General features: G+C 62.7%; 52 protein-coding genes (1 of these 52 only partly in view). 31 read left to right on the top strand and 21 right to left on the bottom strand.

Annotated features, from left to right (window positions below):
* The 13 genes from EDD78_RS13085 to EDD78_RS13025 all read left to right on the top strand — a co-directional run.
* On the top strand, positions 1-269 hold the 3' portion of the coding sequence (locus EDD78_RS13085; RefSeq protein ID WP_159448920.1) for a cell division protein ZapA. 106 nt of this gene lie to the left of the window's left edge; 269 of the gene's 375 nt are visible here — the last part of the coding sequence; the start codon falls outside the window, past its left edge; it ends in the stop codon at positions 267-269.
* A gap of 88 nt (positions 270-357) precedes the next feature.
* The gene (locus EDD78_RS13080) at positions 358-2,430 is read left to right on the top strand and encodes a U32 family peptidase (protein WP_132085238.1); all 2,073 of its coding nucleotides are present in this window, start codon (positions 358-360) and stop codon (positions 2,428-2,430) included.
* A 40-nt stretch (positions 2,431-2,470) separates the two neighbouring features.
* Positions 2,471-2,935 carry a dUTP diphosphatase gene (gene dut, locus EDD78_RS13075; protein WP_132085237.1) on the top strand — a complete coding sequence of 155 codons (465 nt, stop codon included), beginning with the start codon at positions 2,471-2,473 and terminating at the stop codon, positions 2,933-2,935.
* On the top strand, positions 2,932-3,510 hold the full coding sequence (locus EDD78_RS13070; RefSeq protein ID WP_132085236.1) for a Maf family protein: 579 nt from the start codon (positions 2,932-2,934) through the stop codon (positions 3,508-3,510). Before dut ends, EDD78_RS13070 begins: the two co-directional genes overlap by 4 nt.
* 88 nt (positions 3,511-3,598) lie before the next feature.
* Complete coding sequence (locus tag EDD78_RS13065) at positions 3,599-4,630, top strand: rod shape-determining protein (RefSeq protein ID WP_079698544.1); 1,032 nt, start codon at positions 3,599-3,601, stop codon at positions 4,628-4,630.
* Positions 4,631-4,674: 44 nt separating this feature from the next.
* Positions 4,675-5,652: a rod shape-determining protein MreC gene (gene mreC, locus EDD78_RS13060; RefSeq protein WP_079698545.1), complete on the top strand. Its 978-nt coding sequence runs from the start codon at positions 4,675-4,677 to the stop codon at positions 5,650-5,652.
* Positions 5,649-6,173 (top strand): rod shape-determining protein MreD, encoded by a 525-nt coding sequence (gene mreD / locus EDD78_RS14060; RefSeq protein ID WP_165873235.1) that lies wholly within the window; start codon positions 5,649-5,651, stop codon positions 6,171-6,173. The genes mreC and mreD overlap by 4 nt, the downstream gene beginning before the upstream one ends.
* Positions 6,174-6,197: 24 nt before the next feature.
* The gene (locus EDD78_RS13050; protein WP_079698547.1) at positions 6,198-8,222 is read left to right on the top strand and encodes a penicillin-binding transpeptidase domain-containing protein; all 2,025 of its coding nucleotides are present in this window, start codon (positions 6,198-6,200) and stop codon (positions 8,220-8,222) included.
* Between the two features lie 183 nt (positions 8,223-8,405).
* Positions 8,406-9,143, top strand: coding sequence for a P-loop NTPase (locus EDD78_RS13045; RefSeq protein ID WP_079698548.1), 738 nt, complete (start codon positions 8,406-8,408; stop codon positions 9,141-9,143).
* A gap of 52 nt (positions 9,144-9,195) precedes the next feature.
* Positions 9,196-9,597: a methylglyoxal synthase gene (gene mgsA, locus EDD78_RS13040; protein WP_079698549.1), complete on the top strand. Its 402-nt coding sequence runs from the start codon at positions 9,196-9,198 to the stop codon at positions 9,595-9,597.
* A 122-nt stretch (positions 9,598-9,719) separates the two neighbouring features.
* Positions 9,720-11,045 carry a histidine--tRNA ligase gene (hisS, locus tag EDD78_RS13035; protein WP_132085234.1) on the top strand — a complete coding sequence of 442 codons (1,326 nt, stop codon included), beginning with the start codon at positions 9,720-9,722 and terminating at the stop codon, positions 11,043-11,045.
* Positions 11,046-11,063: 18 nt separating this feature from the next.
* Positions 11,064-12,851 (top strand): aspartate--tRNA ligase, encoded by a 1,788-nt coding sequence (gene aspS, locus EDD78_RS13030; RefSeq protein ID WP_132085233.1) that lies wholly within the window; start codon positions 11,064-11,066, stop codon positions 12,849-12,851.
* 254 nt (positions 12,852-13,105) lie between these two features.
* A complete protein-coding gene (locus EDD78_RS13025) occupies positions 13,106-13,564 on the top strand; it encodes a NusG domain II-containing protein (RefSeq protein WP_079698552.1) in 459 nt (152 codons plus the stop codon).
* A 48-nt stretch (positions 13,565-13,612) separates the two neighbouring features.
* On the opposite strand, the gene EDD78_RS13020 is transcribed toward EDD78_RS13025, so the two are convergent.
* Entirely contained in the window at positions 13,613-14,911 is a 1,299-nt protein-coding gene (locus tag EDD78_RS13020; RefSeq protein WP_079698553.1) for a cation:proton antiporter, read from the bottom strand.
* Positions 14,912-15,160: 249 nt separating this feature from the next.
* Entirely contained in the window at positions 15,161-15,805 is a 645-nt protein-coding gene (locus EDD78_RS13015; RefSeq protein ID WP_079698554.1) for a recombinase family protein, read from the bottom strand.
* Positions 15,806-16,363: 558 nt separating this feature from the next.
* Here EDD78_RS13015 and EDD78_RS13010 point away from each other — a divergent pair.
* The 5 genes from EDD78_RS13010 (at position 16,364) to EDD78_RS12990 (ending at position 21,810) form a co-directional block, all read left to right on the top strand.
* A complete protein-coding gene (locus EDD78_RS13010) occupies positions 16,364-16,915 on the top strand; it encodes a sigma-70 family RNA polymerase sigma factor (RefSeq protein ID WP_079698555.1) in 552 nt (183 codons plus the stop codon).
* A gap of 3 nt (positions 16,916-16,918) precedes the next feature.
* The gene (locus EDD78_RS13005) at positions 16,919-17,791 is read left to right on the top strand and encodes a hypothetical protein (RefSeq protein WP_132085231.1); all 873 of its coding nucleotides are present in this window, start codon (positions 16,919-16,921) and stop codon (positions 17,789-17,791) included.
* Positions 17,792-17,915: 124 nt separating this feature from the next.
* Positions 17,916-18,086, top strand: coding sequence for a DUF1540 domain-containing protein (locus EDD78_RS13000; RefSeq protein WP_079698557.1), 171 nt, complete (start codon positions 17,916-17,918; stop codon positions 18,084-18,086).
* Between the two features lie 110 nt (positions 18,087-18,196).
* Positions 18,197-18,874, top strand: coding sequence for a manganese catalase family protein (locus EDD78_RS12995; RefSeq protein WP_079698558.1), 678 nt, complete (start codon positions 18,197-18,199; stop codon positions 18,872-18,874).
* A gap of 263 nt (positions 18,875-19,137) precedes the next feature.
* A complete protein-coding gene (locus EDD78_RS12990) occupies positions 19,138-21,810 on the top strand; it encodes a cation-translocating P-type ATPase (RefSeq protein WP_132085230.1) in 2,673 nt (890 codons plus the stop codon).
* Between the two features lie 57 nt (positions 21,811-21,867).
* On the opposite strand, the gene EDD78_RS12985 is transcribed toward EDD78_RS12990, so the two are convergent.
* The 5 genes from EDD78_RS12985 to EDD78_RS12970 form a co-directional block, all read right to left on the bottom strand.
* Positions 21,868-22,065, bottom strand: coding sequence for a hypothetical protein (locus EDD78_RS12985; protein WP_132085229.1), 198 nt, complete (start codon positions 22,063-22,065; stop codon positions 21,868-21,870).
* Positions 22,062-22,208 carry a hypothetical protein gene (locus tag EDD78_RS14055; protein ID WP_165873234.1) on the bottom strand — a complete coding sequence of 49 codons (147 nt, stop codon included), beginning with the start codon at positions 22,206-22,208 and terminating at the stop codon, positions 22,062-22,064. Before EDD78_RS14055 ends, EDD78_RS12985 begins: the two co-directional genes overlap by 4 nt.
* 420 nt (positions 22,209-22,628) lie before the next feature.
* On the bottom strand, positions 22,629-22,934 hold the full coding sequence (locus tag EDD78_RS12980) for a hypothetical protein (protein ID WP_132085228.1): 306 nt from the start codon (positions 22,932-22,934) through the stop codon (positions 22,629-22,631).
* Between the two features lie 105 nt (positions 22,935-23,039).
* The gene (gene mmuM / locus EDD78_RS12975) at positions 23,040-23,984 is read right to left on the bottom strand and encodes a homocysteine S-methyltransferase (RefSeq protein WP_132085227.1); all 945 of its coding nucleotides are present in this window, start codon (positions 23,982-23,984) and stop codon (positions 23,040-23,042) included.
* 11 nt (positions 23,985-23,995) lie between these two features.
* Positions 23,996-24,223: a hypothetical protein gene (locus tag EDD78_RS12970; protein ID WP_079698563.1), complete on the bottom strand. Its 228-nt coding sequence runs from the start codon at positions 24,221-24,223 to the stop codon at positions 23,996-23,998.
* A gap of 249 nt (positions 24,224-24,472) precedes the next feature.
* Between EDD78_RS12970 and EDD78_RS12965 the strand changes: the two genes are divergently transcribed.
* The 5 genes from EDD78_RS12965 (at position 24,473) to malQ (ending at position 30,375) form a co-directional block, all read left to right on the top strand.
* Positions 24,473-25,474, top strand: coding sequence for a LacI family DNA-binding transcriptional regulator (locus tag EDD78_RS12965; protein WP_079698564.1), 1,002 nt, complete (start codon positions 24,473-24,475; stop codon positions 25,472-25,474).
* 57 nt (positions 25,475-25,531) lie between these two features.
* The gene (locus tag EDD78_RS12960; protein WP_132085226.1) at positions 25,532-26,941 is read left to right on the top strand and encodes an ABC transporter substrate-binding protein; all 1,410 of its coding nucleotides are present in this window, start codon (positions 25,532-25,534) and stop codon (positions 26,939-26,941) included.
* A gap of 227 nt (positions 26,942-27,168) precedes the next feature.
* Positions 27,169-28,014: a carbohydrate ABC transporter permease gene (locus tag EDD78_RS12955; protein ID WP_079698566.1), complete on the top strand. Its 846-nt coding sequence runs from the start codon at positions 27,169-27,171 to the stop codon at positions 28,012-28,014.
* Positions 28,014-28,850 carry a carbohydrate ABC transporter permease gene (locus EDD78_RS12950; protein ID WP_079698567.1) on the top strand — a complete coding sequence of 279 codons (837 nt, stop codon included), beginning with the start codon at positions 28,014-28,016 and terminating at the stop codon, positions 28,848-28,850. The genes EDD78_RS12955 and EDD78_RS12950 overlap by 1 nt, the downstream gene beginning before the upstream one ends.
* Positions 28,851-28,890: 40 nt before the next feature.
* The gene (gene malQ, locus EDD78_RS12945) at positions 28,891-30,375 is read left to right on the top strand and encodes a 4-alpha-glucanotransferase (RefSeq protein WP_132085225.1); all 1,485 of its coding nucleotides are present in this window, start codon (positions 28,891-28,893) and stop codon (positions 30,373-30,375) included.
* A gap of 80 nt (positions 30,376-30,455) precedes the next feature.
* Here malQ and EDD78_RS12940 read toward each other — a convergent pair whose 3' ends face one another.
* The 12 genes from EDD78_RS12940 to EDD78_RS12885 all read right to left on the bottom strand — a co-directional run bounded on the left by EDD78_RS12940 (position 30,456) and on the right by EDD78_RS12885 (position 44,252).
* Entirely contained in the window at positions 30,456-31,352 is an 897-nt protein-coding gene (locus EDD78_RS12940; protein ID WP_132085224.1) for an AbiJ-NTD4 domain-containing protein, read from the bottom strand.
* A 24-nt stretch (positions 31,353-31,376) separates the two neighbouring features.
* Entirely contained in the window at positions 31,377-32,720 is a 1,344-nt protein-coding gene (locus EDD78_RS12935; RefSeq protein ID WP_242942118.1) for an MATE family efflux transporter, read from the bottom strand.
* Positions 32,721-32,948: 228 nt separating this feature from the next.
* Entirely contained in the window at positions 32,949-33,659 is a 711-nt protein-coding gene (locus EDD78_RS12930) for a DUF2461 domain-containing protein (RefSeq protein WP_079698571.1), read from the bottom strand.
* Positions 33,660-33,854: 195 nt separating this feature from the next.
* Positions 33,855-35,255 carry an L-fucose/L-arabinose isomerase family protein gene (locus tag EDD78_RS12925; protein ID WP_132085223.1) on the bottom strand — a complete coding sequence of 467 codons (1,401 nt, stop codon included), beginning with the start codon at positions 35,253-35,255 and terminating at the stop codon, positions 33,855-33,857.
* 37 nt (positions 35,256-35,292) lie between these two features.
* The gene (locus tag EDD78_RS12920) at positions 35,293-36,135 is read right to left on the bottom strand and encodes a carbohydrate ABC transporter permease (protein ID WP_079698574.1); all 843 of its coding nucleotides are present in this window, start codon (positions 36,133-36,135) and stop codon (positions 35,293-35,295) included.
* Positions 36,132-37,049: a carbohydrate ABC transporter permease gene (locus EDD78_RS12915; RefSeq protein ID WP_200806039.1), complete on the bottom strand. Its 918-nt coding sequence runs from the start codon at positions 37,047-37,049 to the stop codon at positions 36,132-36,134. Before EDD78_RS12915 ends, EDD78_RS12920 begins: the two co-directional genes overlap by 4 nt.
* Positions 37,050-37,148: 99 nt before the next feature.
* A complete protein-coding gene (locus EDD78_RS12910; protein WP_132085222.1) occupies positions 37,149-38,456 on the bottom strand; it encodes an ABC transporter substrate-binding protein in 1,308 nt (435 codons plus the stop codon).
* Positions 38,457-38,512: 56 nt separating this feature from the next.
* A complete protein-coding gene (locus tag EDD78_RS12905; RefSeq protein WP_132085221.1) occupies positions 38,513-39,976 on the bottom strand; it encodes a DUF5605 domain-containing protein in 1,464 nt (487 codons plus the stop codon).
* 2 nt (positions 39,977-39,978) lie between these two features.
* A complete protein-coding gene (locus EDD78_RS12900) occupies positions 39,979-41,469 on the bottom strand; it encodes an FGGY-family carbohydrate kinase (protein WP_132085220.1) in 1,491 nt (496 codons plus the stop codon).
* Positions 41,466-42,401 (bottom strand): transketolase family protein, encoded by a 936-nt coding sequence (locus EDD78_RS12895; RefSeq protein WP_132085219.1) that lies wholly within the window; start codon positions 42,399-42,401, stop codon positions 41,466-41,468. Before EDD78_RS12895 ends, EDD78_RS12900 begins: the two co-directional genes overlap by 4 nt.
* The gene (locus tag EDD78_RS12890) at positions 42,394-43,218 is read right to left on the bottom strand and encodes a transketolase (RefSeq protein WP_132085218.1); all 825 of its coding nucleotides are present in this window, start codon (positions 43,216-43,218) and stop codon (positions 42,394-42,396) included. The genes EDD78_RS12895 and EDD78_RS12890 overlap by 8 nt, the downstream gene beginning before the upstream one ends.
* A 26-nt stretch (positions 43,219-43,244) precedes the next feature.
* A complete protein-coding gene (locus EDD78_RS12885) occupies positions 43,245-44,252 on the bottom strand; it encodes a LacI family DNA-binding transcriptional regulator (protein ID WP_132085217.1) in 1,008 nt (335 codons plus the stop codon).
* Positions 44,253-44,620: 368 nt separating this feature from the next.
* Here EDD78_RS12885 and EDD78_RS12880 point away from each other — a divergent pair, with 368 nt between their 5' ends.
* The 4 genes from EDD78_RS12880 (at position 44,621) to EDD78_RS12865 (ending at position 48,963) form a co-directional block, all read left to right on the top strand.
* Positions 44,621-45,991, top strand: a complete 1,371-nt coding sequence (locus tag EDD78_RS12880) for an ABC transporter substrate-binding protein (RefSeq protein ID WP_132085216.1) — start codon at positions 44,621-44,623, stop codon at positions 45,989-45,991.
* 126 nt (positions 45,992-46,117) lie between these two features.
* Complete coding sequence (locus EDD78_RS12875; RefSeq protein ID WP_132085215.1) at positions 46,118-46,987, top strand: carbohydrate ABC transporter permease; 870 nt, start codon at positions 46,118-46,120, stop codon at positions 46,985-46,987.
* A complete protein-coding gene (locus EDD78_RS12870; protein WP_079698584.1) occupies positions 46,987-47,817 on the top strand; it encodes a carbohydrate ABC transporter permease in 831 nt (276 codons plus the stop codon). Before EDD78_RS12875 ends, EDD78_RS12870 begins: the two co-directional genes overlap by 1 nt.
* 24 nt (positions 47,818-47,841) lie before the next feature.
* The gene (locus EDD78_RS12865) at positions 47,842-48,963 is read left to right on the top strand and encodes an alcohol dehydrogenase catalytic domain-containing protein (RefSeq protein WP_132085214.1); all 1,122 of its coding nucleotides are present in this window, start codon (positions 47,842-47,844) and stop codon (positions 48,961-48,963) included.
* Here EDD78_RS12865 and EDD78_RS12860 read toward each other — a convergent pair.
* Both EDD78_RS12860 and EDD78_RS12855 read right to left on the bottom strand, forming a co-directional pair.
* Positions 48,960-50,729, bottom strand: coding sequence for a sensor histidine kinase (locus tag EDD78_RS12860; RefSeq protein WP_132085213.1), 1,770 nt, complete (start codon positions 50,727-50,729; stop codon positions 48,960-48,962). The two genes, EDD78_RS12865 and EDD78_RS12860, sit on opposite strands and share 4 nt — an antisense overlap.
* A gap of 31 nt (positions 50,730-50,760) precedes the next feature.
* Entirely contained in the window at positions 50,761-52,260 is a 1,500-nt protein-coding gene (locus EDD78_RS12855; RefSeq protein ID WP_132085212.1) for a response regulator transcription factor, read from the bottom strand.
* 111 nt (positions 52,261-52,371) lie between these two features.
* Between EDD78_RS12855 and EDD78_RS12850 the strand changes: the two genes are divergently transcribed.
* From EDD78_RS12850 to EDD78_RS12835, 4 genes are all read left to right on the top strand, one after another.
* Positions 52,372-53,340, top strand: coding sequence for a carbohydrate kinase family protein (locus EDD78_RS12850; protein WP_165873233.1), 969 nt, complete (start codon positions 52,372-52,374; stop codon positions 53,338-53,340).
* Entirely contained in the window at positions 53,318-54,148 is an 831-nt protein-coding gene (locus EDD78_RS12845; RefSeq protein WP_132085210.1) for a class II fructose-bisphosphate aldolase, read from the top strand. The genes EDD78_RS12850 and EDD78_RS12845 overlap by 23 nt, the downstream gene beginning before the upstream one ends.
* Positions 54,149-54,170: 22 nt before the next feature.
* Positions 54,171-55,601, top strand: a complete 1,431-nt coding sequence (locus tag EDD78_RS12840; RefSeq protein ID WP_165873232.1) for an aldehyde dehydrogenase family protein — start codon at positions 54,171-54,173, stop codon at positions 55,599-55,601.
* A gap of 108 nt (positions 55,602-55,709) precedes the next feature.
* Positions 55,710-57,092, top strand: coding sequence for an L-fucose/L-arabinose isomerase family protein (locus EDD78_RS12835; protein ID WP_132085208.1), 1,383 nt, complete (start codon positions 55,710-55,712; stop codon positions 57,090-57,092).
* The last annotated feature ends 115 nt before the right edge of the window (positions 57,093-57,207 follow it).

The following is a 57,207-nucleotide window of genomic DNA, read 5'->3' as shown; positions in this document are numbered from 1 at the left end:
AAAAGCTCGAGGAGGTAATGGGCGCCAACGGCACCCTGTCCCAGAGCGATGCCCTGATCCTCTGCCTGCTGGATTATGCCGACGGGAAGAAGAAGAGCGAGCAGGGCGCCGACCACATCCGCGACCAGCTGACCGGATACCTTGAGGACAACGCCAAGCAGCGCATCGAGCTCGACGAGCTGCGCGCCGAGGTGAAGCGGCTGTCGCGGGAAAACGAGCTGCTCAAGAAGAGCGGCGCGCCGGCCGGAGGGGCTGCCCAGAAGAAATGAGCCGCCGGGCTCTCAAGGGCGAGAGCGGGCCCCGCCTGTGGGCGGGACCCGTTTTTGGAGTTTAGCTGCCGGGAGGAGGACTTCTGAAATGGAGATATTGGCGCCGGCGGGAAGCGAGGAAAGCGTGCTCGCCGCGGTGCGCTGCGGGGCGAACGCCGTCTATCTGGGGCTGCAGGGCCTCAACGCCCGGCGGGGGGCCAGGAATTTCGATGAAGAGACGCTCCACCGGACCGCCTCCTTCTGCCATGAGCGGGGGGTCAAAATCCATCTGACCCTCAACACCCTGGTGTTCGACCGGGAGATGGAGGAGGCCAGGTCGGTCATCCGTACCGCGTGCGCCTGCGCGCTCGACGGGGTGATCGTGCAGGACCTGGCCATGCTGCGGCTTCTGCGCGAATGTGCGCCCGCGCTGCCGGTGCACGCCTCGACCCAGATGAGCGTGCACAACCTGGAAGGGGTGCTGCAGCTCGCAGAGATGGGCTTTTCCCGCGCGGTGCTCGCCAGGGAGCTTTCCCGATCCGAGATCGAACACATCTGCAGGCACTCCCCGATCGAGATCGAGCTCTTCGTGCATGGGGCGCTGTGCATGTCTCTGAGCGGCCAATGCACCCTTAGCGCCATGGCGGGCGGGCGCAGCGGAAACCGCGGGATGTGCGCCCAGCCCTGCCGCCAGAGGATCACCTGCGCCGCGAGCGCGAAGCCGGACAATGGCTACGCCCTCTCGCTGCGGGACATGTCCCTGCTCACGCCCGAATACATGGGGCAGCTGCGGCGCGCCGGGGTGGCCTCGCTCAAGATCGAGGGGCGGATGAAGCGCCCCGAATATGTGGCGGCGGCGGTGACGGCCGCCAGAGAAGCCCTGGAGGGCAGAACCCCCGACTGGCAGGCGCTGCAGAGCGCCTTCTCCCGCGGGGGGTTCACCGACGGGTATTATACCGGCCATCTGGAGCGCTCCATGTTCGGAGTGCGCCGCCAGGAGGATGTGCGGGCCACCAAGGAGGCGCTGCCCGCGCTGCAGCGCCTCGGGCAGCGGGAATACCCCGGCGTTCCGGTTTCGATGGAGCTCTGCCTGCGCGAAGGGGAGCCCTCCTCCCTCACCGTCCGGGACAGGGAGGGGCACACCGCCGTGGCGCTTGGAGATACCCCGGCGCCGGCGCAAAACCGTCCCACCACCCGGGAGGACGCCTGCAAGGCACTGGGGAAGCTGGGGGGAACGTATTATACAATTGGTGATATTTCGACAGAAATTGACGATAAGTTGATGGTTCCGCTCTCGTCGCTGAACGCGTTGCGGCGCAGCGCTTTGCAGGAGCTGAGCGAGCAGCGGCGGCAGCTCGCGCCCATCCCGTTTCAGGACTGGACCCCGCCGCTGCCCCGGCACCGGGCAAAGGATAAGCCCGCGCTGCGGGTCTGCGCACTTTCGGCCGGGCAGGTCACGCCCGGACTGCTAAAGCTCTGTGAGCTGTGCGCCCTGCCGCCGCGCGCGCTGCGCACGCTGCTGGAGAGCCCGCTGGGGCAGGAGAACCTCCACAAGCTGGCGGTGCGCCAGCCGATCGTCAGCTTTGACGACGGCGAGCTGCACCGGGAGCTCAGCGCGCTGCGGGAGCTGGGGGTGGAAAGGCTGCTGGTCTCGGGGCTGGCGGGGGTCCGGCTTGGCAAGGCGCTCGGCTTTACACTGATCGGGGACGCCTCGCTCAACATCACAAATTCCCGGGCGTTGGAGGAGTACCGCGAACTCGGGGTGGGGGAGAGCACCCTCTCCATCGAGCTGATGGCCCCGCGTATCGCCGGCCTTGGCGGGGAGGCGGCACGGGGGATCGTCGCCTACGGGCGGCTGCCGTTGATGACCATGCGCGCCTGCCCGCTGCGGGAGACCCTCGGCTGCCGGCGCTGCCGCGAGGGGACCGGCGCCCTGCGCGACCGGCAGGGACATGCCTTCCCGGTCTGCTGCGCGATGGGCGCCGCCCAGCTTTTTAACAGCGAGACCCTCTATCTGGCCGACCGGATGGGAGAAATACAGAACATCGACTTTTACTGGCTCTCCTTCACCTTTGAAAGCGGCGCTGAGGCGCTGCAAATCGCGCGGGAATACGCGGGAGAGGCCCCGGCCGATATGCGGGGCGGCGTCACCCGCGGGCTCTATTTCCGCAAGGTGCTCTAGAGCCTGCCTAAACATCAATCGGAAGGGGCAAGATGATAGTATGGAAAAACTGATGATAAAGCGGCTGAGCGAGACCGCCGTGCTGCCGGCGCGCGCCACCGGAGGGAGCGCGGGATACGACCTGTGCGCGGACATCCGGTCCCCCGTGACCATTCTGCCGGGGGAGACGCAGCGCCTGGGCAGCGGGATCGCCATCGCGCTGCCCGATCCGGGCTACGTTGCGCTCATCTTCGGGCGCAGCGGGCTGGGAAATAAGCATGGGCTCACCCCCGCCAACGCGGTGGGCGTGATCGACAGCGACTACCGCGGGGAGCTCATCATCGGCCTGCGCAATCACTCGAAAGAGCCCTACACCGTGCAGCCGGGCGAGCGGATCGCCCAGCTGGTGGTCCTGCCCGTCCATACGCCCGAGCTGTGCGAGGTGGAGTCCCTCGACGAGACCGAGCGGGGGGCGGGCGGCTTCGGCAGCACCGGTAGGGGGACGCTCGGGGGAGAAAAGCAGTGAGGCGGATCTTGGCTTCCCAATCCCCGCGCCGCCAGGAGCTGCTGCGCCTGATCTACAGCCGGTTCGAGGTCGTCCCCGCCGATGCCGACGAGACCCTGCCCGGGGATATGTCCCCCCACGAGGCGGTGGAATATCTGGCGGCGCTCAAGGCGGGAGCGGTGGCCGGTACGCACCCGCACGATCTTGTCATCGGGGCGGACACGGTGGTGGCCATTGATAACAAAATTCTTGGCAAGCCCCGGGACCGGGCGCAGGCGGCGGATATGCTCCGCTCTTTGAGCGGGCGCACCCATGAGGTTTACACCGGGGTGGCCGTCCGCTCCCCGAAGGGGGACGCCGGCTTCAGTGTCTGTACCGAGGTCGAGTTCTACCCGCTGGATGCGCATACGATAAGCTGGTACCTCGAGACCGGGGAATACGCCGACAAGGCGGGGGCCTACGGGATCCAGGGATACGGCTCGCTGCTCGTGGGGGCGGTGCGGGGCGACTACTTTAACGTGGTCGGCCTGCCAGTGGCAAGGCTTTGGCGGGAGCTGCGGCGGCTGGGACTTTGGCAAGAAGCGCCGCGGGATTAAGTGATTCGTGAAAAATTGTTGTGAAAAATTCCACGAGCGGTTATAATAGGTAGGTAAATAGGCTACGGCGAGAGGAGCTAGTTTCGATATGTTTTCGTTTAATAAGGATATCGGGGTCGACCTCGGCACGGCGAACACGCTGATCTTCATGAAGGGGAAGGGCATCATCATGCGCGAGCCCTCGGTGGTCGCGGTGGACACCCGCACCGACACGGTGCGCTACGTTGGGCAGGAGGCCAAGGAGGTCATCGGCCGCACCCCGGGGTCGATCGTGGTGGTGCGCCCGCTCAAGGACGGGGTGATCGCCGACTTCGACATCACCGCGAGCATGCTGCAGATTTTCATCAAGAAGGCCTTTAACAATTCCGCCTTCGCCCGCCCGCGGGTGGTCATCTGCATCCCCTCGGGCGTCACCGCGGTCGAGCGCCGCGCCGTCAAGGAGGCGACCTTAAAGGCGGGAGCCAAGCAGGTGTCGATCATCGAGGAGCCGATGGCGGCCGCCATCGGCGCCGGACTGCCGGTCGCCGAGGCGAGCGGCAGCATGGTCGTGGACATCGGGGGCGGCACCAGCGAGGTGGCGGTCATCAGCCTCGGGGGGATCGTCGCGGCCCGCAGCGTGCGGGTTGGAGGCGACGAGTTCGATTCCTCGATCATCGATTTCGTCAAGAAGAAATATAACCTGCTCATCGGCGAGCGCACCAGCGAGGACATCAAAATCCAGATTGGCTCGGCCTACGCCCTCGAGGACGAGGAGGACGCCACCATGGAGATCAAAGGGCGCAACCTGATGGACGGGCTGCCGAAAAACATCATGCTCTCCGCCTCCGAGGTGCGAGAGGCGCTGACCGACCCGCTCTCCTCGGTGCTCGATGCGATCAAGACCACCCTCGAGCGCACCCCGCCCGAGCTGTCGGCGGACATCATCGACCACGGGATTTACCTCACCGGCGGCGGCGCGCTGCTGCGCGGGCTGGACCGGCTGATCAGTAAGGAGACCGGCATGCCGGTCTACATCGCCGAAAACCCGCTGGACTGCGTCGCGCTGGGCTCGGGCAAGGTGCTGGACAACTTCGACAAGCTGGGGGACGTGATCTCCTCGGACGACGACAAGAAGTACTAAAGCCAAAACAATGGCGGTAGTTCCCCGAAAGGCAAGGGTTCAAGTTGGGCGATTTTTTCAGGAGTGTAAAATTTAAAATCCTGGTGGCAATCCTCTGCGTGCTGGTGGTTTTGATGTTCGTGGGCGCCTATCTCGGCGGACGGGCCTCCCCCACCTCGCAGTTCCTCGGGCTGATCACCACTCCGATCCAAAAGCTGTCCTCGACCATCTCGGGGGCGGCTACTGGTTTTTTCGAGAAATATGTGGATGCCCAGAGCCTCTATGAGGAGAACCAGCAGCTCAAGGAGGAGATCCGCCGGCTGCGCGAGCAGGTGGTGGACATCGAGCGCTACAAGCAGGAGAACGACCACTATAAGCAATACCTCGACCTAAAGGAGCAGAATCCCACCCTGACCTTCGAGCCGGCCGAGGTCATCGGCCGGGACCCGAACGAGCGCTTTTACGCCTTCTCGATTGATAAGGGGTCGCTCGACGGGGTATCGCCCAACGACCCGGTGATCACCCCCGACGGGCTGGTGGGCCGGGTCAGCGAGGTGGGGCTCAGCTACGCCAAGGTGACCACCATCCTCGACGTGGCCAACGACATCGGCGCGACCGATTCGCGCACGCGGGACATCGGGGTGGTGTCGGGGGATGTGGCGCTCAGCGCCGAGGGGCTTTGCAAGATGAGCTACCTCGAGCGGGAGAGCGCCGCGGCGCCGGGGGACCTGGTGCTCACCTCGGGGCTGGGCGGGGTCTACCCCAAGGGCCTGGTCATCGGCACCATGAAGGAAGTGCGCACCGAGGCCGCCGGGATGACCCTTTATGCGGTCATCACTCCCGCCGCGCAGGTGCAGAACATCAAGGATGTGTTTATCATCACCTCCTTCTCCGGCCAGGGCGGCGGCCCGAAGCCCGCGCAGGGAGCGCAGCGCAGCGGCGTGCCCGCCACCCTCGGCGGGGATGCGTCGTCATCCGCCCCGTCCGCCTCGTCCGAAGGGACCCCGTCCCGGGAGGACGCTTCCTCGGAGGGGCAGCCGTGACCAACAACCGACGCAAGATATTGACCATCAAATACTGCACCCTGACGGTGCTGTTCCTGCTGATCTATGTGCTGCAGAGCACGCCGGGGCTCTTTTCCGTGCTCGGGGTCAAGCCGGTGCTGCTGATTCCGGCGGCGATCACCCTGGCGATGTATGAGGGGGAGTTTTCCGGCGGACTTTACGGGCTGCTCGCGGGGATGCTCTGCGATTTGGGGGGCTTTGCCTTCTATGGGCTCTACTCGGTGCTGCTGCTGATCCTGGCGGCCGCCGCCGGGCTGCTGACCATCTATCTCATGCGGCGCACCCTCTTAAACGCCCTGCTGATGGTGCTCTGCACGAGCACCCTTTGTGGGCTGCTCGACTTCTATTTCCAGTATGGGCTGTGGGCTTATGCGGGGATCGGCTCCCTGTTCCTTTCGCATACGCTGCCCACCATCGTCTATACCACGGTGACCGCCCCGCTATTTTTCTGGGTCTTCGGGAAGCTCTGTAGCGGCTTCGATTCGAGGATCAACATCTGATTTTTCTAAGGGAAGGAAACTGCCATGAATCTGCCGAAAAAGGGTGTGCGCACCCTGCTGCTGTGCGGGGTCGTAGCGGCGGTCTTCACCGCGTATGTGCTGCGGCTTATGCAGATGCAGATCGTGGAGGGCGAGCAATATAAGGCGCTGGTCCAGCAGGGCTCGACCAGCGAGCAGGTCGTCGCGGCGGCGCGCGGCGAGATTCTGGACCGCTATGGCAACCCCCTGGCGGTCAACGCCACCGGCTATAACATTGTGCTGGACCGGGCGTTTTTGCCGGTGAACGAACAGAACAAGATCATATTAAAGCTGACAAACCTCCTCGCCGCTTCGGGCGAGGGGTGGATCGACAACCTGCCGGTCACCAGATCGCAGCCCTTCCAGTATGTCGAGGGGATGGACGACGCCATCGCCCGGCTCAAGTCGGACATCGGCGTGCAGCCGGACACCTCGGTGGAAAACGTGATGTACTGGCTCTGCGAGCGCTATAAGATTTCCTCCGGCTTTTCGCCCGAGGAGCAGCGCACCATCGCCGGGATCCGCTATGAGATGGAGCGCCGGGGCTTTAACTATTCGGTGCAGTACACCTTTGCCGAAAACATTTCGATGGGCACCGTCTCCAAGGTCAAGGAGCGCGGGTACGACCTGCCCGGCGTGGACGTGGTGGAGAGCACGGTGCGCGAGTACGTCAGCGGGGATTTGGCCCCGCACGAGATTGGCTTCATCGGCCCGATCTATGCCGAGGAATACCAGGAGCTCAAGGAGAAGGGCTACGCCCCCAACGATACGGTGGGCAAGGCCGGGATCGAACGCGCCTTCGAGGACGAGCTGCGCGGCAGGGACGGCAAGCGCAAGATCACCTTAAACCAGAGCGGGGACGTGATCGACGTGATCCAGGAGGAGCCCCCGGTGCCGGGCAACACGGTGATCCTGACCATCGATTCGGGACTCCAGCAGGTGGCGCTGCGCTCGCTCGAGCGGGAAATCCTTAATTTGCAGCAGACCGCGAAGGCGGGGGAGGGCAAGGAGGCCGATTCGGGCGCGGTGGTGGTCATCGAGTGCAAAACGGGCGACGTGCTGGCGGCCGCCAGCTACCCGAGCTACGACATGGACACCTACCGGACCAACTACGCCTCCCTCCTAAACGACCCGCGCCGCCCGCTGCTCAATCGCGCCATCCAGGGCACCTACGCCGCCGGGTCGATCTATAAGCCCTCGGTGGCGGTGGCGGGGCTTTCCGAGGGGCTGATCACCCCCGTTTCCACCATCACCTGCGGGCATGTCTACACCTTCTATCAGGGCTACCAGCCTACCTGTCTCGGGACCCACGGGGCGATCAATGTCGTCGATGCGCTGCGCTACAGCTGCAACATCTTCTTCTACGACCTCGGCCGGCAGCTGGGGATCGAGAACATCAACCGCTACAGCACCCAGTTCGGGCTGGCCCAGCCCACCGGGATCGAGATCCCCGAGAGCGTGGGCGAGCTCTCCTCGCCTGAAACCAAGGCGAAGCACGAGCCGCAGAACCCCTGGACCGGAGGCGACGTGATCCAGTCGGCCATTGGGCAGCTCTATAACAACTTCACCCCCTTGCAGCTGGCCAACTATGCGGCGACTTTAGGCAACCGCGGAAAGCGCATGGACGTCAATATCGTCAAATCCATCGAGAGCTATACCTTCGACGAGACCGTCTTTACGAGCCAGCCGCGGGTGGCACAGCAGGTGGACGCGCCGCCCGAGGCCTTCGAGACGGTGATCCAGGGGATGGTCAAGGCCTCGCGGGTGGGCACGGCGCAGCGGTATTTCGCCAACTATCCGATCGACGTGGCCTCCAAGACCGGCACCCCGCAGACCAAGGATTACCCCAACGCCACCTTCATCGCTTTCGCCCCCGCCGAGGACCCGCAGATCGCGGTGGCGGTGGTCATCGAGAAGGGGTGGAGCGGGCATCTGGGCTGCCCGCAGGTAGCCAAGGATATCTTCGACGAGTATTTCTTTTCCCAGAACCGCCAGAGCGCCCTACCCGATTACGGGGTGCTGCTGCCCTGATGGAGGGCGGTGCCGGGCGGGAGAATTTTTCTTTAGCCCAAGGACTGTTTATCGTTGAATTTTACAAGAGATGAAGCAAAAAGCTGCTATTATTCCACAAAGTTACACGAAACTATTGTGAAATGCTGTCCTCGTGTGATAGAATGGATTTAAGCGGATTGCTGCAGGAATGGGGAGCATGCGATGTCGCATATCAAGCTGGTGACCTCCGGAAAGGGCGGGGCGGGCAAGAGTACGGTGAGCGTTTACACCGCCGCCGCGCTGGCTTCGCCGCAATACGGCAAGCGGGTCTTGCTGCTCGAGATGGACGCGGGGCTGCGGGGGCTGGATATCATGCTCGGTGCGAGCGACCGCACCGTCTTCGATATGGGCGACGTACTGGAGAGCCGCTGCGAGCCGATCAAGGCGATCGTCGCGTGCGGGTACCTGCGCTCGCTGCATTTCATGCCGGCCCCGACCGACCGCGGCTTCTGCCCGAAGGCGGACGACCTGCGCCGGCTGTGCAAGGGGCTCAGCGAGTATTACGACTATCTCATCATCGACACCCCCGCGGGGCTGGGCGTCGGCTTCGACGTTTCGCTGTCGGTGGCGGATTCCGCTTTCCTGGTCGCCACGCCCGACCCGATCTCGATGCGGGATGCGGCCTCGGTCGCGGGGCTGCTCTTTGAGGGCGGGATCGACGACACCAAGCTTATTATCAACCGGATTCCCCAGCGCCCCGCCCAGATGCCGGTGGAAAACCTCGACGCGGTCATCGATGCGGTGGGTGTGCAGCTCATCGGCGCGCTGCCCGAGGAGCGGGAGGTCGCGCGGTGCGCGGCTCTCGGGCGCCCGTTGCCGTCCGAGAGCCCGGCGGCAAAAGAATTCCTAAACATTGCAGGACGGATGCAGGGGCTTTATATCCCTCTCGATATACGTTAGAGCATTGCGACGCAGCAGACGAACATCCTGATTGAGGAGGACTGAAAAAAGAATGAACATAGCTTTGATTGCGCATGACTCCAAAAAAGAATTGATGGTGCAATTTTGTATAGCCTACTGCGGGATCCTCAGCCGGCACAATCTGTGCGCCACCGGCACCACCGGCAGGCTGATCAGCGAGGCCACCGGGCTGCAGATTTTTAAATTCCTTTCGGGCTCCCAGGGGGGGGACCAGCAGATCGCCGCGCGGATCGCCTGCGACGAGATCGATCTGCTGCTCTTTTTCAGGGCCGCCAACTACAAGCCCCATGAGCCGGACGATGCGAACCTTTTGCGGCTGTGCGACACGCGCAACGTTCCGGTCGCCACCAACCTGGCCACCGCCGAGGCGCTGATCCACGCCCTCGAGCGGGGCGACCTCGATTGGCGGGACATCGTCAATCCCAAGCGCTAGGCGAAATACGGAAAATTGGTATCCAGACGTGGGAACTTCCTTCCCACGTCTGGATTTGTGCGTGTTGATGTGATATACTCTTGTGGTATGAAAAAGAATCCTTAATTTGGAGGAAGCAAGCAATGGCAGTTATCACCAACGCCCCCAGGGGCACGCAGGATGTGCTTCCCGCGCAGAGCGCGCGCTGGCAGTATATCGAAAATACCCTGCTGCGCACGGCCGAGCTCTTCGGCTTTCGGGAGATCCGCACCCCGGTGTTCGAGCACACCGAGCTGTTCTCCCGCTCGGTGGGGGATACCACCGACGTGGTGCAAAAGGAGATGTATACCTTTCTTGATAAGGGCAAGCGCAGCGTCACCCTGCGTCCCGAGGGGACGGCGGGCGTGGTGCGCGCGGTGCTGCAAAACGGGCTGCTCGGCGGCGCGCTGCCGCTGCGCACCTGCTATGTGATCCCGTGCTTCCGGTACGAGAAGCCCCAGGCCGGCCGGCTGCGGGAGTTCCACCAGTTCGGGGTCGAGATGTTCGGCCCGAAGTCCCCGGCGGCCGACGCCCAGGTGATCGCCCTGGCCAATGAAATCTTCCAAACGCTTGGAATCGAAGGCCTCGAGCTGCACATCAACTCGATCGGCTGCCCCGAATGCCGGGCGAAGTACCAGCAGGCGCTGCGGGAGTATTTCACCGCGCATCTCGGTACCCTCTGTGAGACCTGCCAGGGGAGGCTCGAGAAGAATCCCATGCGCATCCTGGACTGCAAGAGCCCCGAGTGCCACGCCGTTGTCGAGGGCGCACCGCTGGTGCTCGACTACATCTGCGACGATTGCCGGGAGCACTTTGAGGGGCTCAAAAAGCGGCTGGATCTGCTGGGAATCTCCTATTCGGTCGACCCGAAGATCGTGCGGGGGCTCGACTATTATACCCGCACCGTGTTCGAGTTCGTCTCCCAAAAGATCGGCGCCCAGGGCACCGTCTGCGGGGGCGGGCGGTACGACGGGCTGGTGGAGGAGCTGGGCGGCAGCGCCACCCCGGCGCTGGGCTTCGCGATGGGCCTCGAGCGGCTGCTGCTGCAGATGGACGCCTGCGGCTGCCTTTTCCCCGAGGAAAATACCTGCGACATCTACCTCGCCGGGATGGGCGAGGCGGGCTCGCTGCGCGCGCAGCAGCTGTGCTACGAGCTGCAGCAGGAGGGCTTTTACGCCGAGTGCGACTGCATGGAGCGCAGCGTCAAGGCGCAGATGAAGTATGCGGACAAGCACGGCGCCAAGTACGCCGCCGTGCTGGGGAAGAGCGAACTGCAAAGCGGGGAATGCACCGTCAAGGACATGCGCGGCGGCAAGAGCGTGCAGGTGAGCCTCACAGACTTCGCCGGGCAGATCTACCGGCTGCTGCTCGAGGGCGCCTATACCGAGGTGATCGAGGCTGGGGAGCAGCTGCAAAAAGGGCAGGAGTAAAGAAAGGGAGCAAGAACCATGGCTGAAACAATGAAGGGCCTCAAAAGGACCCATTACTGCGGGACATTGACGCTTTCACAAAAGGACCATGAGGTGGTGGTCGCCGGCTTTGTGCAGAAGACGCGGGAGCTTGGCAATCTCACCTTTATCGACCTGCGGGACCGCACCGGGATCGTGCAGCTCGCCTTCGACGACAGCACCGCGCGCGACGTCTTCGAGAAGGCGTCCTCCTGCCGCGCCGAGTATGTGCTGGCCGCGCGGGGCGTGGTGCGGGAGCGGGAGAGCAAGAATAAGGACATCCCGACCGGCGAGATCGAGGTGCTGGTGCAGGAGCTGCGGGTGCTGAGCCGCGCGCAGACCCCGCCCTTCGAGATCACCGACAAGACCGACGTCAAGGACGAGCTGCGCCTGCGCTACCGCTACCTCGACCTGCGCCGCCCGTCGATCCAGCACAACATGCTGCTGCGCCACAACATCATGAAGGCGACGCGGGACTACTTCTATGACAACGGCTTCCTCGAAATTGAGACGCCGATGCTGATGAAATCCACCCCCGAGGGGGCCAGGGACTACTTGGTGCCTTCACGGGTCCATCCGGGCAGCTTCTACGCGCTGCCCCAGTCCCCGCAGATCTATAAGCAGCTGCTGATGGTCTCGGGGTATGACCGGTATATCCAGCTTGCGCGCTGCTTCCGGGACGAGGACCTGCGCGCCGACCGTCAGCCCGAGTTCACCCAGATCGACCTGGAGATGTCCTTCGTGGACCAGGACGACATCCTGGACATGCTGGAGGGGTATGTGCACCATCTCTTCCGGGAGGTTATGGGAGTCGAGCTGCCCCTGCCCCTGCCGCGCCTGACCTACAAGGAGGCGATGGAGCGCTACGGCTCGGACAAGCCGGACACCCGCTTCGGGATGGAGATCATCGACTTGAGCGAGACGGTGCGCGGCTGCGGCTTCGGGGTGTTCACCGGGGCGCTCGAGGCGGGCGGCAGCGTGCGCGCGATCGTGGGCAAGAACGCCGCCGCCACCCTCACCCGCAAGGCCATCGACAAGCTGACCGAGCAGGCGAAGGGGATCGGCGCCAAGGGCCTGGCTTACATCCGCTGGGTGGAGGACGCGCCCAGCTGCTCCTTCCAGAAGTTCATGAGCGGGGAGGAGCTCTCCGCCCTCATCGCGCGTCTCGGGATGGAGCGGGGCGACGTGGCCCTGATCGTGGCGGATAAAAACAAGGTGACATTGCCGGTGCTCGGGCAGCTGCGCCTGACGGTGGGCAAACAGCTTGACCTGATCCCGCAGGAGCAGTACAACTTCCTCTGGATCACCGAGTTCCCCTTCTTCGAGTGGGACGAGGAGCAGGGGACGTGGGTGGCCATGCACCATCCGTTTACCATGCCGCTCGAGGAGTGCCTGCCCTATCTCGACACCGATCCGGGCGCGGTGCGGGCCAAGGCGTATGACCTGGTGCTCAACGGGACCGAGATTTCCAGCGGGTCGATGCGCATCACCGACTATGAGCTGCAGCAGAAGATGTTCGGGGCGCTGGGGCTTAGCGCCGAGGAAATCGAGGCGAAATTCGGCTTCCTGGTCGAGGCTTACAAATACGGCGCGCCCCCCCACGGCGGCGCGGCGCTGGGGCTGGACCGGCTGGCGATGGTGATGTGCGGCGCGCAGAGCCTGCGCGACGTGGTCGCTTTCCCCAAGGTGCAGAACGCCAGCGAGCTGATGAGCATGTGCCCCTCGCCGGTGGACGAGAAGGCGCTCGAGGAGCTGGGGATCGGGCTGAGGACAACGGATAAACAATAGCTTTCAATACTTTGGGAAGGGCGCAGCGTCGACCTCCACCCTGAAGAAGGCAGGCGCGCCCTTTGGGTGGGCGCTCTTGCCAGGGGATGCGCACATAAAAGATCTAAGGGCGGCAGATTCTATCTGCCGCCCTTAAACGGTCAAGTTATTTCCTCCAAGCGGTTGCATTCGCTGGCAGGTTCTGTTAATATACATATATGGTAGGTTGTTTGTGAATTGAGCGCAACAATTTGTGGATTTAGAGGTTGACCGAAATGACGATGGCCGGCATTGGCGACGGGGTGCGCAATCTGCAAGTGAATAAAAAGGTGCTTGCCATCTCGGGAGCGGTGCTGGCCCTGTTCGTGTTGATCGTGGCGGTGCTCTCGGTTCTGTCCGGCGGAGGGAAGCCCGGTGAGCGGCTGGTCGCGCGCGTGCGGGTGGACGGAAGCGAGGTGCTGGCCATCGACCTGTTTGAGGATGGGATCATCACCCAGAACTCACAGAGCGTGGTGCAGATCAGCAAGAAGCGCGGGGATTTGTACATCGACATGAACCCGATGGAGGTGCCGGTGGTCCTGCGGATCAAGAAGGACTACCGCGTGCGGGTCGACAAGGCGGGCTGCAAGGATCAAGCCTGCGTCAAGCAGGGGTACATCGGCAAGCTGGATCAATCGCTCGAGTGCGCGGACAGCAAGCTGAAAATCAGCATTGAAAAAAAGATCGTCATATGACACAGGATAAAAAGGGCCGCCGCAAATTTGCGGCGGCCCTTTTGCGGCTTATTTCCTGCCGGAGGGGACGGGTTTCTCCTCGCGCAGGTGCTCGTTTTGCTCGAGGATCGCCTGGGAGGCCAGGTCGAAGGTCTCGACCTCCTCGTACTGCTCGACCAGTTCGCTGTGCATAAGCTCGCTGTAGTCCGCCTGCTTGCCGTGGTAGACCATGCGCAGCAGCACCGGGGTGACGATGGTGGTGGCCACCACCATGATGATCACCGGGCCAAAGAACGTCTCGTTCATCAGTCCGTTGGAGATCCCCTTGGTGGCGACGATCAGCGCGACCTCGCCGCGGGAGATCATGCCCACGCCGATCTGCATGGCCTCGCTGCCCGAGTAGCGGCAGAGCTTTGCCCCCAGTCCGCAGCCGACCACCTTGGTGAGTACCGCGACCACCAGCAGAAGCACCGAGAAGAGGACGATCGAGGCGCTCATGGGCGGCAGGACTACTTTTAGTCCGATGCTCGCGAAGAAGACCGGCGAGAGCAGCATATAGGACGAGGTTTCAAACCGCGAGGCGATGTAGGTGGTCTTGCTGGTGTTGGAGATCACCAGCCCCGCGATGAAGGCGCCGGTGATGTCCGCCACCCCGAACACCGCCTCGGCGATGAAGGAGTAGAGCAGGCAGAAGGTGAACGCCACGATCACGAAGCGGCGCTTATCCGTTTCGGAGCGGGCCATCCAGTGGGAAAGGCCCTTGTGCCCCAGCAGGCCGATCACGACACTGACCGCGAAGAAGGCCACGATCTTGAGCAGCACCAGCCCGATATTCACGCTCTTGTCGGCGAGGCTGGTGATGACGGTCAGAGCGATGATCCCCAGAATGTCGTCGATCAGCGCCGCGCCCAGGATGGCATTGCCCGAGCGGGTGGAGAGCTTGCCCATCTCCTTGAGGGTCTCGACCGAGATGCTCACCGAGGTGGCGGTGAGGATGACGCCGATAAAGACGTTTTGTAAGAAGGCGTCCGGCGAGGAGTTGAAGAGGCGGGCCACCAGGAATCCGCCGCCCAGCGGGAAGAGCACGCCCAGCAGCGCGATAATAAACGAAGCCTTGCCCGAGTGCTTGAGCTCCTGGATGTCGGTCTCGAGCCCGGCGGTGAACATCAGCACGATGACGCCGATCTCGGCGATCCGGTCCATGAAGGTCGTTTCGCTCAGAATCCCGAGCACGGCCGGCCCGAGGATCAGCCCGGCGAGCAGCGCCCCCACGACCTGCGGCATGTCAAAACGTTTTGTCAAAAGCCCGAACAGCTTGGTGCTGATCAGGATCAGTGCGACGTCCAGAAGATAGCGGTAAGATTCCATAGCAATGCTTCCTTTCCCAAAGACAACCCCCCGGTCCAATGCCGCGGGGCGGGCTGCATTCTTTTGCAGTACTCCCTACTTATTTAATAACCGCTCCCAAGTATATTACCGGCAATGATCAAAAACAAGAGTTGTTATCAAAATTTAACACGATTCGCTTTTCTTCATAAAAATATGGGGCGGTCCAATCAAAATATAAACATTTTGATTGATGGAAAATAAATTTATTTTATCACGCCTTCATTTGCGCTAATGCTCCGGGACGGGGGGCTGCGCAAGCCTCGCTTCGTATTCGGCGGTGAGCTTGCGGCAGGTCTTGTAAAAGGTGTGGTATTTCAGTCCGCTGAGCTCCCGCGCCTCCTGGGGGGTGATCTCCTTGGCGCGCCAGAGCTCGTAGATTTCCGGGAAATCCTCCGGAATCACCGCCGGCGGGCGGCCGAAGCGCACCCCGCGCGCCTTGGCCGCGGCGATCCCCTCCGCCTGGCGCTGGCGGATGTTTTCGCGCTCGTTCTGGGCCACGAAGGAGAGCAGCTGCAGCACGATGTCGCTGATCAGGGTACCGATCAGGTCGTTGCTGCGCCGGGTGTCGAGCAGGGGCATGTCCAGGATCTTGATGTCCGCGCCCAGGCGCTTGGAGATGTACTTCCACTCGTTGAGGATCTCCTCGTAGTTGCGCCCGAGCCGGTCGATCGACTTGACCACCAGCAGGTCGCCCGACTTTAGGCGGCGGTGCACCAGGCGCTGGTAGGAGGGGCGGTTGAAATCCTTGCCGCTCATTTTGTCCATGTAGATGTTTTTTCGATCGACCCCGAACGCCTGCAGCTCGATGAGCTGGCGGTGTTCGTTCTGGTCCCGGGTCGAGACCCGGACGTAACCGTAGACTTTGTTTGCCATCATGATTTCCCTCTTTCTGTAGATTTTGCGCAGAAATTTCGACGGATTTCGAACGCGCATAGGAAAATTATACATGGTAAAGCACAATATAGTCACGTCAAAATGTTGATTATTTTCGCTCTAATCGGGAAAACGTTACCAAACTGTTCAAAAAACGGTAAAGCGGGCCTCACACTTGACGGATATAATGGGAACCAGAGAAACGAGAAAGGAGGTATCCGCCCATTTGCCCCGGCGAGGCAGACGAATCCGAATTTGGCGGTACGAACCGCAAATATACATAGGTCCGCGCGCTCCCAGCCGGCACAATCAGGAGTGGGGGGACCGCCTCACTGTCAGCCCGCCGGATGGCCGGAATACCGATCCGGCGGGCAGGACAGACCACCAATTACCGCCCATACCGCAGGTATGGGCGTTTTCGATGCTTGAGCGTCAGCGAAGCAATAAAAACAGCCATGGCCGTAGGGCGGATATAAAAATAAATGCGCGTGATAGATTTTACGCGCTTTCTGCGAATAAATAGGTGAAAGCGCTTTTGTCAAGAGTGAGGAGCAGAAGATGAAACAGGAAATCAATGGGGAGAATTTTCTCGGCGCGCTGCGAAGGCAGGACGAGCGCGCACTGGACTATCTGGTGGAGCACTACGCGGGGCTGATAAGAAGCGTGGTCTCGCGCAAGCTCTACGCCCTGCCCGCCTGGCAGGAGGACTGCCAGAACGATATCCTTTACGAGGTGTGGAAGAACGCCAAGCGCTTTGACGGGGAGCGCTGCAGCTTCGAGGGATGGGTGGCGGCCATCGCGCGGTGCCGCTGTGTGGATTACCTGCGGCGGTACCTCGATGGTAGGAGCAGCAGCCTGGACGGGCTTGAGCCGGAGCCGGCCGCGGACGACAGCACCCTGCGCGCCGAGGCGCGCGAGGAGCTGGAAAGCTTACTGGGTTGCCTCAATGAGCGGGACCGGGAGCTCTTTTTATGTTACTACCTCGGCGGGGAGGACGTCGATAGCCTGTCGAAACGCTCGGGGCTGCGCCCGGCGGCCGTTTACAACCGGCTTTCGCGCGGCCGCCGCCGGCTGCGCCGGCTGTATGAATCCGGGAATCAGGAGGAATGAACGATGAAACGAAATCTCTATGACCTGTGCAACCTGATCGAAACCGACCTGTCGGGGTACGAGGGGGAGGCGCTCGGGGAGCTCGAAATACAAAAGAGGAAGGAGGCGCTCCGCCGCCGCGCCGGAGTTTCCGGGAGAAGGGGGCGCCGCCTCGGCACGGCGGCCGCCTGTGTGGCGGCGGTGTGCCTGCTCTCCCAGACCGCCTTTGCCCGGGAGCTGGCCGGACGGGTGCTGGCGATGGTGGGGCTGGGCAATTCGCGGGTGGTGCAGACGCGGGAGCCGGGTGAGGACGAGCCGCTGCCAGAGGAGATGAGGGGCCGGCTGTTTGACCAAAACGGGCGGGAGCTTATGACCTATGGCGAGGTGCTGCGGGCCGCCGGAATGCTCTACAACGGCGAAGGGGAAAGGATTGTCTCGTTCGACGGGGAGCAGGCGCTGACAAAAGAGGAATATGAGGAGCAGGAGAGGATCGAGGAGGAGAACACCTTCACGGTCACCGACCCCCGGCTCTTAAGCGACTATACCACCTTTCCGGTGCTGCTGCCCGCCTCGCTGCCAGAGGATATCCGCTTTTCGCACGCGAAGTTTGTCCGAAGCCGGGACAGCGGCGAGCGGCTGCGCTGGACCAATCTCTACTTTGTAAACGGAAAGGGCGAGGAGGTCCTGCTGCTCCAGGAGCGGGAAGACTCCCCCGAAATGGCCTACGTGAGCGCCACCGACGGGACGGTGGAGGAGATCACGGTCGCAGGGCACAGCGCCGCACTGGTGAACGGGAACGAGATCGACTTCGAGCGCGACGGGACGCTGCTGAGCCTGATCGCCAAAGCGCCGCTCACCCGTGAGGAGCTGATCGCGGTCGCCGAGTCGATTCAGTAGAGGCAGAATAGCTTTTTAATAAAAAGAAGAATCTTCCAATTTAAAAATCCCTTTTTCCCCCTAGCTATAAAAGATGGTCACCGGGGCAAACTAAAGATAAATCCGAAAAAGGAGGGATTTTTGAATGGATACCTGCCATGCCAACCATTGCATCAAGTGCACCGTGCAGCAGTGCGCCAACCACTGCCAGAACGAGAATTACTGCGCGCTGGAGTGCATCACCGTCGGCACGCACGAAATGAACCCGACCATGGATCAGTGCACCGACTGCAAGTCCTTTGAGCTGAAGAAGTAGTTTGATGTGGATAGTGAGCGGGCCGTTGTATTTCAACGGCCCGCTCACTTGTTATAATTTCCTTTTTTCTGCGCAACCTAATGGCAAAACTTTATGAAAAGAGGGATTTCATGTTCAAACACGAAAAGCAGCTTTTCCACGAGGTCAAGGTCGAGCGGCCCAACCCGCAGTACGCGGTGCTCATGCAGGAGCAGCTCGGCGGGGCGAACGGCGAGCTCAAGGCCGCCATGCAGTACATCTCCCAGAGCATGCGGATCAAGGACCCCGCCATCAAGGACCTGTTTTTGGACATCGGCGCCGAGGAGCTCAGCCACATGGAGATGGTCGCCACCACCATCAACCTGCTCAATGGCCATGACGTGGACAGTCAGAAGGTGTCCGCCGGCGAGATCGAGACCCATGTCCTCACCGGGCTGAATCCCGGGCTGATCAACGCCTCGGGCTATTCCTGGACCGCCGACTACGTCACCGTCACGGGGGACCTGTGCGCCGATCTGCTCTCGAACATCGCCTCCGAACAACGCGCCAAGGTGGTCTACGAGTACCTTTACCGCCAGATCGACGACAAGTGCGTCAAGGAGACCATCGACTTTCTGCTTAACCGCGAGGAGGCGCACAACGCCATGTTCCGCGAGGCGTTCAACCGCGTGCAGGACACCGGCTCAAACCAGAGCTTCGGCGTGACCGAGGACTCCAAGCTCTACTTCAACCTCTCCACCCCTTCGCCGGATAACCACTTTGGCGAAACCAAGGCCGACCCGCCCAAGTTCCAGAACCCCAACAAGTAAAAATTCCCAATCTTTACGCTTTGTTAACACCTTGCGCTGAAATTGCGCTATAATAAAAACAGCGAATCAAGGGAGTAGTTTCAAATCTCAGGTTCAACATACATGGGCCGACCGCCCTGGCCTGGGGTCCGCTTGAGGTAACGAGACTTTTCGCACGTCTTATGGACGGGCGGGAGGTCTCTTTTCTTTTCCCGCCGCCCACGGTATCCCGCATGGAGCGGGGCATACTAAGGACGACCCACATCAAAAAGGAGCTGCTGAACTTGTACGAATCCAAATCGGCCCAATCGGTCTGCCAGGAGCTGTCCGTCGACCCGCGTCAGGGACTTTCCGAGCAGGAGGCGCAAAGGCGCCTTCAGGAAAACGGCCCCAACGAGCTGCGGGAGAAAAAACAGAAGAGCCGGGTGCAGATGTTCCTCTCCCAGCTGCGCGACCCGATGATCTACATCCTCTTTGCCGCCGCGGCCATCTCGATCTTCCTGCGCGAATGGAGCGACGCGCTGATCATTCTGATGGTGGTGCTGCTCAACGCCGTGATCGGCATGACCCAGGAGTCCAAGGCGCAGCAGGCGCTTGAGGCGCTTAAAAAGATGTCGAGCCCGCAGGCCCTGGTGCGCCGGGACGGGAAGCTCTGCGAGGTGCCTGCCGCCGGGCTGGCGGTGGGCGACGTGGTGCTGCTCGAGGCCGGACGGGTGGTGCCGGCCGACCTGCGGCTGCTGGAAAGCATGAGCCTAAAGGTCGAGGAGTCCGCCCTCACCGGCGAGAGTGTTCCGGCCGAGAAGGACGCCTCCTTTGTCGCCGCTGGCAAGACGGCGCTGGGGGACCGGGCCAACATGGCCTATTCCTCCACCAGCGTCACCTACGGGCGAGGCGAAGGGGTGGTCGTCGCCACCGGGATGAACACCGAAATGGGGCGGATCGCCTCGCTGCTCGAGGGGCAGAAGGACGAGATGACCCCGCTGCAGCGCCGCCTGGCCGACCTCGGACGGCTGCTGGGGATCCTGGCGGTGGTCATCTGTGTGCTGATGTTCGGGATCGCTCTGATCCAGCGCCGGGACATCCCGGAGATGCTGCTCACCGCCATCTCGCTGGCGGTCGCCGCCATCCCCGAGGGGCTGCCCGCGGTGGTCACCATCGTATTGGCGCTGGGGGTCCAGCGCATGGTCAAGGTCAACACCATTGTGCGCCGGCTCCCCTCGGTCGAGACGCTGGGCGCGGTCAGCGTGGTCTGCTCGGATAAGACCGGCACCCTCACCCAGAACCGGATGACCGTCAAAAGCTGCTACCTCGACGGGGAGCTGCGCGCCGCCACGGAGCTCGACGATAAGCGGGACCGCCGCTTCCTCGAAGGGTTCATCCTCTGCAACGACGCCTCGCTGGAGGGTCAAAACCGCTTGGGCGACCCGACCGAGCTGGCGCTGCTGGACATGGGCGCGCGCTACTCCCTCACCCGCGAGGGGCTGCAGCGGGAGCTGCCGAGGATCAACGAGCGCGCCTTCGACTCCGAGCGCAAGATGATGACCACCGTCCACCGCACCCCGGGGGGCTCGGTGCGCGCCTATACCAAGGGCGGGATGGATCTGCTGCTCGCGCGCTGTGACCGGATCAGCGAGCGGGGGAAAACCCGTCCGATCACGGAGCAGGACCGCGGGAGAATCGCCGGCGCGGCCGCGCAGATGGCCCGGCAGGCGCTGCGCGTGCTCGCCCTGGCCGAGCGGGAGGGGGACGAGAGCGCCAGCGAGGAAAACCTCACCTTCCTGGGGCTGTGCGGGATGATCGACCCGGCGCGGCCCGAGGCGCGGGACGCGGTGCAGGTGTTCAGGGAGGCGGGGATCACCACCGTCATGATCACCGGGGACCACCGGGACACCGCGCTGGCCATCGCCAAGGACCTCGGGATCGCCGAGCGCGAGGAGCAATGCATGAGCGGTGACGAGCTCGACGAACTGCCCCAGGAGGAGCTGAACCGGCGTATTGGCGGGCTGCGCCTCTTTGCGCGGGTCTCGCCCGAGCACAAGGTGCGTATCGTCAAGGCCTTCCAGTCCCAAGGGCAGATCGTCTCAATGACCGGGGACGGGGTCAACGACGCGCCCTCCTTAAAAGCCGCCGACATCGGTGTGGCGATGGGGATCACCGGCACCGACGTGGCAAAGGGCGCCGCCGACATGGTGCTCACCGACGACAACTTCGCCACCATCGAGCGGGCGGTGGAGGAAGGGCGGGGGATCTATCAGAACATCAAAAAGTCGGTGCTCTTCCTGCTTTCCTCCAACTTCGGCGAGGTGATCGCCATGTTCTGCGCCATCGCGGCGGGACTGGCCGCCCCCCTGCGGGCGATCCACATCCTTTGGGTCAACCTGATCACCGACAGCCTGCCGGGGCTCGCCCTCGGCGTGGACAGCAAGGATAAGGACATCATGAAGGACCCGCCCCGCGACCCCAAGGAGAGCCTGTTTGCCCACGGTGGGCTGGCGCTGACCCTGTTTTATGGGGTGGTGATCGCTGCCATGACCCTGGGCGCCTTCCTCTATTCCCCCATCCGGCACCTGATGGGAGCCGGAATACCGGTCTCCTTCGCCGGGATCCGCGACATGCTGCTGCAGCCGGACATCCTGCTGCATGCTCAAACTTATGCCTTTGTGACTCTGGGCACCTCGCAGCTCTTCCATGCGGTTGGGATGCGAAACACCTCCCGTTCGGTCTTTCGGATGAACCATCTGGAAAACAAGACCATGCTGCTGGCCTTTGCGGTGGGTTTCGTTTTGCAGATCGCCGTGACCGAGGTGCCGCTTCTGAGCTCCCTCTTCGGCACCGCGCAGCTGAGCCTTACGGAATGGGTGGACCTGGTGCTGCTTTCGCTGCTGCCGCTGGTGTTCCACGAGCTGATCGTGCTGGCGAAATGGATCAAAGGGAAAGCCGGGAGCCGCGCCGATTGATTCTAAAATAAAAAACCAGGACGGGGCGACCCGTCCTGGTTTTTGTGGCCTCAGCTGTTATTTTTTCTTTCCCTTGTGTTTGTGCTTTTGCTTTTCTGCATAAGTCTTCATCTCCTCGAAGGAGTGGAAGCGGCTCTGGTTTTGCAGCACCGCCTGGCGGATTTCCTTCGGCAGCCCGTCGAAATATCCGGCTTGGGACACGTCGGCAAATCCGAAGGAAAAATAATCTCCCAGCCCGCTGTAAATTTCGTTCATTGCGACTGTTCCCCCTCTTTTCGTTGCTCGTAGGCGACGAGGACGATCGGCCGGTGACAATCCCGGCTCAGCTGCGCTTCGAGCCTGTCCAGCTCCTCCCTCGTCTGACGGCTGAGGTCGGCAAATTGATAATCCCGCGTCATAATTGCAACCGTTCCTTTCTCGGGAATTTGCGCACGCGCAAATTCCATTCTGCCGTAAAATGCGGCAAAGGGGCGCACCTGCTTTCCTCAGGGTGGGGATTGGCGTTGCGCCCTTCTCAAAGTATTGAAAGCTTTGCTTTCAATACTTCAATATGGGTGCCCTCGGAAAGAGCGCACCTGCTTTCTTCAGGGCGGGGATTGGTGTTGCGCCCCTCCCAAAGTATTGAAAGCTTTACTTTCAATACTTCAATATGGGTGCTCTCGGAAAAGCCCCGTCTTTATTCTTTACAGGCGGGTCGCGTTCATGTCAGGAATTTGGCGGCAAAATAAAAGGCAGCACATGATTAAAACCACCGGACATGCCAATGGTTTTGATTGCAAAAAAATGGAGGACGGAATATCCGTCCTCCACGTTGCTTTTTACCGGCAGTAGCCCCCGTGATGGCCGCCCCCGTGATGTCCCCTGCCTTGGGCAAAGCCCTGCGCATGTCCGGCGCAGACCCCGTTGTTTACACAGGTTTTCGAGCCGTTGCAGGCGCTGTTGCAGCCTTCATAGCCCAGACAGTCGCCGCTGCCCAGACAGCTCCCGTCGCAGACCCCGTTCACCATGCAGGCGCCCGTACCGCCGCATGCCACAGCCGCGGCCTCATGATGATGCGCGGCGACCGGGACCGAGGATGCAAGAATCGCCGCAATCATCATGGCGGATACAATCAATTTTTTCATAGAAGCAATTTCCCCCACAGTCGTTGTGTTTCAGTTACCGTCTCATTATAACAGGGCCCGGAGAGAACGGCAAGGGATATACAGGGTATAATTGTAAATATTTAGTTAATTCCCCTCGCCCCTGGCCCAACGGGCCACCGCCGCGATGTCCTCGGGGGTGGTTCGGCAGCAGCCGCCGATGATGCGCGCCCCGCACGCGCGCCACTCTTTGGCGCGCGCGGCGAAATCCTCTGCGCTGGCGCAGCCGCGCCAGGTTTTGGTGACGGGGTCGTATTCCTCGCCCGAATTTGGGTAAACTGCAATCGGCTTGCCGCTCTCGGCGCGCACCTTGGAAATCAGGGAGGGCACAAAATCGGGCGGGGTGCAATTGATCCCGATGGCGCCGAGCTGCCCGCAGCCGTCGAGGAACTTGGCGCACTCGCCGATCGGGGTCCCCTCGCAGATGGTGTCGCCGCTGTTGCAGCTGAAGCTGATCCAGTAGCAGGCATTCGGAAACTCCTCCATCAGGTGTACGATCGCTTTCGCCTCGAGCAGCGAGGGGATGGTCTCGAAGGCGAGGATGTCTGCGCCTGCGTCGAGCAGCAGTGCGGCCCGCTCGCGGTGGAAGTCAACGAGCTGAGCTTCGCTCATTTGGTAGTTGCCGCGGTATTCGCTGCCGTCCGCGAGGTAGGCCCCGTAGGGGCCGATGGCCGCCACGATCAGCGGCTGCGGGCGCGACGGGGACAGGGAATGGTCCGCCAGAAACCGCTCGCGGGCCTTTTGAGCCAGCGTCACCGAGTCGCGGATCAGCTGCCGGGCCTGTTCGGGGGAGCAGCCGCGTTTTATGAAGCCCTCGATTGTCGCCTGATAGCTCGCGGTCATGGCGCAGTCGGCGCCGGCGACGAAGTAGTCGTAGTGCACCCCCTCGATGGCGGCGGGGTTCTCGATGAGCACCTTGGCCGACCAGAGCGCATCCTTGATGTCGGCCCCACGGCGTTCGAGTTCGGTGGCCATCGCCCCGTCGAGAATCAGCAGGTCGTGCACGGCCAGTACCTTTTGGATCAGGTCCATCTTTTTTCCTCCTAGTCGTCCGTTAATTTGTCGCTTGCAAGGGTCACAATGCGGAAAAAGAGCGCCAGATAGGAGAGGATGAAAGCCGCCCACACCAGGGGCAGGAACTTTCGCCCGCCTTCCTTTGCGTGCATGCCCACCAGCACCCCGAAGGAGAGCAGGGTGGATTTGAAGAGCGCGATGTCCCAGACGGTGAAGCGGCGAAAACGCGCCGTGAGCCAGTCGATCAGTCTCAGCATAGGTGGCAGCTCCTTTCATGTTTCTGGGGCTATTATACCACAGTATTCATGTTTTTTGGACGACTCCAAAGGAGAAGACGAAAAAATTTATAGGGCAAAATAAATAAATTACAAAAAGAAATTGATGGAAATACGACAAATCCGATGAGAAACCCTTGCATCTCATGCGAAAATACGCTATACTGCAAACAGGAACCGGAAACGTTTCCAGTAACGTTTCCGATAACGTTGCCGGAAGGAGCGCCGCGCATGACCATCAAGGACATTGCCAAGGAATCCGGATATGCGGTGAGCACCGTGTCCCGGGCGCTGAACAACCATCCCGACGTGAGCGCCGAGGCCAAGGAGCGTATCGCCCAGGTTGTGGCACGGTACGGCTTCGTACCAAACTCCAACGCCCGGCAATTGAAGCAGCAGCAGAGCAGCAACATCGTGCTGATCGTCAAGGGGATCAGCAACCTCTTCTTCTCCGGGATCGTCGAGCAGATGCAAAACCTCATCAGCTCGAACGGCTACAGCGCGGTGGTCCACTATCTGAGCGAGGAGGCGGACGAGGTGCTGGTCGCCGGGCAGCTCTGCCGGGAGCATAAGCCGCTGGGTCTGCTCTTCCTGGGCGGCAACGCCGAAAACTTTGAGCGGCGCTTCGGACAGATCGAGACGCCGAGCGTGCTGGTGACCGCGCCGGGGAAGAATCTTGACTTCCCGAATCTTTCGAGTGTGGGGATCGACGACGTGGCCGCGGGGCGGGAAGCGGTGGACTATCTTTTTGCCAAAGGACATCAAAAAATCGGGATCATCGGCGGGCGGCTGTGCCGCTCCCAGATCAGCCAGCTGCGCTTTGAGGGCTGCCGGCAAAGCTTTTTGAATCACGGGCAGGAACTGCGGGAAGAATACTTCCAGATAGCCAGCTTCAGCTATGCTGGCGGTTATCGGGCCATGCAGGAGCTCATGCTGCGCTGCCCCGCGATAAGCGCGGTCTTTTGCATGAGCGACATCATGGCTGTGGGCGCCATCCGGGCGGCGCAGGACGCGGGCAAGCGGGTGCCGCAGGATGTCTCGGTGATCGGCTTCGACGGGATCGAGCTCGGTCGGTATTTCTGCCCGAGACTGGCGACCATCCAGCAGCCGCAGGGGGAGCTCGCGCAGATCAGCGTGGAGCTGCTCGTCTCCCACATCGAAAAGAATACCCCCGTGCGGGCGGTGCCGGTCCAGGTGCGGCTGCTCGAAGGGGAGTCGGTGCGGGCGCTTTGACATGTTGAGCCGGCCGGATAATTTCCGGCCTGTGATAAATGAATAGGAGGAACCACTATGAAAAAGATAAACAAGGTATTGGCATTGACGCTGTCCATGCTGATTGCCGCCACCACCATGACCGCCTGCACGAGCGGCAAGGGCGGGGCTTCGGGCTCCGAGCCCGGGAGCGAGCCGGGCTCGTCCGCCTCCGAGGAGAGCACGCCCACAGGAAAGGGCGGGGAAATCTATTTTCTCAACTTCAAGCCCGAGATCGCCGAGGTCTATGACGCGATCGCCAAGGATTACGAGGCCGAGACCGGCGTGAAGCTCAACGTGGTCACCGCAGCCAGCGGCACCTATGAGCAGACGCTCAAGAGCGAGATCGCCAAGAAGGACGCGCCCGTCCTCTTCCAGATCAATGGCCCCAAGGGCTACGCCGTCTGGAAGGATTACTGCAAGGACCTCAAGGACACCGAGCTGTACCAGCATCTGACCGATAAGAGCATGGCCATCCAAAGCGGCGGCGGGGTGTACGGCATCCCCTACGTGGTCGAGGGCTACGGGATCATCTACAACGACGCCATTATGCAGAAGTATTTCGCCCTCGACGGCGCGAAGGCCAAGTCGGTGGACGAAATTAACAACTTCACCAAGCTCAAAGAGGTCGTCGAGGACATGACCGCCCGCAAAGCGGAGCTTGGGATCGAGGGCGTTTTCGCCTCCACCTCCCTGACCCCCGGCGAGGATTGGCGCTGGCAGACCCATCTGGCCAACCTGCCCATGCACTACGAGTGGAAGAACGGCAACGTCGACCTGACCAGCGATGCCACCAAGGAAATCACCTTCGAGTACGCCGACAACTTCAAGAACATTTTTGATTTGTATATCAACAACTCCACCGTGGCCCCCGGGCTGCTGGGCAGCAAATCGGTCGACGATTCGATGGCCGAGTTCGCGCTGGGCAAGGCGGCCATGGTCCAGAACGGCAACTGGGCCTGGAGCCAGATCAGCGGCGTGCAGGGCAACACCGTCAAGGAAGAGGACATCAAATTCATGCCCATCTACATCGGCATGGAGGGTGAAGAGAACCAGGGGCTGTGCATCGGGACCGAGAACTTCTTCGCCATCAACGCGAAGGCCGATCCCGCGCAGCAAAAGCTGGCCGAGGACTACCTCTACTGGCTCTACTCCAGCGACAAGGGCAAGGATTATGTGACCAATCAGCTGGGCTTCATCGCCCCGTTCGACACCTTCACCGACGACGAGAAGCCGGCCGACCCGCTGGCAAGAGAAGTGCTGGACTGGATGGGCAAGGACGGGATCAACACCGTGACCTGGGACTTCCTCGTCTTCCCGAACCAGACCTTTAAGGACGAATTCGGCGCCGCGCTGCTCGAGTACGCGCAGGGTACCAAGACCTTCGACGAGGTGAAGCAGATCGTCGTCGAGAGCTGGAAGACCGAGAGCGCCGGCAACAACGCTTAAGACAAATTTGACCGCACTTCCCCCGGGACGCCAAGCGTCCCGGGAGGAGGCCGCGGGCAATCATAGTGAGTGACGTTTATCATTCGCTCACTATTTTTGTGGCCCGGCTCCCGGCCGGACCACAAAAATAGTGACAGGCCATTCCCCCTCCTGCTGCGCGGGCGGGGTGACGATGACAGGATAAATTGCAGAGCCGGGCGCAGCGGCGGAAGGGAGTTACCATTGCCATGCAGAAGACCTTGAAAAAGTATTTTGCGATTTTTGCCTTGCCGACGCTTATCGCTTTCGCATTGGCCTTTCTCATCCCGTTTTTGATGGGGATCTATCTCTCGTTTACCGAGTTTACCACCGTGGTGGACGCCAAGTGGGTAGGGCTCCGAAATTATATCGAGGTGTTTACCCAAAACCAGGATTTCTTAAACGCACTCTGGTTCACCGTGCGCTTCACCGTGGTCTCGATCGTGACCATCAACGTGCTGTCCTTCGCGCTGGCCATGCTGCTGACAAAGGGGATCAGGGGGACCAACCTCTACCGCACCGTCTTCTTTATGCCCAACCTGATCGGCGGGATCGTGCTCGGCTACATCTGGCAGCTGATCATCAACGGCGTGCTCTACAGCTTCGGCGTGACCATCACAGCAAAGCCCGAGTACGGCTTCTGGGGACTGGTCATCCTGATGAACTGGCAGCTGATCGGGTATATGATGATCATCTATATCGCGGGGATCCTCAACATCCCGCCCGACATGATCGAGGCCGCCGGGATCGACGGGGCCTCCTCCTTCCAGATCCTGCGCAAGATCACCATCCCGCTGGTCATGCCCTCGGTCACCATCTGCACCTTTTTGACCCTGACCAATTCCTTCAAGCTGTTCGACCAGAACCTCGCCCTGACCGCCGGCGCGCCCTCCAAGCAGACGGCCATGCTGGCGCTGGACATCTATAACACCTTCTACGGCCGCGCCGGGTCGGAGGGCGTCGGCCAGGCCAAGGCGGTGCTCTTCTTCATCATGGTGGCCGCCATCGCGCTCACCCAGCTCTATCTCACCAGAAGCAAGGAGGTTGAAAACTGATGAACGATAGGAAAAAAAGCGGCGGCCTCCTGCTCAGCGTCTTGCTGGGGCTGCTGGCGCTGCTCTTCCTCCTGCCGATTTTGGTCATCTTCATGAACTCCTTTAAGGGCCGCTTCTTCATCGCGGACGCGCCCTTCGCCCTGCCGAGCGCCGAGACCTTCGCCGGGGTGCAGAACTATATTAACGGCGTGCAGAAGACCGGGTTTATCAGCGCGTTCGGCTATTCGGTCTATATCACCGTGGGGTCGGTGGCCGTGATCGTCCTGTTCACCGCCATGACCGCCTGGTTCATCACCCGGGTGAAGAATAAGTTCACCAGCCTGATGTACTATCTCTTCGTCTTTTCGATGATCGTCCCCTTCCAGATGGTCATGTTCACCATGTCCAAGATGGCCAACGTCCTGAGCCTCGACAATCCCACCGGACTGATCATCATTTATCTCGGCTTCGGTGCGGGGCTATCGGTCTTCATGTACTGCGGCTTCGTCAAGTCGATCCCTCTGGAGATCGAGGAGGCGGCCACCATCGACGGTTGCGGCCCGGTCACCCTGTTTTTTAAGGTCGTTTTCCCGATCCTGCAGCCCACCGCCATCACGGTGGCGATCCTGAACGCCATGTGGATCTGGAACGACTACCTCCTGCCCGACCTGGTCATCGGCCGGCAGTATAAGACGCTGCCGATCGCGGTGCAGTACCTCAAGGGCGGCTACGGCTCCAAGGATATGGGCGCTATGATGGCCATGCTGGTGCTGACCATCCTGCCGATCATCGTCTTTTACCTGTTCTGCCAGAAATATATCATCCGCGGCGTGGTGGCGGGCGCCGTGAAGGGATGAGCCCCTACCGTGAGGGGTCGCCCTGCCGGGAGGGAGCCTGATGCGCGCGAGCGGAATCCTGCTGGCGCTGAGCTCCCTGCCCTCCCCCTATGGGATCGGCACGCTCGGGCGGCAGGCGTATGAATTTATCGACTTTTTAAGGCGCGCCGGGCAGCGCTTTTGGCAGATCCTGCCCATCGGGCCGACCGGCTACGGCGACAGCCCCTATCAGAGCTTTTCCGCCTTCGCGGCCAATCCCTATCTGATCGACCTCGATCTGCTGATCGGGGAGGGGCTGCTCAGGCGGGAGGAAGCCGTCGGGGCCTTCTTCGGGGACGACCCGCAGCGGGTGGATTACGGCGCGCTCTACGCGAACCGGCTGTCGGTGCTGCGCTGCGCCGTCGCAAGGCTCGGCTATGAGGAACCGGGCTTTTGCGCCTTCCGCCAAGAAAGCGGCTGGTGGCTCGACGACTACGCCCTCTTCATGGCGCTCAAAGCGGCGCATGGGATGGTCTCTTTCCAGGAGTGGCCGGACCGGCTGCGCCGCCGGGAGGAGGACGCCCTGATAAAGGCGCGCCGGGAATATGGGGAGGACGTCCGCTTCTGGGAGGCGGTGCAGTACCTCTTCTACCGCCAGTGGGAAGCGCTGAAAGCCTACGCCAATCAAAACGGGGTGGAGATCATCGGGGATATCCCGATTTATGTCTCACCCGACTCGTCCGATCTGTGGGCGGACCCCGAGCTCTTCCAGGTGGAGGAGGACGGGCGGCTGCGCGAGGTGGCGGGCTGCCCGCCGGACGCCTTTTCCAAGGACGGGCAGCTCTGGGGCAATCCGCTCTACGACTGGGATTACCACAAGGGCACCGGCTACCGCTGGTGGATCCGCCGCCTGCGGCACGCCTCACGGGTGTACGACGTGGTGCGGATCGATCATTTCCGCGGCTTCGAGAGCTATTATTCCATCCCGGCCGGGGAGGAAACAGCGATCCCCGGACACTGGCGGCCAGGGCCGGGACTCGATTTTATCGGGGCTTTGAGACGCCAGCTGCCTGGGGTGCGGATCATTGCCGAGGACCTCGGATACCTGACCGATGAGGTGCGTCGCCTGCTTTTGGAGAGCGGCTTTCCGGGGATGAAGGTGCTGCAATTCGCCTTCGATTCGCGGGAGAGCGGGGACTATCTGCCGCATGGCTACCGCCGAAACGCTGTTTGCTACACCGGCACCCACGACAACACCACCACCGTCGACTGGGAGCATAGCGCCCCGCCCGCCGACGTGGCCTACGCGAGGGAATACCTGGGGGTAGCGCCGGGGGGCGGCCTCTGCGCCGGATTTATCCGCGCGGCGCTCTCGAGCGTCTGCGACACCTGCGTGATCCCCATGCAGGACTGGCTGCACTTGGGCGGCGAGGCGAGGATGAACACGCCCAGCACCCTGGGAGGGAATTGGGTCTGGCGGATGGAGCGGGAGGCGATGAGCGGTGAGCTGGCCGATTCCATCGCACATCTCACCAGGCTCTATGGACGCGAAAACAAAGGGAATTAATAAACGGGTGCCGCAATTGCGGCACCCGTTTTGGGCGTCATCTGTTTTTGGATTGCGCTGATCAGGTCCACTGTTTCGGATCAGCAAAACAGTCCGGATTTGTCGGCCTTGACGATCAGATAGCTGACAAAGGCCGAGCAGGACGCCAGCATATACAAAGCGTCCTCAAAGGCGAGGTCGGGCTCGTCCATCATGGCGTGGCGGATTCCGTCGCCGTCCGAGGTGTAGCCGTAGAGCTTCTCGAAGCCGCTCGCGAGCGAGGGGTGCAGCGGGACGGTTCCCTTCTTTTGGATCAGCTTGAGCGCCCCGCCGAGCGACGCGCAGCTGTCCCCCGCGATCAGGGCGCAGAGCGCCTCGACCGCCGAGATGGATTCCTTGATCGAGTTGCGCCAGTCGGGGCGCTCCCGGTCGGACATCAGCCGCAGGGCCGCTTCCAGGTGGGCGCGCGCCCCGCCGAAGCGGTCCCCTGTCTGCCGCAGCGCCGCCTCAACCGCCTGCAATGAAGTGCTGTCGGTGATGGGGGTGATCAGCCCGCCGACCATCCGGTAGCCGGCGCGGTTCTGCTCAAGGATCTCATTGAGCGCCCCGGTAAAGTCTTCGATCTCCGCCGGGTCCTCGAGCTCTCCAAAAATAAACTCGATCAGGTCGTACACCCGGTACCACTCGGCTTTGTCGTACCAGTCGCGTACGGCCTGCTTAAAGGCCCAAACCGTTCGGGGAATGCGGTCGAGGCCTTGGTGGAAGAAATCCTTCCAAAGGGATTGCGCAAACCAAAAGCCTTCGACGCGCTCGAGCGGAATGTTTTTATTGTACAATTCGCGGTGAAAGCTGTTGTCATAGTAAATGAAGTCAAAGCAGTACTCGAGCAGCAGGTTCCAAAGATCGCTGCGCAGCACCCGGTCCATCGACTCGGTTTGCAGCTCAATGGGCACCGGCGTGTAGCCGGCGCGCTGGGAAAAGGAAAGCGGCGTTGCCATGAGGTTCGTCTCCTTTTATTTGGGTCAGAGCGTGACGTCCTTGAGCCAGCGGAAACGCAGGATCCGGATGGTGGAAACCAGCACCTTGAGCGGCTCGTCGGCCTTGAGAAAGATATAGACGACCGGCGCGGACCAGTGTAAGCCCAGACCGGTGATGAAGCCCAGCGGAATGGCCACCAGCCAGAGGAAGGCGACGTCCGCGATGAAAACGAATTTGGCGTCCCCGCCCGCGCGCAGGATCCCGACCATCCCGACGTTCGAGAGGGACATGAAGAAGGTCATGATCCCGCCCACGATGACCAGGGCGTTGTAGATCTGCACCGTGTCTGCGGAGAGATGGTCGTAAAACGAGCGCATCAGAGGCCCCAGCGCGATGGTCAGGAAACAGGAGAAGACCCCCAGGATCCCCGCCAACACGTAGAGGGTGACCGAACGCTCCTTGGCAAGCTCGTAATCCCCCGCGCCGATGGTATTCCCCACCAGGGTGAGCGCGGCGTTGCCCGCGCCGAAGATCATCACCGAGACGAACTGGTTGAGCACCGAGAAGATGCTGTTGGCCGCCACAAAGCTGGTCCCCATCCGCCCGATGACCACCGAAACCATCGCCGAGCCGAGCCCCCAGGTCAGCTCGTTGCCGATGACCGGGATGGAGAGGGAGACATATTTTTGATAGAGCATGCGGTTGTTGGGCAGCAGGTCCCGCAGGGAGAACTGGATTTGGTCCTCCTTAAAGAGGATGAACCCGACGGCGATGGCGAACTCGAACACCCGCGCGATCGCCGTGGCGATGGCGCCGCCCTGCACCCCCAGCGCGGGCGCGCCGAGCTTGCCGAAGATCAGCACATAGTTTAAGAAGGTGTTGACCACCAGCGAGACCGAATAGACCACGATCGAAATGTTCACCGTCCCCACCGAGCGCAGCATCATGATGGTGATGTTGGCCAGCGCGTAGAGCGGGTAGGAGAAGCCGATGATGCGCAGGTATTGGATCCCGTATTCGATCACCGCCTCCTCGGTGGTAAAGACCGACATGAACTGCCGCGGCAGGAAGATGGCGATGGCCGAAAAGATCAGCGCGCTGCCCAGGCACACCTTGTAGGTGAGCGCCATCACCCGGCGGATCACCTCGACGTCCCGCTTGCCCCAGTACTGGGCAATCAGCACGTTGGCGCCCCCCGACACGCCGAAGTTGACCGACATGAGCAAAAACCAAAGCTGGTTGGCGATTGAGGTGGCGCTCAGCTGCACCTCGCCGAGCTGGCCGATCATGATGGTGTCCATCATCGAGACCATGACGGTGATCAGGTTCTGCAGCGCAATGGGCACCGCGATCATCAATAATGATTTGTAAAACGGTTTGTCTCTCACAAATAACTTCATAAAGGACCTCTGCAATTCTTCTGGTAAAAGATTTTGACAACTGGTTGTTGAGATAAGGATAGCATGTTCCCTGAAAGGATGCAAGCTGGGGCAACATTATTGCCCCAGCTTATCAGGGGCAACATCATTGCCCCAGCTCGCCAGGGGCAACACCGCTGCCCCGGCTCGCCAGAGACGGCGATATTGTTTTCGCCTACCTGGAACGGCCGGTTTGGTTCAGCCGATCGCGGCCGCGGCGCGGGCGGCCTCGTTTTGCTGCTCCTGCAGCGCCGCCGCCGTCAAAAACCGGTAGATGGGCCGCAGCAGCATGAGCTCCCGCGCGAGGGATTGCGCCAGCCTGTCTGAGAAGAGCAGGTCGGCGTCGTCGCTGTGCGCGTCGAAGCTGATGTTGCGCCGCTCGAGCCAGAGACGCAGGTTCTCGGGCTGGTCGGGAAAGTGCGGGCGCTTGTAGCGCTCCCCCTCCATGTGATAGACCGACTGCCCCTCAAAGGCGCGCAGCGCGCTCATAAACGTCTTGTCCCCGCAAAGAATCATCTGGCGCAGGGTATCCATATATCCGGTCGAGGCATGGTAGAACCCGCAGCCGTGGTTGTAGCCGCTGCCGGTGATCTCGAAATAAAAGCCGGGGTAGTCGGTGCCGTGCATCTTCCCGCGCTTGAAGATGATCCACATGGTGTCGCGGTAGAGGGATTTGTCCTTGCTGTAGCGGGTGTCCCGCCAGATCCGGCAGATGGTCTTATCCACACGCGGCTCGGTGGTGAACTGCTTGTCGATCTGCAGCATGGCGGGGGTCAGCTCGCGCACCAGCTCGCGCATCGGCGCGATGACATATTTCTGATACTCCGCCTTGTGCTGCTCGAACCATTCGCGGCTGTCGTGCAGCCGGTTTTCAAAGAGGAAATCCAAGGTTTTCATCGAAAAGGGCATGATCCGACCTCCTTTTTATGTCAGCCGCCGGCTGGTTTTGCAGGTGCAAAAGGGCCTGCCGGGCAAAATGCCGCAGACAGAGGGGGCAAAACAGCAGTACCTCTCCCTACAGTTTAGCACGGCGGGAAAGAGGACGCAAGACGGGGAAACGGGCAAGGGCCCCGAAGCGTATGCTTCGGGGCCCTTGGAGGCTTATCATTCTCCGCGGATGGCCGCCTTGACCTCCTCCTCGATGGGGTCGTAGAGGTCGGGGGCCACGCCGATGTACTTGCAGGCCTCATAGAGTACCGGTACCACGTCCCGGTGGATTCCGACACAGTGGTGGATGTAGGGGCCGCAGACCAGCTTCTCCTCCAGCCTCGGCCAGTTCTGCACCTCCACCCAGAGGTAGGTGCCCTTGGTATAGGGGCCGTCGATCCCCTTGGCGTGTCCGAGCAGGAGGGAGTATTCCCCGTTGTCCCCGTCGAACCGGCAGAGGGTGATGTCGCCATGCTTGGCCTCGGCCTCGATCGCGCCGGGATGGGAGAAGGCGAGTGGGAAGCCGAGCTTCGGACGGCTTTTCGCCACCGAGAGCGGCCAGGGGCCGCAGTGCTGGAGCAGCTCGCCGTTCGGGTTGTCCGGGTGGCGCACGGTCCAGTCGGCGAAGAAGCTGCGGGCCTCCCCCATCGCCGCCGCCTCGGCGAGCAGCGCGGTGATCGCCCCGTGGATGTCGGTCTCGCAGACGACGGGTGTTCCTTCCTCGTTCAGCAGGGAGTTGGCCGCGCAGGGCATGATCCCGGTTTCGCTTTGCAAGGCGTTCCAGCATTGGATGGCGGCCGCTTGGCAGCCGTAGCGCCCGAGCAGGCGCCGGATGGCGATCTTGAGCGCGGCGACCTGTTCGAGCGCCTCGTCGCCCACCCCGATATCCATCTGCCGGCGGCAGTATGCCACGACCCTTGCGACCTCGTCCCGCTCGCCGCGCGCCCTTTTCATTTCGGCGGTCAGCTCGGGCAGTGGGACGGGTGAGAGCTGCACGCCGAAGCGCTCGAGCAGCTCGCCCTCGTTGCAGATGGTGCTGAAAAAATCGAAGGGCCGCGGGCCAATCTGCAAGATCCGGATATTGCAAAAGGTGCGCACCACGTTGCAGACGGCCAAAAAGTTTTTGATCCCCCGCCCGAAGGCGGGGTCGTGAAGGTCGCAGTTGCACAGGTAGGTAAACGGCACCCCGAAGCGGCGCAGCACCTTGCCGGTGGCGAACAGCCCGCACTGGCTGTCCCGCAGGCGCACCCCGTTTTCGTCCGGGCGCTCGTCGCGCGGGCCCCAGAGCAGCACCGGGACGCCGAGGGCCTTGGCCAGGCGCGCGCAGACGTATTCGGTGCCGAAGTTGCAGTGCGGCAAAAAGAGCCCGTCCACCCGCTCACAGCGGAATTTCTCGGCGATTTTCTGGCAGTCGCCGTCGTCGTAGAGCAGCCCCTCGGGGTTGATATCGTCGATGTCGATGAAGGATACCCCGAGCTCGCGCAGCCGCGCGCGGGTGAGGTCGGCATATTGGACCGCGGCCGGGGCGCTGAAGATCGAGCGCCTCGTCGGCGCGAAGCCCAGCTTGATCGTTGACATATAATCGGCCTTCTTTCTCTTTCCGTATTGCGATAGATTAAGTCTTGACGGCGCCGGCGGTCAGACCCTCGATGATATAGCGCTGCAGGAAGGCATAGAGGAGGATCATCGGGACGATTGAGAACAAAAACGCCGCGAAGGCCAGGTTGTAACGGAACATGTGGGCGGATTTGAAGTTGTACTGGTACAGCGGCAGGGTCCAGTTTTTCGGACTGCGGTTGAGCATGAGCACCGGGAGCAAAAAGTCGTTCCAGACCCACAGGGTGTCCAGGATGATGACGGTGGCGGTCATCGGCTTGGAGATGGGGTAGACGATCTTAAAGAAGGTCTGCACCGTGTTGCAGCCGTCGATGGTGGCGGCCTCCTCGATCTCCAGCGGGATGGACTTTAAGTACCCGACGTATAGGAACACGCCCTCGCACAGGCCGAAGGCCACATAGCACAGCACCAGGCCGACCTGACTGAGCAACCCGAATTTGGTCATCATCTGGGTGAGCGGGACCATGAACACCTGGAAGGGCACGAACACGCCCAGGATGAAATAGATGTAGAGGAAGCGGTAATACCGGCTGCGCTGCATATTTCTGGAGATGGCGTAGGACACCATCGGGATGAACACCGCGATGATCCCCACCGCCCCCGCCGTGACGCCGATGGAGTTGGCGATGTAATTCCGGAAGTATTCGTCCGAGACGACCGCCGCAAAGTTCCCGAGATAAAGGCCGGAGGGGAGGGAAAAGAAGCTCCTCGCGGATTCATCCAGGGTCTTGAAGGCGGTGACGAAGGTGATGTAGAGCGGAAAGGCGATCACCAGGGTCCCAGCGATGACGAAGAGGTAGACCAGGACGGTGAGGAGGGGCAGGGGTTTTTTCGTCTTCATAGCTGGCCCACCTCCACTTTCGAGCTCGCCTTCATCTGGACGAAGGTGATGACGATGATGACCAGCAGCACCACCATCGAGATGGCCAGCGCGTAGGACATCTTGAGGCTGTCGTAGCTCAGATCATAGATCAGGATCCCCACCGATTCGGTCGCCCGCGCGGGGCCGCCGCTGGTGGTGGCGCGGATGTAATCGAAGACCATCAGTCCCGCCTTGAGCACCATGACGAACGCCACGTTGAAGGTGGGGAGCAAAAACGGAACGGTGATCTTGCGAAACGTCTGAAAGGGGGAGGCGCCGTCGATGATGGCGGCCTCATACAGGTCGGTGGGGATGTTCTGCAGCCCGGCCAGGATGAGCACGAAGGGGATGGCGGTGCCCTGCCAGATGTGGATGAGCAGAATGCCGTACATGGCGGTGGCGGGGCTGCCGAGGATGTTGACCGAAAGCCACTCGATCCCCAGCGCCTGGCCGATGGCCGGGACCACCCGGAAGAGAATTTCGTTCCAGGTCATGCCCACGACGATGAGGCTGAGCACCGCCGGGAAAAAGAAGATGGAACGGAAAAACGTCTTGGAGCGCCCTTTGAGCACATAGTGCAGGATCAGCGCCAGCACGGTGGCCAGGGACAGCACGCACACCAGAAGCAGCAGGGAATATTTGAAGGTGAAGCCGAAGGCGTGGAGCACCCGTTTGTCCGAGAATATTTTGGCGTAATTGGCAAGGCCGATGAACTTAATGTTTTTGGAGAGCCCGCTCCAGTCGGTCATGCTGTAATAGACCCCCTGAAAGACCGGGATGACAAGCAGCAGGGTATAGAGCAAAACGGCGGGCGCAGTGAAGAAAAAGTGGGTCAGGCTCTTTTCGGTCATCCGTTTGCGCTTCGCAGTTTGTGCCGGTTTCGTTTGTTTCACTGCAACCAACCTTTCCTATCCGGGCAGATGATGAAACTTCTGGGAGGAGGGGGTGCGGCAGGCGAGCCTGCCGCACCGCTTCCCGGTATTATGCGGGGGTCACTCGTTTTGATTGGTGTTGAAGACGTCGACCCATTCGGCGGTAAAGGCATCCAAATCGCCGGACATGTACAGCGTCTGCACGGCGGCGCCGAAGGCGGTGCTGGAGGCCGAGGTCCAGTATACGTCGGGGTTGAGCTTGTAGTTGCCGCTGGCGATGATCTCGGCCTGGTAGGTCATGTGCTCAGGCGTGTATTCGCAGGACTTGATGCAGGAGATCGAGCCGTCGTGCTCGGCGTAGTAGGTGGCGAACTCCTCACCGGTCAGGAAACCCGCCCAGGCCTTGGCGGCGTCGGGCACGCCGGTGTCGGCGGCAATGCTCACCGAGAAGTCGCCGGCGTAGGCGCAGGCGCGGGTGTCCTCGGCGGTGTCGCCGGGGATGGGGAAGAAGCCCAGGTTGATGTCGGGATTGGCGGCGGTGATGCTCGGGAAGGACCAGCTGCCGTCGATGAGCATGGCGCTCTTTCCGGTGGCGAAGTCGGCGAAGGTCTGCTCATAGCTAAGGCCGATGACGTCGTTTTGCGAGTTCTGGACCATGCTGTAAAGGATTTCGCCCATGCGCTTCATCTCGGGTCCGTACTCCTTGGAAAGGTCGAGGGTGCCGGCGTTGGCGTCGGCGATGAAGGCGTCATAGTGGGGCATCATCGGCAGGAAGCACTGGGTCACCTCGCGGGTATGGCTCTCGGTCTGGGCGCCGGTGGTGAAGGGGGTGATCCCGGCGGCCTTGAGCTTCTCGCAGTTTTCGAGCATCTCGGGCCAGGTGCTGGGGATGGAAAGGCCGTTTTCCTCGTACATATCCTTATTGTAGAAAACCCCGGAGGTGTTGTAGGAGATCGGCACCACGTAGTTCTTGCCCTCGCGCAGGAAGGGGGTCAAAGCCGCCTCCTGGACATTCCCTAAAAAGTCCGCGCCGGTGATGTCCATGACATAGCCGGCGTCGACCATGCCGAACCAGGAATTGTTGGGCCAGATCACGAAGGTGTCCGGTGTGTCGTTGGCGGCCATGCGGGACATGAGCACCTGGTCGGAATCGGCCACGACGGTCTCCTTGACAATGATGTCGGGGTTGGCGGCCTGGAACTGCTCGATCCCCCAGGCGATGATCTCGGAGATTTCGGGCTTCTGGTTGAAGAACTCGACCTCGACCTTGCCGCCGGCGGACTCCTCGGAAGCCCCGGAAGCCTGTGAGGCGGGTTCGCCTGCGGCTTCGCTGCCGGACGATTCCCCGCCCGAGGACGAGGCGCAGCCGGCCAGAAGGCTGGCGGCCAGCAGGATGGCGGTTGCGGTTGAACCTAGTTTCTTAAACATTTGCTTTCCTCCTGTTTCTTATTCAAACGGCATACGGCCGCTTGAGGTTTTGAGCTTTATGCTTCGTCTTGCAAAAACAGCACCGCCATATACTGCCTGCCGGGCAGCTCCAGGCGGAAGTTCCCCTCGTGGGTGCCGGGCAGCTCCTCATCCGTCATGTTCCAGGTGTCGATGAGCCGGGCGCGGTAACGCTTGCCGCGCGGCAGGTCGAAGACCCGGAAGGCGGGCTGGTAGCCGCCGAAGTAAAAGAGGTAGACTTCCTCCCCGATCACCCCGCAGGTCATGTCCCAGTAGTAGTCCGTGCTCCACGCGGGCTCCTCGGCCGGCGAGAGGGGGGCGGGCAGGCTCTCGACGAGCCGGCGCAAAAAGGCAATCCGCGCGGGGCTCTCCCCATGCAGTTCCCCGCCGTGGCTCCACCAGAGGATATCCCTCGGGTGGACGTAGGTCTCGCCGTGGCTGACGTAGCCCCCGCGCAGCACCCCCTCCCAGAAGCGGCGGGTCATCTCCTGCGGAGTGATGTTGCCCCAGCAGTGGTTGATGTTCCCCTCATAGGCGCATTCGTCCACCACCACCGGCTTTTGATATTCCTGCCGCCAGAGGGTGGTGTTCTCGGTGGTCTTGTAGAAGTCCACCCGCTGGATGCTGCAATGGGTGATCCAGGGGCGGCCGTGGTCGTAGAATTTGCCCCAGTTGTGGATCGAGCACAGGTGACGGTACGGGTCGTACTCCTGCAGCAGGCTCCCCAGCGCCTCCCAATCCCCCGGGCTCTTTTCGGTCAGGTCGTATTCGTTGGCCATCGCCCACCAGATGTTGGGAAAGGCGGCAAGGCGCGCGGCGAGGTAGCGAAGGTAGCGCATGTCCGCCTGACGGCCCATCGTGGCGAAGCCCCAGCGGTCATAGGGGTGGAAGAGGATCAGATCGGCTTGGATCCCGAGCTCTCCCAGCCGGGCGATGCAATCTTCCAAATTTTGATAGAACGCGGGGTTGGGGCGGGTGAAGTCGAACCCCTCCTGCGGCGAGCCCGCAAAGGGATAACACTCGGGCTCGGCGCGGTTGTAGTCGTAGGACTTGGGGAAGACGCACATGCGGATTTTATTGAAGCCGCTGCGCCCCAGGGTACATAGGGTCTGCTCGCGCAGCGCGGCGTTTTGGTGGGCCCAGGCGTAGCAGGTGGTGCCGAAGGGATAAAAGGGCGTACCGTCGCGGTGGGCGAAGTGGAAGGTGTCGAGCACCCCGACCGGCCCGTGGCTTCCGGGCTCGGGCGGGGTACAGAGAAAGGCGCCGCAAAGCCCGTCGAGCGCCGGGGCGCTGCTATGGGTCCGGTAATGCCACTCCCCCTCGCGCTGCGGCAGGAAGCGGATACGGAAGACCCCGTCCCCGTCATAAAAGCCGCCGATCCGCTGGGAATCCTCCCCGTGGATGAAATCGGCGCAAAAGGACACCTCCGTAAAGGGGTTGCCCTCCCGGGGCCCCTGGAAGGAGAGCTCGAACACGCGCCATTTTGCTGTGGTCTGATCCATCGTTACCTCCTGTCGTCGTTTTGCATGGCGAGGCGCAGCGCATGCTGCCAGCCCGCGCAGAGCCGCGCGCGGGTCTCCCCGTCCATCCTCGGTTGGTAGACGGTCCCCGTGGCCCCGTCGAGCTCCCGGCCGGTGTAAAGGCCGGCGCTGATCCCCGCGGCGAGCGCCGCGCCGAGCGCCGAGAGCTCCCGGCACTGGGGCACCGTGACGGGCAGGGCGAGCAGATCGCTTTGGAACTGCATGAGATAGCGGTCTTTGGCCCCGCCCCCGTCGGCGCACAGGGCGCTGGGCGCGATTCCCGACGCCTCTCCCAGCAGGGCAGCCACGTCGCGGATCTGATAGGCAATACTCTCCTCGGCCGCCTTGACGAGCTCCGCCCTGCCGGTGCGCCGGGTCATCCCGCAAAGAACGGCCTTGGCGTCCGCACACCAATAGGGGGCCCCCAGCCCGGTGAAGGCCGGGACGAGATAGGTGGTGTCCCGGGGATCGGCCGCACTCGCCAGCTCCCCGGCCCGGTCGGCGCTATCAAGCAGGCCGAGGTCCTTCGAGAGCCAGCTCATCACTGCCCCGGTGTAGTTGACGTTGCCTTCGAGCACGTAAGTGGTCCCGCCGTCCATCTGCCAGCCCACCGAGCAGGCCAGCCCCCGCGCGGGAGCCAGCGGGTGGGGGCCGATGTTCATCATCACCGAGGAGCCGGTGCCGTAGGTCGCCTTGGTCATCCCCGGCGAGAGGCAGCGGTGCCCGTAGAGGGCGGCGTGGGAGTCGCCCATGGCCGCGAGGATGGGCACCGGGGCGGGGAAGTACCCGTTAAGGTCGGTCTCGCCGAAGAGGCCGTTCGAGCCGTGCAGCCCCGGCAGCCATTCGGGGCGCAGCCCGAAGAGGCGGCAGCACCCCTCGTCCCAATTTAAGGTCCCGAGGTTTAACAGCTGGGTGCGCGAGGCGTTGGAACAATCGGTGTAAAAACTCCTTCCGTCTGTGAGCTTATAGATGAGCCAGCTGTCCATCGTGCCACAGCAAAGATTGTTTTCCCGCGCGGCGGCCGCGGCCTCGGGGACGTTTTCGAGGATCCACCTGAGCTTCGCCCCGGTGAAATAGGGGGAGAGGGGCAGGCCGCTTGCCTTTACAGTCTCCTCCCCGCCCGCTGATTGCAGCCGCTCGCACACGTCCTTGGCCCTGGCGCACTGCCAGACCACCGCGTCGCAGACGGGCAGGCCGGTGTGCCGGTTCCAGGCCAGGGCGGTCTCGCGCTGGTTGCTGATCCCGATCGCGGCGACCTGCCGCTGGTCGATCCCGCTGCGGTCAATAAGTGATTTGACCGCCTCCAGCGCGTTTTGATGGATTTCCATCGGGTCGTGGGAGACCCAGCCCTCGGGCGAAATCAGCTGCCGGTGGGAGCGGCCGCTGCGCGCGATCAGCTCACATCCCGGCCCGAAGAGGAAGGCCTTGGTGGACGAGGTGCTCTGGTCCAGTCCGATCACATATTGCGCGCTCATCCTCTCACCAGCCTTGCCGCCGTGTCGGCGAGATTCTGCGCCGTCAGGCCGTAGTAATCGAACACCTCGCGCTGGGAGCCGGCGATCAGAGGCGCGTCCGGCAGGGCGATCGAGCGCACCGGGCAGCCGCCGCGGCGCGCCGCCGCCTGCGCGCAGAGCGCGCCCAGCCCACCCTGGGGCTGGTGCTCCTCGATGGTGACGATCCCGCGCGTCTCTGTGGCGGCGCGCCGGACCGCCGCCCCGTCGAAGGGCTTCAGGCAAAAGCTGTCCAGCACCCGCGCTTCGATCCCGCTTTCCTTGAGCAGTGCGGCCGCGTCCTTCGCGATGGCCACCGTCTCCCCGCAGCCGATCAGCGTCACATCCCGGCCGGGGCGGACCTCGATCATCCGCCCGGGGGTAAGGTCCTGTGGTTCGGATTCGTAGACGTCCCGCGAGGGGGAACGCGATACCCGCAGGTAGGCGGGGGAGCCGTCCTTTAGTAGGAGCTTCATCAGCGCCTGCGTCTCGTGCCCATCGCACGGCAGGAAGACGCGCATCCCCGGCAGGGAGGTAAAGGCGGCGATGTCCTGGGTGGAATGGTGGGTCATGCCGAGGGCCCCGTAGCTGACCCCGCCGCTGATCCCGATCAGCTTGACATTGGCGGCGCTGTAGGCGACGTCCACCTTGGCCTGCTCGAGCGCGCGGGAGCTTAGGAAGCAGGCGGGCGAGGCGGCGAAGGGCCGCTTGCCGCACAGCGCCATCCCGGCGGCGACCGAGACGAGGTTCTGCTCGGCGATCCCCAGCTCGACGAACTGCGAAGGAAACCGCTCGGCAAAGGGGGCCAGCGAGGCGGAGCCGCGCGAATCGCTGCAGAGCACCACCAGGTCCCGGTCCTCACCGGCGGCCTTTAGAAGCTCCTGGCAGATGATTTCCCGGTTGGAGCATTCAGGCATGTTCTTCACCTCCCGAAAGTTCGCGCGCGGCCTGCTCATATTCCGAGGCGCTGGGCACCCGGTGGTGCCATTCGGGCCGGTTCTCCATGAAGGAGACCCCGCAGCCCTTGACGGTGTTACACAAAATTACGGTGGGCGCGCCCATCGGCGTCTTTGCGACGGTCAGCGCCTGGTCGATGGCCCCGACGTCGTTGCCGCAGATTTCCAGCACCCGCCAGCCGAAGGCTTCCCAGCGCTTTTGCTGCGGGTCCTGGGCCATCACCTGTTCGGTGGGGCCGGAGATCTGCAGCCGGTTGCGGTCCACCAAGGCGATCAGCCGTTCCAGATGGTGGTGTGAGGCCGCCATGGCCGCCTCCCAGACCGAGCCCTCGGCGAGCTCCCCGTCGCCCATCACCACATAGACGAAGGAACCGGTTTGGTTCATCCGCTCGGCCAGCGCCATCCCGACCCCCAGCGAAAGCCCGTGCCCGAGCGAGCCGGTGTTCGCCTCCACCCCGGGCACCTTGCGGTTGGGGTGGCCGGGCAGGCCGGTGCCGAAACGCCCCATGCTCTCCAGCCGCTCGGGCGGGAAGAAGCCCTTCCCGGCCAGCGTGCAGTAGAGCGCCTCGGCCGCGTGCCCCTTGCTGAGGATGAAGTGGTCCCGCCCCGGGGTGTTCCAGTTTTGCGGGGTGATGTCCATCTGGCGGTTATAGAGAACGTTTAGAATGTCGCAGACGCTGAGGTCCCCGCCGATATGCCCGCCCCCGGCATGATAAACGGTGTCGAGGATCTGCCGGCGCAGCCGGCGGGACTCCTGTTTCAGTTCACAAAGCTCCATGACGGCTCCCTTCTCAAGGTGGTCGGCTACTCCTCGGGGAGCTTTCGCACGCTCTCCCGCTCCACAAACTCGGTGCAGATCTGAATTTTGGAACAGACCTTGGATTTCGATTTCATTTTTTCCAGCAGCCTGCGCACCGCCATGCAGCCCATCTCCTGCTTGAAGACCCGGATGGTGGTCAGCGTCGGCGAGGTGACCGAGCAAAACGGCATGTCGTCGAACCCCACGATCGACACGTCCTCGGGGATGCGCACCCCGCTCTCCTGCAGCGCCTTCATCGCGCCGAAGGCGATGATGTCGTTGTCCGCGAAGTAGGCGGTCGGGAGCTTCGGCGAGGTTTTGAGATAGGCCAGCATGTCGTGGTAGGCCCCGTCCATGGTGGGGGTCAGGCGCACGGCGTAGTCGGCGTTCGGACGCAGTCCGTGGCGCGAATGCGCCCGGCGGAAGCCCACCCCGCGGTAGTAGAAATTCTTGATCGGGATCGCGCTGCTCAAATACCCGATGTTGCGGTGCCCCTTGCGGATGAGGTAGTCCACCGCGCCGCAGACCGAATCGGTGTTGTTGATGAGCACCGTGTCGAAGGAAAGGGTGTCAAACCAGCTGTCCAGCACCACCACCGGCGCGATGGCCCGGCGGAAGAGCTTGACATCCTCCTCCCCAAGCTCGGTGGCCAGCAGCAGGATCCCGGAGTTGTGGTCGCCCAGCGCCTGCTCGAGGCGCATTTTGAAGTCGGGGCTCTTCTTGTCCAGGTTGCACACGGTGGTTTCAAAGCCGTGCAGGCCGCTTTCCTTTTCCACCCCCTCGATAAGGGAGGAGAAGAAGGGGGTATCGGCCACCACCAGGCCGCTTCGCTTGAAGATGACCAGCTTTATGCTGCTGATGCGGTTCTCGCTGATATAGCCCGATTCCCTGGCGATCTTTAAAATGAGCTCGGCGGTGTCCTTGTTCACGCCCTTTTTGTTGTTGAGCACGTTGGAAACCGTGGCGGGCGAGAAGCCGGAAAGCTCGCTGATCTGACGGATGCTGACCTTCATATTCGCAACTCCTTTGCTAGTTCAATTATAAAAAATTTATATAAAATATTTCAATAAAGCCCCGGGGTTCCGCTCTGCATTTTGTCGGATAATCAAAATTTACCTTGGCAATTATGGGGAAAAGAAACGAAAATACAGCCGATTCTTGATGGAAATTACATTATTTTAGCGGAGTTTTATATAAACGTTTATATAAATATTTAAATAAAAATTTATATTTTACCAAAGAAAGGAAGAAATTGTCGTTTCCCATATGATTTTGAAAGATTTATAATATTTTTTATAGATTTTCACATGTTTTTGCAAATCCCGCTTCTCTATAATGAAATCACGGCAAACAAGCAGCTACAACGAAGGAGGAAAGCAAAATGAATAAACGGGCAATATCTCTTCTGATCGCGGCGGCCATCTGCGGGATCACCGTGCTGAGCGGCTGCCAGGTGACCACCAGCAGCGAATCGTCGTCCGAGGCGCCCGCTCCCGGGAGCGCACCCGCCCAGAGCGAGGAGAGCGAGGCCAGCGAGGCCCCCGCCGGCGACAAGATCGAATTCGAGCTCATGCACCTCATGCAGGAGTCGACCAAGCGCGCGGGCGTTGACGCCTGGTGCGCCTCGGTCAATGAGGAGCTGGGCGGCACGGTGGACTTCATCAACACCAGCCTGACCCAGTCCCAGTACAACACCACCATCAAGACCAGGCTGGCCGCCGGCAATCCGCCCCAGATGATCTGGGGACGCCCGGGCACCTACCCCGAAATTATCGCGGCCGGACATGCGCTCGATCTCAGCGACTGGGACTTCGTCGCCAAGATGAGCGAGGAAAACAAAAAGGCGGCCTGTGACCCGGAGACCGGCAAGGTCTACTCCATTAACTTCGACAAGCTCTATTTCATGATCTTCTACAACAAGGACATTTTTGAAAAGGAAGGGCTCGCGCCCCCGACGAGCCAGGAGGAGCTGATCGCCGTCTGCCAGCACTTCGCGGACAAGGGACAGTACGCCTTCGCGCGCGGCTACCAGCCGCCCAACGAGGTGCCCCTCACCGAGTTCAACGCCCGCATCCGCTGGCAGCTGATGAGTGAGGACCCGACCTTCTTTTTGGACGTGATGGCCGGCGAGCGGGTCCCCTCCTCCAGCGAGCACTGGGTCAGCGGCTGGTATTCCTGGGCCGATGTGCTGAGGTTCCCGCGCGAGGACGACATGGGCCGGGACGTGGACAAGATGTACCAGCTCTTCGCCAGCGGCGAGTACCCGATGTACACCAGCGGGACCTGGAGCATAGGCGAGGTCAAGAAGTATAACCCCGACATCAACATGGGCGCGCTGCCGATCTTCTCCCGCGAGGGCAACAAGGTCTGCGAGCAGATCGACGGCAGCATGATGGTCTCCTCCAAGGTCGCGGGGACCCCGGCCGAGGATGTGGCCCGCAAGCTGACCGACCACATCGTCTCGCCCGAGGGGGTCAGGGAGTGGATCGAGAACGCCCAGACCGTGCCGGCGACCGACGACCCGGTCGCGGCCACCATGGAGCCGGTCTTCGCGGACATCGCAACCTACCGTGAGAACGACCAGCTGGTCAACACCGGCTATATCTCGGACTTCACCGGCGAGTTCTGGACCAGGTGGGCCGAGCTGACCACCGAGTTCGCGGCGCTCGACGACTATTCCGATGCCTCGGTCGAGGCCTTCATCCAGAAGGTGGACGGCGAGTTCGCAGCGCTGGCCCAGAAGAACCAGTAATTATTAAAGCATTGGGGAGCGCCCGTTCGGCATCCTCGAAGGAGCGGGCGTCCCCGCCTGGGGACGCCCGCTTTCTGCCCCGGAGGGACCGGGGCGGGGTAATTTCCACACTGGGAGGTGTTCATTTTGAAACCACGTTCGTCCCTCGCCGCGCGCCAAAGGGCTGCAAACTTCTGCTTTCTCGCCCCGGCGTTGCTGCTCTTCGTGATCTTCATCCTGCTGCCCTTCATCCAGGGGATCCCGGTCTCGCTGACCAACTGGAACGGGGTGACCGTCGAGCATGGCGAATTTGTGGGGCTGCGAAACTATGTCAATATCTTTAAGCAGGGCGACTTCAACAAGGCGGCGGGGGTGACGCTGCTCTATACCCTGATCACCGTCACCTGCACCAACGTGCTGGGACTGCTGCTGGCACTGGGGGTCCAGCGCACGGGCAAGCTCAACAACTTCCTGCGCTCGATCTACTTCATGCCCTTCGTCATCAGCCTGATTCTGGCCGCCTATACCTGGCGCTACCTCTACAGCGACATCGTCAACATCGCTTTCGGGCTGCACAGCCCCCTGGGGTCGATGCGCTACGCCCTGCCCGCGGTGGCCGGGATCGCCGTCTGGCGGGACGCGGGCTATGCGATGGTGGTATACCTCGCGGGGCTGCAGATGGTCCCGCGCGACTACTACGAGGCCGCCGAGGTCGAGGGTGCCGGGGCGCCCACCCGCTTTTTTAAGATCACCCTGCCGCTGATCATGCCCTCGGTTACGGCCAACGTGGTGCTCACGCTGGCCTGGGGGCTCAAGCAGTTCGACCTGGTGATGGCGGCGACCGGCGGCGGGCCCGGCAAGGCGACCGAGACGCTGGCGGTGGTCATCTACAAAAATATCTTCGAGTTCATGCACGCCGGCTACGGGCAGGCGGCGGCCATCGTCTTCACCGTCTTCGTGGCGGCGGTCAGCTCGGCGGTCTCCTTCCTGCTGCGCAGAAGGGAGGTCGAGCTGTGATGGAGAAGCGTTCACGCGCCATTTACTGGCTGACCAGGGTGCCGCTGATTCTGGCGGCGCTGGTGGTGCTGCTCCCGTTCTATGTCTCGTTCGTCTACTCGGTCAAGAGCGCCAAGGAGATCGCCTTTACCGGCATGGCCTTCCCGACCATCATCCACCTGGAGAACTTTACCGACGCGATGGCGAAATCCAACTTCTGGCTGGCGATGAAGAACAGCTTACTCACCACCGTGCCCACCGTGCTGCTGCTGATCGTCGTGGCGCCGATGGCCGCCTATGTGCTGGGACGCAACACCTCAAGGGGCTACAACCTTCTCTACTCCCTCTTCATGGCGGCGCTGCTGATCCCTTTCCAGTCGATCATGATGCCCCTTTACAGCGACCTGCGCTCCCTCGGGCTGATCAACACGCCGCTCGGCTTCGTGCTGGTGCGCAGCGCCTTCGCACTGCCCTTTAACATCATGGTCATCACGGGGTTTGTCAAGAACGTCCCGCGTGAGATGGAGGAGGCCGCCAGGATCGACGGCGCGGGCGCCGCGCGGGTGTATTTTCGGATCGTCTTCCCGCTGCTGCGCCCGGTGGTGGCCTCGATGGTGGTCATCAACGCCCTGGACGCCTGGAACGATTTCCAGCTGGCGGTCATCTTCATGATGGACAAGAAGGCGCACACCCTGCCGGTCATGCTCTACAGCTTCTTCGGGCAATATTCGGTCGAGCTGGGGATGGCCTTCGCCACCACCACCCTGTCCATGATCCCGGTGCTGGCGTTCTACCTGCTCATGCAGCGGCACATCGTCTCGGGCGTCATGGCGGGCGCGGTTAAGGGCTAAACACGAGGAGAAAGGGAGGCGCCTATGCGGCAGATGATGGCGGCGGTGACCCACCGCGCGCGGGAAATGTCCCTGGAGAGGCGGCCGGGGCCGGTCCCCGGCCCCGGCGAGGTGCTGGTCAAGGTACGGCATGTCGGGATTTGCGGGAGCGACTTGCACTTTTACCGGCACGGCTTCGAGCGGGAAAACCTCTTCCCCAAAATCCTGGGGCATGAATGTTCAGGCGAGGTGGTCGCCTTCGGCGACCGCCTCGCCCAGGGAGTTGCCGCCGAAGGCGGCAACTCCACATGGGAGGATGCCGGTTTCGGCGACCACCTCGCCCAAGAAAGCAAAGTTTTGGACGGGCAGGGCAAGCCCCTCGCACCCGGCGACCTGGTGGCCGTCGAGCCGGGGGCGCCCTGCGGGGAGTGCGAGTGGTGCCGGCGGGGGGAATATAACCTCTGTCCCAATCTTCGCTTCCTCTCGGCCTTCCACGACGACGGGTGCCTGTGCGAGTACCTCGCCTTCCCGGCGCGCATGTGCCATAGGCTCCCGGCCGGGATGGACACCCTGTGCGGGGCCATGCTCGAGCCCTTCGCCGTCGGGCTGCACGCCGCCGCGCGCGCGGCGGCGGCCCCGGGCAAAAGCGCCGCCCTGGTCGGGGCGGGATGCATCGGGATCATGACGCTGCTCTCCCTGCGTCTGCACGGGGTGGAGGAGGTCTTCGTCCACGACCTGAGCGACTTCCGTCTGAAGCGCGCGCAGAGCCTCGGGGCCTTAAGCGCCGGGGACGGGGACTTCACCGCCGGGGTGCTGGAATGCACCGGCGGGCGGGGAGTGGACATCGCCGTCGACTGCACCGGCAGCGCGGCGGGAGCCTACAGCCTGCCCGGGCTCTGCCGGCGGGGCGGGGTCTGCGTGCAGGTCGGCAATATCGGGCACGACGCGCCCTTCGACTACTATAACTTTTACGAGAAGGAGCTGCAGCTGCGCGGGGTCTTCCGTTACCGGGGCTGCTACCCGGCGGCGATCGCCGCGGTGGCGGCCGGGCGGGTCGATCTGCGTGCGCTGGCGGACCGGGTGTTCCCCTTTACAGAGTCTCCCGGGGCGTTCGAGTACGCGCTCGCCCACAGCGAGGAGGCCCTCAAGGTGATGATCGAGTTTTAGTCCGCATAGGGGCGCAGCGGCAGGCGCACTTCGACCTTGGTGCCCGCCCCCGGCTTCGATTCGATAAAGAGGCCGTACCCCTCGCCGTAGCGCAGGCGGATGCGCTCCTGGACGTTATACAGCCCAATGTGGGCATGGTGCCCGCCCCCGGCGGGGCGGGGGACGAGCGCCTCGTCCGGCGGCAGCTCGAAGCCCGCGCCGTTGTCCACCACGGTGAGGACCAGGTCCCCCGCGCGCTCCTCGGCGTGGATCAGCACCTGGCCCACCCCGCTCTTGCGTTCGATCCCGTGCAGCACGGCGTTTTCCACCAGCGGCTGCAGCACGAAGGAGGGGGCCTCCATCCCCATCAGCCCGCTTGGCACGTCGTAGGTGAAGCCCACGTTCCCCTGGTAGATCTGCTCATAGAGGGTGGTGAACTTGGAGACATATTCCACCTCGTCGCGCAGGGGGGCCGCGGGGGCGGTGCGGCTCACGCTCGCGCGCAGCATGTCGGTGAGCATGATGATCATCGAGCTGATCTCCTCCTCCCCGCGCAGCAGCGCGAGGCTGGAGATCGAGTCGAGGACGTTGTAGAGAAAGTGGGGGTTATATTGGCTGCGCAGCGCGGCGTAGCGCGCCTCGAGCAGCCGGAGCTCCTGCGCCTTGCGGTCCTCCCGCTCGCTCGCGACCTGCTCGCCCAGGGCGATGATCCGCTCGCGCATGAAATCGAAGCGCAGCGCCAGCCGCCCGATCTCGTCGCGGCTGGTTGGCACCACCTTGCCCCCCCAGTCGCCGCTGGCGATGATGTCGATGTTCTTCATCAAAATGTCCACGTTCTCGGTCATGCTGCGGGAGATGAGCACCGCGATGAGCACCGCGAAGAGCAGCAGCACCCCGCACAGCAGGAAGATGGTGCGCAGGATGATCCGCAAATCCCGCGCGATGAAGCGGGTGTCGATCACGTTGACCAGCTTCCAGTCCTGCCGCCGGCTGCTCATGCCGGTGACGAGGTAACTCTCACCGCCGTAGTCGAGGGTGGAGAAGCTCGGCTCGCGCGTGCCGCCGCCCTGCAAATAGGTTTCATAGGCCAGGCGCTGCAGCGCGGGGTCGCCGGGCTCGACCGCGAAGATCGGCTCGCCCTGGGCGTTGTAAAAGGCGGTGGAGTCGATCGAGGAGTCCCGCACGTCCGAATAGAACCCCTCGAAGGCGCTGGCGGGGATCCCCACCACGATGGTCCCGAGGTCCTGCAAGTTTTGCGCGCTGATGATGGAGCGTCCCACCCGGATGGTGTCGCCGTCCTGGGTCCAGGAGCAGGAGCCGCGCAGGGCATAGAGCTCCTGCTGCAGCGCTGCCAAGTCGAGATCCGGCAGATCCTCCTTCGAGCGCTTGGTCAGCTCATAGAGCCGCCCGCCCCCGTCCATCAGCAGCACATAGTCGTAGTAGTCCGAGGCGTGCAGCAGGCTTTCGAGCTCGGCCACCAGGCGCTGGCGGTTGGAGAAGTCCTCCGTCGCCCCCTGCGCCGCGCCGAGCGCGCGCAGCAGGCCGGGGGACTGGGTTTGCAAAAACAGGGTGTCCTCGATGTCCTGGGTGCGCTGCTCCAGGCTCATGATCATCTGGGCGTTGGCCGCGTTGGTGTAGCGCAGCGCGAGGCTGCGGTTGATGTTGTAGCTCAGCGCATAGTTGGTCGCCCCGGTGACGGTGACCAGGGTCGCCATCACCAGCAAAAAGGAGACGAGCAGCTTGGTGCGCAAGCTCAGATCGAGGAAGCGGGAATAGAGGCATTTCATCGGGAAGGGCTCCTTTCCAAAGCGCGGAGGCTCAACAATTTTGCTGGCGGTACTCCTTGGGGGAGAGGCCGGTCTGCTTTTTAAAGACCTGGTAGAAGTAGGCGTAATCCCGGTAGCCCACCTGCTGCGACACCTGCTGCACCTGCAGCCTCACGTCGCGCAGCAGCTCCTTGGCGCGCTCGATGCGCACCCCGGTGAGCAGGTCGACGAACCCCTTGCCGGTCTGGCGCTTGATGAGGGTGCTCAGGTAGGCCGGGGCGAGGAAGAAGGTGTCGGCCAGGGTTTGCAGGGTGATCTCCTCCTGGTAGTGCGAGCCGATATAGCTAAGCGCCGCGCGCACCAGGGGGGAGCACTCCTCATACTGCTCCCGCTCCCGCAGCGGGGCCAGGAATTCTTCCAGGAACTGCGCGGCCTCCCCGGCACTGGAAAGATCCCGGATTTTGCGGATCACCTGCCGCGGCAGCTCTTTGTCCTTGTCCGGGCGCTCGCGCAACAGCGCCTGGCACAGCTGGATCAGGCAGTTTTGCATGGCGTAGATGCTCCCGGTGCTCTCGACGATCCCGCCCACGGCCGTCCGGGCGAGCGCTGCGGGCTCGCCCGGGGCGAGCAGCGATCGGCAAAGCCCGGCGATGTCCGGCGCTTCGGGCAGCTCGCCCTCCTCGCGCGCAGCGGCGAGGGAGACGGCCGCTTCGCCCCGCAGGCGCAGCGCCTCGGCCGCGCCCTTGGCGCGGTCGCAGCAGCCGTCGGCCTGGCGCAGCTCCTTCGCCGGACGGCTCAGGCCGATCTGGCACTCGCCCAGCTTCTGGCGCAGGGACCCCATAGCCTCGAGCGCGCGGGCGCAAAAGCGCTCGGGGGAAACGGGGCGTTCGCTCCACAAAAAGAGCTGGCGCTCGGGGGCGAGGTAGCATATTTTCAGCGAGTAGCCGCGCTCGAGCGCCGGTAGCAGCCCTTCGAGCGCGGGCACGCCCGGGATAATTAGCTTGGCCACGGCGTAGACGGCGGGGGCGATCCCGGCCTTTTGCAGGCGAAGGCGCAGCTCCTCTTCCTTCCCGGAGGAGTCGAGCAGCAGCGCAAAAAGCGCTTGTGCGCGCAGGGAGAGGCGCGAGCGGGAGAGCTCGGTATGCAGCGAGGAAAGCTCCTCCTTGGCTTCCTCCTCCTGCCGGATGAGGCCGACCGCCCGGCGCACCGCCTCGCAGAGCTCCTCGGTTTTCAGGGGCTTTAACAGGTAATCCACCGCACCCAGCTTTAAAAACGACTGGGCGTAGGCGAAGCTCTGGTAGCCGGTCACCGCGATCACCTTGGGCGGAGATGGGAGGGCGCTGAGGTTTTGCACCATTTCGATCCCGCTGTAGCCGGGCATGCGGATGTCGGTGACGACGATCTGGGGGCTCTCCCTGCGGATCAGCCGCTCGCCCTCCAGACCGTCCGGGGCCTCGCCCACCACCACGCAGCCGAGCGCCGCCCAGTCGATGGCGCGCAGGATCGCCTGGCGGGTGTAGTAGTTGTCCTCGATGACGGCGACACGGATCATAACGGCCTCCAATTGGTAGGATATACCAAAAATATTTAATACAATTCTGCGAATATGGTTAGCTTAGCCGAAAAAACAGAGCTTGTCAAATATCGGGAGAAGGTGTCGGAGATGGAAGAAAAATTGCAGGTGGTCTGCGCGGGCCACGCGGTGGTGGATGTGCTGCTCGATACGGTGCGCCCGTCCATGCTGGAGCATGACGGCCCGCTGCAGGGCGCCACGCTCGCGGCCGGCGGGGACGCGCTCAACGAAGCGCTGGCCCTGCGCCGGCTCGGGGTATCGGTGGGCTTCCTCGGCCAGCTGGGGGAGGATCTCGGCGGCGAGCTGCTGCTGACTCTGCTGCGCCGTGCCGGGGTAAACGTCGGTGCGGTGCGCCGCAGCGGGCGCACCACCCTGTCGGCCGTCAACCTGCTCCCCGGCGGGGAGCACCGGTTCTGGTCCTTCCAGAGCGGCGGCAACGCGCTGCAGGCCGACATGCTCGACGAGGGGATGATCGCGCGCGCCAAGGTGTTTTGCATCGGCAGCCTCATGCCCCATTCGGGGATGGACTTTCCGGGCCTCGGCGAGGTCTGCCGCCGGGCCAGGGCGCAGGGCGTGCTCACTGCGGCGGACGCCGTACTGCCGCCGGGGGACTACGACCAAAATGAGATGACGGCCCAGCTGCTGCCGGTGATCCGGCAGCTGGATTGGTTTTTGCCGAGTATCGGCGAGGCGTCGGTGCTCACCGGGGAGCGGGAGCCGCGCTTAGCGGCACGCGCCCTGCAAGCGGCGGGGGCGCGCGGGGTGGTCTTAAAGCTCGGCGCGCGGGGCTGCCTGCTGGCGGCGGGGGGACGGGAGCTCATGGTCCCCGCCTACCCGGTCCCGGTCGTGGACACCGTGGGCGCGGGGGACAACTTCGTGGCCGGTTTTTTGGCGGGGCTGTCCTTCGGCTGGAGCGATAGGCAATGCGCGCGGCTGGCCGCGGCGGCGGGGGCCCTGTCCACCACGGCGCATGGCGCCGCGGGCGGTCTTAAGGGCCTCGAACAGGCGATGAAACTGATGAAGGGGAGTAACGAAGATGAAACTGGTAACGCTTTCTGAAATCCTTGAGGGGACGCGGGCGGGGCATTATGCCGTGCCGCACATGAACGTGTTCGACCTGTCCATGCTGCACGGGGTGCTCGCGGCGGCCGAGGAGGCCCGCTCGCCCCTGATCGTGGCCTACGGCGAGGGCTTCTCGCCGGTGATGAAGCTCGAGGAGTTCCCGGGCATGGTGCGCTCGGTGGCGGAGCGCTACCATATCCCGGTGTGCATCCACCTCGACCATGCCTTTGAGCTTTCGCTCATCGAGCGGGCGGTAAAGTCGGGTTACACCTCGGTGATGCTCGACGTATCCAACCTCCCGCTGGAGGAGAACATCGCGCAGACGAAAAGGGCGGTTGGACTCTGCCGCCCGAAGGGGATTTCGGTGGAGAGCGAGCTCGGGCACGTCTCGGTGGGCGCCGTGCAAAACGACGGCGCGGCCTACACCGACCCGCAGGAGGCGGGCGAGTTCCTCGCGCGCACCGGGGTGGACGCGCTGGCCATCTCGATCGGGACGGCGCACGGGGTCTACACGGCGGTGCCGAACCTGCGTCTCGACGTGCTGGAACGGATCGCCGCCGCCACCGACAAGCCGCTGGTGCTCCACGGCGGGTCGGGCCTGACGGACGGGCAGTTTCACGCCTGTGTGCAGCGTGGGATTTGCAAGGTCAACATCCACACCGACCTGGCGCAGGCGGCGATCGGACGGGTGCGCCAGCGGGCCGCGGGGCTTAATTACCTGGAGCTCTGCGCCGAGGTGCAGCGGGCGGTGCATGACGAGGCGATGCACAAGATCGCCCTGTTCGGCAGCCAAAACAAAGCCTAGAGAACAGAAGGGAGAAACGAAGATGGAAATGCTTATCGGTGGAAAGAAATGCCCGGCGGCGGGCGGGGAGGTGCTCAATGCGATTAATCCCGCGACAGGCGAGGTGATCGGCACCTTCCCGAGCGCCGGGAAAGAGGATGTGGAGCGCTGCCTCACGCTGGCGCGGCAGGGGGCGGAGCGCTGGGGCGCGATGTCGATGGACGCGCGCACGGCGGTTTTGGAAAACGTGCCGCGGGTCTTTGAGGCGCACCGGGACGAGCTGTGCGCACTGCTCTGCGCCGAGATGGGCAAGCCGATCCGGCAGTGCGGCGAGGACCTGGACGTGACGGTGGAAATCTTTAAAAACCTCTGCGAGGAGGCGCGGCATCTCGCCGGCAGCTCGTTCATGGACCTGTCGGCGGCCGGCTGCATGGGCGACGTGCAGTTCACCCGCTACGAGCCGTTGGGGGTGGTGGCGTGCATAGCACCCTTCAACTTCCCCTTCGACACCCTGACCCAGAAGGTGGCCGCCGCGCTGGTCATGGGCAACAGCGTGGTCATCAAGCCCCCGACCGACGTGACCCTCTCGCTGATCCGCTACACCGAGCTGCTGATCGAGGCCGGCGTTCCGGGCGACGTTGCCCAGATCGTCACCGGCCATGGGGCGGACGTGGGGGACATGGTGGTGCGCTCAGAGAAGGTGGACGCGATTTCCTTCACCGGCTCGACCGAGGTGGGGATCGAAATCTGCCGCAATTCGGCGCTCTATCTGCACCGGATGATCATGGAGTTGGGCGGCAACGACCCGTTCGTCATCTTCGGAGATGCGGACCTGGATCACGCGGTGCAGGAGTGCTGGATGCGCCTGCGCAACTGCGGGCAGACCTGCTGCGCCTCCAAGCGGTACATCGTCCACAACTCGGTCAAGAACGCCTTTGCAGAGAAACTGGTCCAGTGGCTCACGGGCTTTAAAACCGGCGACCCGGCCGACCCGGCGACCGACGTTGGCACCTTGATCAACGAGCGCGCGGCCAAGGAGGTCGAGGAGCAGATCGCCCATACGGTGCGCCAGGGGGCGAAGCTCCTCTGCGGCGGGGAGCGCAAGGGCGCCTTCCTCACCCCGGCGGTGCTCGTGGACGTGACCCCGGACATGGACGTGGCCAAGGACATGGAGATCTTCGGGCCGGTCTTCCCGATCATCGGGTTCGATACCGAGGAGGAGGCGCTCGCACTCGCCAACCAGACCAGCTACGGCCTCAACGCCGGGTGCATGAGCGGGGATATGATCCGGGCGCTGCGGGTGGCCTCAAAGCTGCAGGCCGGGACGGTGGTGCTAAACGGCTGCTCGACCTGGCGCGGGCCGGAAATCCCGTTCGGCGGCTACAAGATGAGCGGCCTCGGGCGCGAGGGCGGGCGCTACAGCCTGCTGACCATGTCGCAGGAAAAAACGGTTGCGATCCGCTACGTGCGCTAGCGCGCCCGATATGCGCAATCATAGGGGTCGCCGAAGAGGCTAGTGCGCAATCATGGGGGTCACAGACCCCCATGATTGGATCATTTAAGACAAGAAAGGGTGTATCCGTTGTTTGGTGATTATAAAGTAGTGCTCGGTGTCGCCCCGACCCGGCGGGACGTTTTCCCGCCGCGCGAATACGCGCTCGAGAGCAAGGCGAAGGTGATGCCCAGGCTCTATGAAATCTTCGGTAAAATACCCGATCTCGAGGTGGTGGACCTTGAAGGGGTCTGCGAGGACGGACTGCTGATGGACCTCGGCGAGATCGATGCGGTGGTGCGCCGCTTCCGCGAGCGCGGGGTCAACGCGCTGTTCCTGCCGCACGTCAACTTCGGGCAGGAGGAGGCGGTGGCGAAGCTCGCCGCCGCGCTGGGGGTTCCCACCCTGCTGTGGGGAGCGCGCGACGACGCGCCGCCAGAAAACTATGCCACCCGCCACACCGATACCCAGTGCGGCCTGTTCGTCAGCGGCAAGGCGCTGAGCCGCCGGGGAATCCCCTTTTCCTACATCGAAAACTGCTGGCTGGACAGCCCGAAGCTGGAAAAGGGAATCCGGGACTTCCTGGGCGCCGCCACCGCGGCCCGGCGGCTGCGCGCGCTGCGGGTGGGGCAGCTCAGCGTGCGCCCGCGGCAGTTTTTGAGCGTGCGGGTGGACGAAAACCGGCTGTTGGAACGCTTTGGGATCGACGTGGTAGCCATCACCGGGGCCGAGGTGCTCGAAGAGGTCCAGGACGTGCTGCGCGCGCGGGACGGGGAGTTTGACGCCGTCGTGTGGGATATCTCGGAAAAGGCCGATTGCTCGGCCATAGACGGCGGGCAGCTCGACAAGATCGCGGCGCTCGAGTGCGCCTATCTGCGTCTGGCGAGGCGCTACAACCTCGACGCGCTGGCGGCCGACTGCTGGCACACCTTCCCGGATATGCTGGGGATCGTGCCCTGCTTCGCCAACGGCGACACCGCCGAAAAGGGCCTGCCCGTCGCCTGCGAGTGCGACATCCACGGCGCGGTCTCGGCGGCCCTGCTCTACGCCGTCAGCCGGGGGGAGGGGGTGCCCTTCCTGGCCGACCTGACCATCCGGCATCCGCAAAACGACAACGCCGAGCTGCTCTGGCACTGCGGGCCCTTCCCGAAATCGCTGTGCAAGTCCGGGGTCATGCCGGCGGTGGTGGACTGCAAAGGGCAATACGAGCTGCGGGGCGGCACGCTGACCCTCTGCCGGTTTGACGACGAGCGGGGGGATTACCGTCTCTTTGTCGAGAACGCCGCGGGCACCGACGGGCCGCCCACCGGCGGGAACTACCTCTGGATCGAGACGAACGATTGGCCCGCCTGGGAGCGCAAGCTGGTCTGCGGGCCGTACATCCACCACATCGCGGCCATCCACGGCGACTGGGCCGAACCCTTGCGGGAGGCCTGCCGCCTGATCGGGGGCCTGACCCCCGAGAGGGTCTGAGCAAGAAGGAGGGGACGAAGTGTTCCGAATTGACGAGTTAAAGAAGAAGCTGGAAAACGGTGGCCTGGCCATCGGGACGCATGTGAAATGGCGGGAGGCGAGCTTCAGCGAGCTG

Origin of the sequence: Harryflintia acetispora, from assembly GCA_004340125.1 — a bacterium.
GTDB lineage: Bacteria > Bacillota > Clostridia > Oscillospirales > Ruminococcaceae > Harryflintia > Harryflintia acetispora.
This window is presented reverse-complemented; position numbering and strand designations above follow the sequence as displayed.

Coding starts and splice junctions, on each gene's coding strand:
- EDD78_RS13080 (WP_132085238.1), top strand. CDS start 358: ATGGAGATATTGGCGCCGGCGGGAAGCGAGGAAAGCGTGCTCGCCGCG.
- dut (WP_132085237.1), top strand. CDS start 2,471: ATGGAAAAACTGATGATAAAGCGGCTGAGCGAGACCGCCGTGCTGCCG.
- EDD78_RS13065 (WP_079698544.1), top strand. CDS start 3,599: ATGTTTTCGTTTAATAAGGATATCGGGGTCGACCTCGGCACGGCGAAC.
- EDD78_RS13050 (WP_079698547.1), top strand. CDS start 6,198: ATGAATCTGCCGAAAAAGGGTGTGCGCACCCTGCTGCTGTGCGGGGTC.
- EDD78_RS13045 (WP_079698548.1), top strand. CDS start 8,406: ATGTCGCATATCAAGCTGGTGACCTCCGGAAAGGGCGGGGCGGGCAAG.
- mgsA (WP_079698549.1), top strand. CDS start 9,196: ATGAACATAGCTTTGATTGCGCATGACTCCAAAAAAGAATTGATGGTG.
- hisS (WP_132085234.1), top strand. CDS start 9,720: ATGGCAGTTATCACCAACGCCCCCAGGGGCACGCAGGATGTGCTTCCC.
- aspS (WP_132085233.1), top strand. CDS start 11,064: ATGGCTGAAACAATGAAGGGCCTCAAAAGGACCCATTACTGCGGGACA.
- EDD78_RS13025 (WP_079698552.1), top strand. CDS start 13,106: ATGACGATGGCCGGCATTGGCGACGGGGTGCGCAATCTGCAAGTGAAT.
- EDD78_RS13020 (WP_079698553.1), bottom strand. CDS start 14,911: ATGGAATCTTACCGCTATCTTCTGGACGTCGCACTGATCCTGATCAGC.
- EDD78_RS13015 (WP_079698554.1), bottom strand. CDS start 15,805: ATGGCAAACAAAGTCTACGGTTACGTCCGGGTCTCGACCCGGGACCAG.
- EDD78_RS13010 (WP_079698555.1), top strand. CDS start 16,364: ATGAAACAGGAAATCAATGGGGAGAATTTTCTCGGCGCGCTGCGAAGG.
- EDD78_RS13005 (WP_132085231.1), top strand. CDS start 16,919: ATGAAACGAAATCTCTATGACCTGTGCAACCTGATCGAAACCGACCTG.
- EDD78_RS13000 (WP_079698557.1), top strand. CDS start 17,916: ATGGATACCTGCCATGCCAACCATTGCATCAAGTGCACCGTGCAGCAG.
- EDD78_RS12995 (WP_079698558.1), top strand. CDS start 18,197: ATGTTCAAACACGAAAAGCAGCTTTTCCACGAGGTCAAGGTCGAGCGG.
- EDD78_RS12985 (WP_132085229.1), bottom strand. CDS start 22,065: ATGAACGAAATTTACAGCGGGCTGGGAGATTATTTTTCCTTCGGATTT.
- EDD78_RS14055 (WP_165873234.1), bottom strand. CDS start 22,208: ATGACGCGGGATTATCAATTTGCCGACCTCAGCCGTCAGACGAGGGAG.
- EDD78_RS12980 (WP_132085228.1), bottom strand. CDS start 22,934: ATGAAAAAATTGATTGTATCCGCCATGATGATTGCGGCGATTCTTGCA.
- mmuM (WP_132085227.1), bottom strand. CDS start 23,984: ATGGACCTGATCCAAAAGGTACTGGCCGTGCACGACCTGCTGATTCTC.
- EDD78_RS12970 (WP_079698563.1), bottom strand. CDS start 24,223: ATGCTGAGACTGATCGACTGGCTCACGGCGCGTTTTCGCCGCTTCACC.
- EDD78_RS12965 (WP_079698564.1), top strand. CDS start 24,473: ATGACCATCAAGGACATTGCCAAGGAATCCGGATATGCGGTGAGCACC.
- EDD78_RS12960 (WP_132085226.1), top strand. CDS start 25,532: ATGAAAAAGATAAACAAGGTATTGGCATTGACGCTGTCCATGCTGATT.
- EDD78_RS12955 (WP_079698566.1), top strand. CDS start 27,169: ATGCAGAAGACCTTGAAAAAGTATTTTGCGATTTTTGCCTTGCCGACG.
- EDD78_RS12950 (WP_079698567.1), top strand. CDS start 28,014: ATGAACGATAGGAAAAAAAGCGGCGGCCTCCTGCTCAGCGTCTTGCTG.
- malQ (WP_132085225.1), top strand. CDS start 28,891: ATGCGCGCGAGCGGAATCCTGCTGGCGCTGAGCTCCCTGCCCTCCCCC.
- EDD78_RS12940 (WP_132085224.1), bottom strand. CDS start 31,352: ATGGCAACGCCGCTTTCCTTTTCCCAGCGCGCCGGCTACACGCCGGTG.
- EDD78_RS12930 (WP_079698571.1), bottom strand. CDS start 33,659: ATGCCCTTTTCGATGAAAACCTTGGATTTCCTCTTTGAAAACCGGCTG.
- EDD78_RS12925 (WP_132085223.1), bottom strand. CDS start 35,255: ATGTCAACGATCAAGCTGGGCTTCGCGCCGACGAGGCGCTCGATCTTC.
- EDD78_RS12920 (WP_079698574.1), bottom strand. CDS start 36,135: ATGAAGACGAAAAAACCCCTGCCCCTCCTCACCGTCCTGGTCTACCTC.
- EDD78_RS12910 (WP_132085222.1), bottom strand. CDS start 38,456: ATGTTTAAGAAACTAGGTTCAACCGCAACCGCCATCCTGCTGGCCGCC.
- EDD78_RS12905 (WP_132085221.1), bottom strand. CDS start 39,976: ATGGATCAGACCACAGCAAAATGGCGCGTGTTCGAGCTCTCCTTCCAG.
- EDD78_RS12900 (WP_132085220.1), bottom strand. CDS start 41,469: ATGAGCGCGCAATATGTGATCGGACTGGACCAGAGCACCTCGTCCACC.
- EDD78_RS12895 (WP_132085219.1), bottom strand. CDS start 42,401: ATGCCTGAATGCTCCAACCGGGAAATCATCTGCCAGGAGCTTCTAAAG.
- EDD78_RS12890 (WP_132085218.1), bottom strand. CDS start 43,218: ATGGAGCTTTGTGAACTGAAACAGGAGTCCCGCCGGCTGCGCCGGCAG.
- EDD78_RS12885 (WP_132085217.1), bottom strand. CDS start 44,252: ATGAAGGTCAGCATCCGTCAGATCAGCGAGCTTTCCGGCTTCTCGCCC.
- EDD78_RS12880 (WP_132085216.1), top strand. CDS start 44,621: ATGAATAAACGGGCAATATCTCTTCTGATCGCGGCGGCCATCTGCGGG.
- EDD78_RS12870 (WP_079698584.1), top strand. CDS start 46,987: ATGGAGAAGCGTTCACGCGCCATTTACTGGCTGACCAGGGTGCCGCTG.
- EDD78_RS12865 (WP_132085214.1), top strand. CDS start 47,842: ATGCGGCAGATGATGGCGGCGGTGACCCACCGCGCGCGGGAAATGTCC.
- EDD78_RS12860 (WP_132085213.1), bottom strand. CDS start 50,729: ATGAAATGCCTCTATTCCCGCTTCCTCGATCTGAGCTTGCGCACCAAG.
- EDD78_RS12855 (WP_132085212.1), bottom strand. CDS start 52,260: ATGATCCGTGTCGCCGTCATCGAGGACAACTACTACACCCGCCAGGCG.
- EDD78_RS12850 (WP_165873233.1), top strand. CDS start 52,372: ATGGAAGAAAAATTGCAGGTGGTCTGCGCGGGCCACGCGGTGGTGGAT.
- EDD78_RS12845 (WP_132085210.1), top strand. CDS start 53,318: ATGAAACTGGTAACGCTTTCTGAAATCCTTGAGGGGACGCGGGCGGGG.
- EDD78_RS12840 (WP_165873232.1), top strand. CDS start 54,171: ATGGAAATGCTTATCGGTGGAAAGAAATGCCCGGCGGCGGGCGGGGAG.